Genomic DNA, 57,671 nt, shown 5'->3' with positions numbered 1-57,671 from the left:
TGAGGTTTAGTGCACTCCGTCCCGCTGGGAGGCTGTGGAGGCTTTTTAAAGCATAGGTTATTGGGTTGTTGAATTATGAGGATATTGAGCTAGTGCTAGTTTAAATGGGTTGATTAGATCAGTGAATGAGTGAGTGAGTGAGTGAGTGAGGTAAAGAGTGAGAGGTTTATTAGGTAGTGAGTACAAGCCATTGAATTGGGAGACAGTGAGTTGGATTAGTGAGATTCAACTTTATCGATTTTTGAAGCTAATTTTATGTGGGCTTATTTAGAGCCTTTTTTACGAAAGACCCCATACTCATACAAAATGCCCGGTGATTCCGATATGGAATCCCGGGCATTAGCTGCTTATTGGTTTGATTTTAACGATTTCGCTAACGAATCCGCTACCTTCCAAATGTCGCCTGCTCCCATTGTGATAACAAGATCGCCAGGTGCGACCCGTTCAGTCAAGTATGCAAGCACTTCTTCTTTGGTTGGAATATACTCGGAGTTCGCGTTGCTGTTGCTTTTGATCAGCTCCACCAGCTTGCGGGATGTTACTCCTTCGATTTGCAGTTCGCCTGCCGGCGAGTAGATGTCGGTAATGATTACCTCATCGGCCTCTGGGAATGCGCGGCTGAATTGCTCGAATAAGAAAAACGTCCGCGTATAACGCTGTGGTTGAAACACGGCAATAATACGCTTGCCTGTTGCTTTTGCAGCGCTGATTGTCGCTCTGATTTCCGTTGGATGATGCGCATAGTCATCAATGACCAAAATGTCATTAACTTCCCCAAGCACCTGGAAGCGGCGTTTCGCGCCTCTAAATGATTGAATCGCAACAGCAATTTTGTCAAAGGACAAGCCTGCTTCGAGACAAGTAATAACAGTAGCCATTGCATTGTACACATTATGAAGACCTGGAACGGACAGCTCCACATCTCCAAGCAATGCCCCTTTATGCGTCATTGTAAAGGTTACCTTCCGGTCTCCAAGTACAACATTTTGAGCTTTATAGTCTGCATCGCCGTCAATGCCATAAGTCACTAGCTGCGATGAATTCATATTTCCTTGATATACTTGCGGTATCAATTCGTTAACCGTCTCATCATCCGCGCATACAATCGCCTTGCCGTCCGCTTTCACCTGCTGCAAAAACTGCACATAAGCAGCCTTCAGCTTGCCGAAATCGCCATCATAATTTTCAAGATGATCCGGCTCAATATTCGTCACGATAGCAAGCGTAGGGTGATAATGAAGGAATGAACCATCACTCTCGTCCGCTTCCGCTACGACGTATTCACCTTTGCCCGCTTTTGCGTTTGTACCTACATTTACGATTTCGCCACCGATAATATAGGTTGGATCCGCACCGCAAGATTCCATAACAAGCGCGATCATTGAAGAGGTCGTCGTCTTGCCATGTGCGCCGGCTACTGCGATTCCTTTGCCTGCGTTCATCAATCTAGCCAGCATTTGCGATCGATGCAAAACTGGGATGTTGAGCTCTTCAGCTGCTTTCCGTTCAACATTATCTTTGGAAAGTGCCGTAGAGTATACGACCAAGTCCGCTCCATTCACATGCTCGGGCTGATGACCGATATAAATGCTGGCACCATTTGCTGCAAGCTTCTCTGTTAATTCTTGACGTGCGACATCGGACCCGGTCACCTTATAGCCCATTTCCAGCATAACGCGGGCAATGGCACTCATTCCGTAACCGCCGATTCCGATGAAATGAACGTGTTCTGCCGTATTCAAAGACGGTTCACCAACCTTTTTCAGAATCCGAGTCATACAAAATGCGGGAGCGAACGTCAGCAATTAAATATAGCGTGCCTGTCACGACTCCAAGGTCTGTTTCCCCGGTTAACTGTTGTAGTTTTTGTAAAGCTGCTTGCCAGTTTGATTCCACTACAAGCTCGAAAGCGTACTGATCTGGCTGTTGCTGACGCATTTCACGTACCAAATCAGCCAAAGCAGAGGCATCTTTTTTCATTCGATAGTCAGGCTCGGTCACAATAAGCGTATCCACTATTGGTAGTATATGCTTAAGAACATCCTGATGATTCTTATTCTCCAGCATACCCATCATAAGATGTAACCGATCATATTTGTAAGTATTTTTTAAAGCGTCCACGAGTGACTCTGCACCTTCTGGATTATGTGCGCCATCGACCAAAATACGAGGCTGATCAGAAACCATTTCAAGCCGTCCCGGCCACGCAGCCTTTTGAAGTCCTTCCGCCAGTACATCATCTTCGATGACTAGTGCATTATATTGGCGAAGTATCTCAAGCGTCATGACAGCAACCGCTGCATTCGTCCGTTGATGGGCACCATTTAGCGTGATTGTCAAAGGCTCGATGCTGCGGAATAGATTGTCAAAGCGGAAAGTTTGCTCATTCTCGCGAACCGAGATTGCCGTTTCATGGAACTGTTCGCCTAACAAATAAAGCGTGCTTTTTTTGCCTTCAGCTGCTTGCTTAATAACCTCAATTGCCTCTGGCTGAGTAACCGCACTAATAACCGGTATTCCTGCTTTAATAATGCCAGCTTTTTCGCTCGCAACTGCAGCAATCGTATCACCGAGTTTATCCATATGGTCATGGCCAATATTTGTAATGACGGAAACAACCGGTTGAACGATATTCGTCACATCAAGCCTGCCGCCAAGTCCAGTCTCCCACACGACATAATCGGGATAAGTAACCTTTGCATAAAAAAGAATAGCCAGCGCTGTTGATACTTCAAACATCGTAGGCGAGCCCAGTTCTGTTTGAGCAAGCTCATCAACATGAGGTTTTAGCTCGTTGGCAAGTCTAAGCAGCGTCTCTTCTTCGATATCGATACCGTTATATTGAAAACGATTCGTAAACTTCGTTATATATGGCGATGTAAATGTGCCTACATCATATCCGCCGCGCAGCAAAACGCTCGTCAAATATGCACAAGTAGACCCTTTCCCATTTGTCCCGGCAATGTGGATAAACTTTAATCTGCGATGCGGATTATCCAGCCGTTCCATCAATTCCTCGATCCGATCAAGACCTGGACGAATACCGAATGGAATTAGCCCAGTAATCCAATCTACCGCTTCCCGGTAGGATTGCAGCGGCCCTGCAGGCCGCTGCTCTATTTGTTGTTCTGCCATACTAATCGTCCTTCTTCCGTTTTGCAGCGTTATCCGCGCAATTCCGCAATTCTAGCTAGTACCTTGTCGCGTTTGTCTGCATAATCGTTCATTTTGGCGCGTTCTTCATCGATAACCTTAGCTGGCGCTTTTGCCACAAAGCCTTCATTGCTGAGCTTCTTCTCAATCCGCTCTACCTCGGTATTCAAATGCTGATGTTCCTTCTCTAAACGAGCAATCTCTTGAGCAATATCGATTAAGCCGGCAAGCGGCAAATAAATCTCAGCACCAGTTAAAATCGCAGTCATTGCTTTGTCCGGCGCACTAATGTGCAGGCCAGTCTCCAAACTTGACGTACCGCAGAAACGTTTAATAAATTCTTCGTTGCGGGACATAATAGCAGCTTCAGCCTCGCTAGCCGGCTTAATAAGCATTTCAATCTTTTTGCTCATCGGTACATTTACTTCTGCACGGATATTGCGCACTGAACGAATCATCTCCATCAGGAGCTCCATCTCTTTCACAGCGTCCGGCGCTTCAAGCGCAGTATCATAAACCGGCCATTCTGCCAAAGTGATCGTATCGCCAACATGAGGCAGATGCTGCCAAATCTCTTCGCTGATATATGGCATGAACGGGTGAATAAGACGCTGCGTGCGGTCTAGCACATAAGCAAGTACCGATTGCGTAGCTTTTTTAGCTGCTTCATCCGTGCTGTAAAGGCTAAGCTTAGCGAATTCAATGTACCAGTCGCAAAGATCGTCCCAAATGAAATTATACAATAGACGTCCAGTTTCACCGAACTCATAGCTGTCAATTAATCGAGTTACATCACGAACCGTTTCATTCAGACGATGCAAAATCCAGCGATCCGCTGTACCGAGGTTAACAGTGATATCAATATCAACTGCTTCAACCCCTTCAAGATTCATCAGCGCGAAGCGTGATGCATTCCAAATCTTGTTCGCAAAGTTGCGCGATTGCTCAACCTTCTCCCAGCGGAAACGCAAATCCTGTCCTGGCGTGCTGCTTGTCGAGATCATATAACGCATAGCATCTGCACCATATTTCTCGATAACCTCAAGCGGATCGACACCATTGCCCTTCGACTTGGACATCTTTTGTCCTTCGGAGTCACGAACAAGTCCGTGCATCAGCACATCCTTGAACGGAGATTGTTCTGTAAACTCAAGAGCTGTGAAGATCATTCGGGATACCCAGAAATAAATGATGTCATAACCCGTTACGAGTACATCCGTTGGGTAATAACGTTTCAGGTCATTCGTTTCATCCGGCCAGCCTAGCGTAGAGAACGGCCATAATGCAGAGCTGAACCACGTATCAAGCACGTCATTATCTTGGGTAAGGTGATCGCCCTCCATATTCTCACGGGAGACATGTGTTTCACCTGTCGTCTCATCATACCAAGCCGGTATGCGGTGACCCCACCATAGCTGCCTCGAAATACACCAATCGCGTACGTTCTCGATCCAGTGCAAATATATTTTCTCGAATCTCTCAGGTACGAAGTTGACACCTTTGCCAGCCTTTTGAGCTGCGATTGCAGCCTCAGCTAGAGGTTTCATTGCAACGAACCATTGTGTAGACAAATAGGGCTCAACAACGGCGCCGCTTCGCTCACTGTGACCAACTTGATGCACATGATCTTCGATTTCCACGCATACACCTTGCTCCTGCAAATCCTTAACGAGCTGCTTGCGGCAATCCGCACGGTCGAGACCTTGATAAGGACCAGCTTCAGCGTTCATAGTACCTGTCTCATCCATCACAATGATCTGCGGCAGACTGTGGCGCTCGCCAACTTCAAAGTCATTTGGATCATGTGCAGGCGTAATTTTTACGGCACCTGAACCAAATTCCTTATCGACGTACTCATCTGCAATAATCGGAATTTCGCGCCCAACGACTGGAAGCACGATCATTTGCCCAATCAAGTGCTTGTAACGATCATCCTCTGGATGAACCGCTACAGCTGTATCGCCGAGCATCGTCTCTGGACGTGTCGTTGCAACCGTTATAAAGCCTGAACCGTCCTTAAGCGGGTATTTCAAGTGATACAAATGACCATTGATTTCCTTGTGCTCTACCTCAATATCTGAAAGAGCTGTGCGAGCAGCAGGGTCCCAGTTGATGATTTTTTTGCCGCGATAGATCAAGCCCTTATCATACAGCTTAACAAAAACCTCGCGTACAGCCTTGGAGAGGCCTTCATCCAAAGTGAACCGCTCTCTCGAATAATCGAGGGAAAGTCCCATCTTCGACCATTGATCGCGAATCGTACTTGCGTACTCATCCTTCCACTCCCATACTTTCTCTAGGAATGCTTCACGACCTAGGTCGTAGCGCGAAATTCCTTGCTCACGCAGCTTCTGCTCAACTCTTGTTTGCGTCGCGATGCCCGCATGGTCAGTTCCTGGCACCCATAGCGTGTCGAAACCTTGCATACGCTTCGTTCTAATTAAAATATCTTGTAGGGTAAAATCTAACGCATGCCCGATATGCAGCATTCCGGTAACGTTAGGAGGCGGAATAACAATCGTATACGTCTGTGCATCCGGTCGTTTGCCTGCCTCGAAAAATTTTCCCTGCATCCAGTAATCGTACCATTTCTGCTCAGCTGCCTTAGGATCATAAGTTGTCGGCATTGCAGTTGTCGTTTGATTTTCTGACATTCGTCCATCCTCCATAAATCGATCTACAAAAACAAAAAAAACCTGCCGCCCTTATCATAAAGGACGAAAGGTTAAGCTTCCGTGGTACCACCTTTGTTCCACGCGAAATGTATCCGCATGGCACTCAAACAGATAACGGCTGCGGCCGGCCTGACTTCGGTAGAGCACAGGTTGCTCCTACTTGGCTCAGGCAACTCCGGGGCGACTCGTAGCAGTCACTTCCTGCAGAACCTCTCAGCGTAACGGTTCCACTCTCTGAAGGCTTTGCTGCCTACTATTCCCCATCAATGTCGTTATAACACATATATACTTTTATCATACCTTTGTTGCTGACCTGAGTCAACCTCGGCAGAAGCAAGAAATGCCCCTATCGCTCAAATTAATGAGCAATAAGGGCATTTTCGTTACAGAAGCCTCTATGGAATGTATAACAGCTGTCCTTCCGACACACTTGAGTCGTCCAATCGGTTATACATTACAATTTCCCTCGGATTCATGCTATAGCGTGTAGCGATGACATCAAGCGTCTCGTCCCGCTGCACAATACACATCCGAATTTTCTTAAATTCCTTATCTTCCGAGCGTTTGCCCAGAAATAAGTTTTTCCACTCAATCTCATCGCCGGAAGCCTGTACTCTAGCTTCCTCATCTGCCCGTTGCTGAGCGACTACCTGTTCTGCCGCCTGACGTGCTGCTTGTTCACGCCGACTCGTCTGAAGCAGCGTGAGAATGCCGACATCTCCTGCCAAACCAGAACCCTCTTGCGGCTGCTTGTTTGTAATTGCGATACGCGGCTCCTGCTTTTCCTGCTCTGGAACAGGACTCTGCTGCTGCGGGAAAGCCTCTGCTACTGGAGCTATTTGAGCTATTGGAGCATCGATTTGTACCGGCTCTTCACGTTCCTCCGCCAGTACTTGCTCGCTTGCTGCTTCAACTGGTGGAATCACTGCGGAATCATTTGCAAACGGCGAGGATGTTGCTAACCAGCCCTCGTTGCTTGTTTGCTGAGAAGATAGTGAAATTTCTCTCTCATCTTCTTGGCTCTCCACATCCTCTTCCTGCGGAGCAGGAGAGGCGAATAACTGCGAAGATGACCAACCTCCGCCTGACGATGAGGAAGAGATGGTTACGGTTGCTTCCTCAGGCTCATCCGATGCATCGGCTATTTGCTCGTTTGAAATCTCCTCTTGCGCAGCAAGCTCAAGTTCTTCCGCTATGTACGATTGTTCAATAGCGGCATTTTGACCATTAAAAGCTTCCACGGCTCGTTCATCATAAACTTCCCGTTGATGAATGACAGTAAAAGGTTCTTCGCGCCAAATGTCCTCCGGCTCCTGAATAGGCTGAGCAGAAATACCGCGCAAAGAAAGAACACCCGTAATGTTTAATGTGCGAGCAGACAAAAGATCGACGTCAAAATTGTCAATTTCAATCGAAATATCATCCAGCCGTGATATTCGGTTCATTGGCAGCGTTATTTCGACCGGTATCCAGTGCTCCAGCGTCAGGGAGTTTTCGGAATCAGTTTGACTCCTATATACCCCGCTAAGCAGAAGCTGCCCTCTAAGCACGGCATGGTCCCCTTGATCGATAACTTGAATACGAGGAACAAGCTCAATTTCCTCCAACTCGTCAATTGCCGCAACATCATCGGGCAAGTGGACGCGTTCATACACATCAAAACGTAATCCGTTCGTTTGATCCGACACGCCTAAATCCTCCCCTCTCATACTGAATGCTTGGTCTAACGTTACATTCACTACTTATCTATATGGTAGGTTGGGCAGGAGCATGACTATCATTTTGAACGGAACTCCATCTCTTCTGAAAGCTGCATCAGCCATTGCGGCCAAGGCGAGGCTGCTTCTATTAGCGAGTCGGTCAGAGGATGCGGAAAAACAAGCTTTTCCCCATGCAGCGCTTGATGCTTCAACTGTGCTGTGCTGCCTCCATACAGACCGTCTCCAAGCAGCGGATGTCCAATATGACTTAAGTGAACCCGAATTTGATGCGTTCGTCCCGTCTCAAGCTTTACACGTATTAGTGACGATCGAGAATTTGCTGCCACAACCTCGTAATGGCTAATTGCTAGATCGCCGTTTTCTGAAACTCTGCGCCTTGCCGGGTGATGTCGATCCTTCCCTATTGGCATATTGATCGTACCCGAAAGCTTCGACATCCTGCCTTGAACGACAGCCATATATTGTCTGTCTATCGCTTTCGCTCTCATCGCCTCATCAAGCTTCCACTGGGCCAAATCATTTTTTGCATATAAAACGGGACCAGACGTATCATCATCCAGCCTGTGGATATGACGTATATTCAGCGGATCGCCTTGGCTCAAAAGATGCCATGCCGCCGCCTCATCCAGCGTTCCGCTTTGACCGGGAGATGATCCATGCACTGCCATGCCAGCTGGCTTGTCAAATACGATGCAGAAATCGTCTTCATATAACACATCTGGCATATTTAGTTTAGTATCCCTGCGCAGGTGACGATATGAAGCATCACTGCGCGGATCTACTGGCGGGAAAGCAAGGAGCTGCAGATGCTCCCCGTTCCACTGAATGCCTCCAATTGAAAACAACCGATTAATCCACTTCTGCGGAAAAAAGGAACGGGCCAGCAGCCACTGACGCACAACGTGCGGATGACTGCCAGCCCGCGGCTGCGCAAGCTCCGGCGATGCTGCCGGATCCTTTTCCGATTCAGGATTAATGGTATCAGAGGACGCAGCGCCAAGAGCAAGCCAGTCTAGCTCCAGCCATTGTCCATTCCTCTTCATCTGACCATCAATCATATAACGTTCCTCCCAATCGTAAACGATGCAAAAAACAACTTCGCTTCCTTACGAGCCTCTTGCCTTCATTTCAAAATACAGCAATATTACAAGCGGCTAAACGCAATATCATGCGCTTCGATTGTCGCATCTATGTCCTCATTCGTATGAACCCCGGAAACAAACATGCCTTCAAATTGTGAAGGAGCAATGCTTACACCCAAATCAAGCATCGCCGCAAAATAAGCCTTAAAGCGCTCTAGATCGGATGTTTTTGCCGTTTCGAAATTGATGACAAACGTATCCGTGAAGAACGGACAAACCATCGATCCAACACGGTTAATCGTATTTGCAATGCCATGTTTGCGCGCATTCGCTTCAAAACCAAGCTGCAGCCTAACCGCTTGACGCTCCATATGCTCATACACTTCAGGGGTTAGCAGATTCAATGTTGCATAACCTGCCGCCATCGCAAGCGGATTGCCTGATAAGGTTCCCGCTTGATAGATAGGTCCGCTCGGTGCAATCATCTCCATAAGCTCCCGTTTGCCGCCGTATGCGCCGACTGGCAATCCGCCGCCAATAACTTTGCCGAAGCAAGTAAGGTCTGGCGTAATACCATAAAGTCCTTGCGCGCAGTTATAACCAACACGGAAGCCCGTCATTACCTCGTCAAAAATAAGAACCGTACCGTACTGCGTTGTAATGTCGCGCAACCCTTGCAAGAAACCAGGCAATGGCGGAACAACGCCCATGTTGCCAGCTACCGGTTCAACGATGACACAAGCAATTTCCTCACCGAATTTTTCGAAAGCAAGCTTTACCGATTCAATATCGTTGTATGGTACCGTAATCGTATGCGAAGCTACATGCTCCGGTACACCCGGGCTGTCAGGCAAGCCAAGCGTCGCAACGCCTGAGCCTGCTTTAATGAGCAAGCTATCCGCATGACCATGATATGAGCCTTCGAATTTCAAAATCCTGCTTCGTTTCGTATAACCGCGAGCAAGCCGAATGGCGCTCATCGTCGCTTCCGTACCGGAGTTAACCATGCGAACGATATCAACTGAAGGTACTCGCTCGCAAACAAGCTCAGCCATCAATGTTTCAAGCTCTGTTGGGGCGCCGAAGCTTGTCCCCTTCTCTGCCGTACGTTTAATCGCTTCGATCACTTCAGGATGGGCATGACCCATAATGAGAGGGCCCCATGATGCTACATAATCGATATAGCTGTTGCCATCGATATCATAAATGCGGCTGCCTTCTCCCCGCTCCATATAGACAGGGTTCAAGCCCACTGATTTGAATGCTCTAACCGGGCTGTTTACACCGCCTGGCATTACTTTTTTCGCTCTTTCGAAAGCTTCTACTGAGCGCGCATCATTTCTAAGGTTCGACTGTTCACTCATCTGCTTACCCCTCTCCCTTCAACCAACGTGCCGCATCCTTTGCATGGTACGTAATAATGAGATCAGCACCAGCACGCTTCATGCCTAGCAAGGTTTCTAGAACGATCGATTGCTCATCGATCCAGCCATTAGCTGCAGCGGCTTTCACCATCGAGTATTCGGCGCTGACGTTATAAGCGACAACCGGTAAATTATATTTATCCTTAAGCAGCCTCAAAATATCCAAGTAAGCTAAAGCAGGCTTGACCATTAGCATATCGGCACCCTCAGCAATATCTGACTCTGCTTCACGAAGCGCCTCGCGTACGTTAGCTGGGTCCATCTGGTATGTTTTGCGGTCGCCGAATTGTGGAGCCGAATGTGCAGCATCACGGAAAGGGCCGTAATAAGCCGAAGAAAATTTAACAGAGTAAGACATAATCGGAACGTCACTAAAGCCAGCGTCATCTAGTCCTTCACGAATAGCAAGCACAAAGCCGTCCATCATATTGGAAGGTGCGATAATGTCTGCTCCTGCTTCCGCTTGCGATACCGCCGTTTGTACGAGCAGATCAAGCGAGGAGTCATTATCCACTTCCGCTATGCCTGTTTCCTCATGCAAATGTACGATGCCGCAATGACCGTGGTCGGTAAATTGGCATAAACAAGTGTCAGCGACAACAACAAGCTCCGGCGCCCACTTCTTCACTGCTTTTATCGCTTGTTGAACGATACCGTTCGCATCATAAGCCGAAGATCCCAAAGCATCTTTATATTCTGGAAGGCCGAACAGCAGCACCGATTGAATGCCGCAAGCAACCACTTCACGAATCTCCTGCTCCAAAAGATCCATCGACAGATGGTATACACCCGGCATTGATGGAATTTCTTCTTTTATATTTACACCATGCGTAACGAAGATCGGATATATAAAATCATTTACACTCAGAACGGTTTCTCTTACCATGCTCCGAAGAGCAGACGTTTTGCGTAATCTGCGATTTCTTACTGTTGGGAAACTCATCACTTAGTATTCCTCCTCGACTAGCTTAGCAAGTTGTTTTTGCTGATAATCAACGATTGCTTTAAGCATACTATCCAGCGTTGAATCTTCTGGCTCAATAGCAACCTTCAAGCCTGCTTCTAGTGCAGTCTTCGTTGTTAGCGGGCCAATACTCGCAATGGGAATGTCCGCTAATAGTTGTACTGGATCTGAAATGCCCTTGCGTCTCAATACCTCAAGCAAATTGGTCACCGTCGATGAACTAGTGAATGTAATCATGTGAATTTCTTTCTCGCGAATCCATTCGAGGGCAAGCTCGTCCTGCTCATCGACAATGACCGTTTCATAAACATCGATTTCCGTTGGCACAAGTCCCATTGCCTTCAGCTCGCGAGGCAATACCTCGCGTGCAAGATCTCCTCGAGGCAGCAGCACTCGTTCTCCGGCCTTCAGCTGCGGCGCCAGCTTGTCCAGCAAACCTTCCGCATGGAACTTTACAGGCAGCTCATCAACCACTAAGCCGCGCTTTGCAAGCGCCTCAGCTGTCTTAGGACCAACTGCTGCAATTCTCGCACCAAAAAATCTCCTAATATCGATATTAAATTTACGCAGCCATTCAAAAAAGTACTCCACGCCGTTTACGCTCGTATACATTAGCCACTCATATTGTTCTGCCTGCTCCAACTGTTCCTTCAAGTTAGCTACAACAACGGGGTCCGTTGGTTCAATCGTTTCAATGACTGGAAACTCGCAAGGCTCCCCGCCAAGCGTTTCAATCTGTTCAGCTAGCTCGCTTGCCTGTGCTCTAGCTCGTGTAACGAGTATACGCAAGCCAAATAGCGGCTTGTTCTCATACCATTTCAGCTTCTCTCTCTGCAGTACAACGTCGCCTACCACAATGACAGCAGGCGGCTTAAAATTCGCTGCTTTGACAATCCCCTCAATGGTTTCCAGCGTACCAACAATGGTACGCTGTTCAACTCTCGTTCCCCAGCGAATAAGTGCAACTGGCGTTTGCGGCGGCTTGCCATGCTTCATGAGCTGATCAGAAATATATCCTATTTTGGCGACACCCATAAGAAAAATAAGGGTTCCCGTAGCATTCGTTACTTTATCCCAATGAATGGAGCGGTCAAGCTTATCCGGACTCTCATGACCCGTAATAATGGACAAGGATGATGCCATATCACGATGTGTGACTGGAATGCCTGCGTAAGCGGGAACTGCGATTGCCGAGGTAATGCCTGGCACGATTTCGAACTCGATTCCGTTATCATAAAGAAGCTCGGCTTCTTCTCCAACTCGTCCAAAAATCGTAGGATCTCCGCCTTTCAGACGTGTAACGATCTTGCCTTGCAGCGCCAAATCGACAAGAAGCTGGTTGATTTCCTCCTGCTTCATTGTATGACGGTCTGGCAGCTTGCCGACGTAAATTCTCTCCGCTCCCGGCTTCACGTACCGGAGCAATCTCGGGCTTGCCAAGCGATCGTAAACGACAACCTCACATTCCTCCAAGCATTGCAGTCCGCGCACCGTAATCAGCTTCGGATCTCCCGGTCCGGCGCCAACTAAATATACCTTCCCCTTGTCCAAGCCCGTCATCCCCCAATTTCAGCTAAAATACGGTCTGCGCCGCGTGCAATGAGTGCATCTGCAACATCACGACCAAGCTGTTCAGGATCAATTCCCTTCATCACTTCTTTCAGCAGCGTTGCTCCGTCCGGCGATCCGACCATGCCCGTCAGGATAAGCTCATGTTTCCCACTTTGGCCTGGGAGCTCATCACCTAATGTGCAATATGCGCCTATCGGCACCTGGCATCCACCATTCAGTGAACCAAGGAAGCTTCGCTCAGCTCGTACCGTAACCTCGGTTTCATCATCGTTAAGAAGGGAAAGCAGCTCTCGAACTTGTTCATCATTCTCGCGGCATTCAATGCCAAGTGCGCCTTGTCCTACAGCAGGCAAGCATACATCAACAGGAATGTTCGCAGATATGCGATCTTCCCATCCCATGCGTTTCAGACCAGCTGCAGCAAGCACAACCGCATCGAAACCTTCGGTTTCTAATTTGCGAATACGGGAATCTATATTGCCCCTTATGGACTCAAGCTGAAGATCAGGTCTCGCGTTTTTAAGCTGGCAGGATCTGCGCAGGCTGCTCGTTCCCACTCTCGCACCTAGAGGCAATTCAGACAATCCGCCGCCTTCACGAGTGATAAGGCAATCTCTAGGATCGACGCGTCTTGGAATCGCTCCATTTATTAACCCTTCTGGAAGCTCATAAGGCATGTCCTTCATGCTGTGAACGGCCAAATCAATTACACCGTCTGCAAGTGCTTGTTCGATTTCCTTAACGAACAGCCCTTTTCCACCTACTTTAGACAGCGTAACATCAAGTATGCGATCACCTTTTGTTACTATTTTTTTCACTTCAAACTTATAATCAAACCCATGCTTCTCACTTATGCGTGTCAGTTCATCGATCACTTGTCCCGTTTGTGTAAGCGCAAGTGCGCTTTGCCTTGTTCCTACCACGATAATTCGTTGTCCTTGGTTAGTTGTTGCCATTATGTAAGCCCCCTGTCTATCCGATGAAGCAAGCTTTGCAGCCATTCATCCATATCAATATTGATCCGCTTTAGCGTCGCTGCCTCTTCGGCCGCAAGCTTCAGCACGGATTGTCTCTCCTGTTCATCAAGCAAGCTGTTTAACACTTTCTCCCGAAAGCGTCGCATTACTATAGTTATTTCTTCGTATTCCGGGCCATAAAGCGCTGCAAGCTCTTTCTTTATTTGCTGAGACAATGCCGGGCTTGCACCTGAAGCAGTAACCGCCAGCAGCAAATCTCCACGCCTGACAATCGAAGGTGAAATAAACGAGCCTTTGTCCGCATCATCCACCGCGTTTACTAAAATGCCAAGCCGATCGGCGGCGGCCGCAATCTCCGCATTTAAACGTTTATCGTTTGTTGCCGCAAACACTAACGATGCACCAGCAAGATCGCCATCATTGTACTCTCGCTGGAACCAGTTGATTTCCCCGTCGGAAGCCAAACTCACGAGTTGAGGAGTTAATGACGGGCTGATGACCCATATTTCATCCGCTCCAGCAGCCAGCAGCCCTTGCAGCTTTCGCTGCGCCACGCTTCCGCCGCCGATTATAACGCAGCGTTTGCCTTTAAGCTGCATGAAAATTGGATATAAACCATTCATTGCCGTCCTTGCCTCCAGCAGTCAATTCTCGTTAATGAAAGGAGGAGAAATAATTAGTAAACAAATTCAGAAGCAGCAAACCAAACGAAATAATATAAAAGCGGGCCAATTGCAATCCGGGACGTTTGAGCATCGCTCTCTGGTACACATAAATAATGTACATGACCAAGGTTCCAAAGGAAGACAGTACCTTCCAGTCAATCAACAACGCAAACCGTCTTTCGACAAGTATAGACGTCACCGCAATCGCAAGCGACATTGCAAACAATGGAACGCCAACAATGACTGCTCGATCTCCATAACGCTCAATCATATCGAGGCTTGGCAATCTGCGCACAAAGTTTGACCAGCGCTTTCGTTTCAGCTGATTATGCAAAAACAAATACATGCCGGCGAACAAAGCGCCTATGGTTAATGCAGCATACGCAAGCAAAACGAGACTGATATGAATGTATAATAGCTCTCTTGTTGTTTCCCAAACTTTAAGCGACTCGCCATTTCCAGGGTCACTATACAGGTTAAGCGCCAACACCGCAAAACCAACAACATTTACAAAAAACACAATGAAATCAATTTTAATAAATCGACTGATCACTAGCGAAATGGTAACTAAAAGCCAAGAAAAGCCTAACCAGTATTCAAAGGTTGATACTTCCGTCATTTGCAAATGAGATACGATGCGAGTAACAAGGTAACCAGTCTGTAATACCCAAACAAAAATAAGCAGCCCTGTACCCATCCGTTTCGCTCTCCGACTTGCATTCATGAAGTCGGAGAAATAAAACAGCAGGCTCAGGGCGTAAATATAAAGTATCGCATCATATAAAAAGTTTTGCGTCTCCATAGCTCCTCCACCTAGCAGCCCTCTACCTTGTAATAGGTGCTAATACCGCCGCAGCTGCATGGGGTTGAACATTTTTCTTTTTTGCAGCAGCGACAGTATCTGTTGCCGCTTCAAGCTCCGCTTGACGCGCTTTAGCAAGATCTTCCTCGAGTGCAAACAGCTTAACGAACATATCCATCGCTTCGTCTGCCCGCTTCTCGCCAGCCATTTCTTTAATTCGTAAAATAGGATCCTGCATCATTTGGTTAACGATGCTTTTTGTTAGCTTACGGATTACTTTAAGCTCATGCTCGCCGAGATCAGGCAATTTATTCGTCAAGCTGTTCATCGTTTCCTCGTGAATGCCTGCTGCTTTGGATTGCAAAGTTCGAATAAGGGGAACAACGCCAAGCGTTTTGTACCACTGCTCGAACACTTCAATTTCTTCGGTAATCATCGTTTCAATTTTGGCAGCCTCTTGACGCCTATGCGCGAGATTGCTTTCCACGATGCCCTCTAAATCATCAATATCATACAAGAATACATTATCAACGGCAGCAATCGAAGGTTCCAAATCACGCGGTACCGCAATATCAATCATAAAGAGCGGCTTCGCTTTTCTACGCTGCATAGCTTCTGCAACCTGTTTGCGCGTTAACACATATTCTTTCGAGCCAGTGGAGCTGATAATAATGTCTGCTTCATGAAGCTTATCCACTGCTTCTTCCATCGACCATGCGATTCCGTTAAACTTGTCTGCCAGCTGTGTTGCCCGCTCATAGGTGCGATTTACAACAACGACGCGATCTGCGCCATTCGTATACAGATGCTTGGCAGTCAGTTCGCCCGTTTCACCCGCACCAATGACCATAACCGTTTTTTTGTTGAATTGTCCGAAAATCCGTTTCCCAAGCTCAACGGCAGCGTAGCTCACAGAAACTGCAGATTCGCCGATCGACGTTTCGGAATGGGCACGCTTGGCCATCGTAACCGCCTGTTTAAACAGCATATTAAAAACTGTACCTGTCGTCTTCTGCTGCTGCGCGAGCTGAAAAGCTGTTTTTACTTGTCCCAAAATTTGAGTCTCGCCGATGACCATGGAATCAAGTCCGCTCGTTACACGGAATAAATGATCAATCGCCTTCTCGTCCTCATACATATATAAATGGTTGGTGAAGTTCTGCCTAGGCAGCTTAAACCACTTCTCCATAAAGCTTCGAATGTAATGCCCGCATAGATGGTGCCTGTCTACAACTGCATAAAGCTCCGTCCGATTGCAGGTCGCTACTATGACACATTCCATTATGCTTTGTGTCTGAATGAGCTGTATTAATGCTTCCGGCAAATCCCGTTCTGCGAACGCAAATTGTTCTCTTACTTCTACGGGAGCCGTTCGGTAATTCAGTCCTACTGCGATAATGTGCATGCGCGGTCACCTGCCTCCTTCTCTTTAAGCGATCAAGCATTGATGTTATCGATAATTATAGCATAGTAAAACATTCAGATAATGTTCATTTATGAATAATATTTGAAAAGTACAGACTCATTATTCCCTTTTACTACAAAGAAATAACCATGGATACCATCCATGGTTATTTCGCTATGAGCAATAAGTTTTAAAGCTCTTAAACGAGCTCAGTTTGTTTCATTTTTGGCTCTTCTACTTGCAGTTCGCCCATACCGCGTACAAGCTTCTTCGCATACGTCGCTTTTGGCTTCAGTACAGCGAGCATGTAGTCGATCGCAAGCTGAGGATCTACAGTTTCGCCGCAAGTATAACAATCAAGCGCAGCAAAACCTCTCTCAGGATACGTATGAATCGAGAGGTGACTCTCCGACAGCAGCACGAGCACAGTTGCGCCTTGAGGATCGAATTGTTTGGCTTGAACCGACAATACAGTAGCACCACAAGCCTCTGCAGCCTCTACCATGTGTGATTGCAAAAATTCAGCGCTGTTCAGTAGATCAAAGTCTACACCCCAAGTATCAACAGCAACGTGTCTTCCGAAAGTTGAGTATTCCATCTTCCGGTTCCCCCTTCCTAGGAATAAAATGTTTGAAAAATTTCATCCGCTAGGACCTACGTCATTCACTTCTCGAGGGATTAATCTCTCGCAACATAACAATGTCCTGAGTGAATCCTGGTTCCTATTATTAACATCAACAATCTTTTCAACGAGAATAAAAATAACATCTATCCGGGATAATTGCAATACTTTTTTTCTAAAGGATGGAAATAACCTTTCATTGCCAGCCCCGTTTTCAATGTATGACGTTGAAGCTTATCTCGCAATGGGCTGTGCGATCATCCCGCCATATTATTTTTTGCGTCCTGCGGACTGTATACAGAGATGTGATCCACCTTGCCAGTTGCTTCAGCCAAAATAAATTTAAGCTGATATTGTTTATTGACCTCATAGGTATAAATGTCATCCGTACCGTTAACCGTTTTTTCATCAGCAGACCCAAGCGCGATCTCTATGTCTTTCAATGTAATGCCTTGAAGCTTTTTCGAATAAGATCTTACATCATAAACAAGCATGCCTTTGTTGTATCCAAATGTAATCCCTTTATCTTTGTAGGCAGCGTACATCCCTTTCCCAGCGGATTCGTTGGTATCAGGCTTGCCCCATTTTTTCTCTATATCATCGAATAATGCGATATGGGCAGCATAATCGGAACCTGGAACTTTGCCTTCCTTCGCAAGCGCATAGACTGAGCTGATCGTTTCTCCGGCCTCAGAGCCGCTAGAGGGCTCCTCAGCGCCATTACCGCCTGGTTGCTCATTAGGCTGTTCAGAAGGCGGGACGCTTGGCTTGGTGTCCGGTGAAGCCGGTGTACTTGTCTCTGGCTGATTGCTCGGCATCTCCGTTGCCGGCGGCGGCACTTGATCTGCTCCTGTATCCTTATTGCTGCACGCTGTTAAAGATAATGCGATCGCAAATGATATTCCGATAGCAAATTGTTTAAATCGTTTGGTTTGATTCATTCCTATTCATCTCCTTGTTGTATAAAAAACTAAGATGCTATCCACTCGCCTTACCCTGATACTAACTGTTTAAACACGCAAAATGTTGCAAAATTCATAGATGCAATATTTTGAAAACAAAAAAAAGAGGCTGCGAAAGCAGCCTCTTTAATCAAGATTTCCTAAATGGTTTAAGCTTCAAGGATGAAGAGCTTGCGAGTCAGATCGGTTAAACGCTCATCGATTTTGCTAATTTCTTCAGCATCCTTCGTTTGGTTGCGAAGATCTAGCAATTCATTGACTGCATTGCTTAACAATCCGATTTCCCGCTCGATCAAACGACTTTGGAACACACGCTCCAGTTGGCCAAGTGTATCCTTGAATTCGAATACAATGCGCTCCCCTGTGCTCGAGCTTTCGACAATTTGGTGAACGGAACCATTCTTATAATGATAGATCATCGTATAATGACTGTAGATTCGGTTGACGATCGCGTTGCCACGGAAAGCTGAAAGAGCTTTTCGCATAGCATTGGTCAGCCTCGGTTGCACAAGACGGCAAGATAATACGCACACGTAATAGTCTTGTTGACGTTCAAAGGTCAGTCGGACTTCTTCCCTCCCTGCTACATCTTCGAGAACGAGCTCCTGATTCCCATTGTCAAGCACCAACACCTGAAGGTGTATTTGTTGCTCTTCAAATGAACGGATAAACTCAGCCATCTCTTCATTCGTCAATTGCAGTTTGGCATTTACATACTCTGTGGCTAGCCGCTTAGCCATAAAAATCTCCTCAATTCTTTGAACTTGCACGCTTTGGTCTTTAACTTTGGTCTTGTTGCTTAAGTATATTATACGTGATCTTATCATTTTATTCCTGTCGTTCATCCCCGATATTCTCGCATATTCCACAAAATAACGGTAGAATTCACGAGGAATGCCGACTATTTCACTAAATCCTCTGCTTTATAGAATAACTTGCTGGTCTTGCTACCTCATGTAGCAATCGCTTCAGTTATGATGTCCCATAGTTGCTCGCGTCCAAGCCCTAATTCAGACGAGAATAATACGACGGAATCGCTTGGGTCGACTTCAAGCGTTTTTTTGATCATTTTAATATGCTTGTCCCACTTCGACTTCGGAATTTTATCCGCCTTGGTCGCAACGACGCATGTTGGGATTTCATAATGCTTCAGCCATTTGTACATTTGCTGATCGAGCAGAGACGGTTCATGACGAATATCGATGACCAGCAGCTGAAGCTTGAGCGGCTCACGGTCACGGATATAACGTTCAATCATTTCGCCAAACTGCAAGCGCTGAGTTTTGGAAACCTTAGCATAGCCATACCCCGGAAAATCAACCAAATAAATAAGGTCATTCACGCGGTAGTAATTAAGCTGCTGCGTTTTGCCTGGCTGCGAGCTCGTTCTAGCTAAGTTTTTGCGTAAAATAAGTTTATTAATCAATGAAGATTTTCCGACATTCGAACGCCCTGCCAGAGCTATCTCTGGCAAGGCGTCCTCTGGGTATTGATGTGGTTTTACTGCGCTGATGATGAATTCTGCTTGTGTAATTTTCATAAAATCGTTGTACCTGCTTTCTCTTCCGTTTGAACCGGAAGCAACGCATGCTGCAGCACTTCATCCATATGACTGACAGGAAAAAATTGCATATCATGTCGTACGCTATCGGGAATATCCCCTAGATCCCGTTCATTTTCTTTCGGCAACAATATTTTGCGAATGCCTGCACGATGCGCTGCCAGCGATTTTTCCTTCAAACCGCCAATCGGAAGCACGCGGCCTCTGAGCGTAATTTCGCCCGTCATCGCCACTTCCTTATCCACATAGCGGTTTGTAAGCGCGGAGATAAGCGCTGTTGCAATCGTAATGCCTGCTGATGGACCATCCTTTGGAATCGCACCCTCTGGAATATGAATATGAATATCATTTTTCTCATGAAAGCTTGGGTCAATGCCCAGCTCAAGCGCTTTCGAGCGAGTGTAACTGAATGCCGCTTGAGCAGATTCCTTCATGACATCACCTAGTTTACCAGTTAACGTTAGTTTTCCGCTACCCGGCATTACTGTGACTTCAATGACAAGCGTATCTCCACCTACCTCAGTCCACGCAAGACCAGTCACCGCTCCGATCTGATTCTCGCTCTCAGCTAGGCCATAACGGAACTTCGAAGGGCCCAGCAATTCCTTGAGCTCCTCACTCGTAACTTCAAATGGCTCGGAGGATTCCGTTTGCTCATTTGCAACAAATCGTTTCGCTGCCTTACGGCACACTGCTGCAATTTGCTGCTCTAAATTTCGAACGCCGGATTCCCTCGTATATTCCCTAATCAGCTGGAGCAATACCTCTTCCGAGACAATGAGCTGTTCCTCGGTCAAGCCATGTTCCTTTTTCTGCTTCGGCAATAGATAACGATTACCGATTTGCAGCTTCTCAAGCTCCGTATATCCTGGAATATACAAGACCTCCATCCGATCAAGCAGCGGACGAGGAATATTGTGCATCGCATTCGCGGTCGTTACGAACATCACATTAGATAGATCAAATGGCACTTCTACATAATGATCGCTGAACGTGTTGTTTTGTTCTGGATCGAGCACTTCTAGAAGCGCTGAAGCTGGATCTCCACGGAAATCCATCGCCATTTTGTCAATCTCATCCAGCAAAAATACAGGATTTGAAGAACCTGCCGTCTTCATGCCTTGAATAATTCTTCCTGGCATAGCGCCTACATAAGTCCGCCTGTGACCGCGGATCTCTGCTTCGTCTCGCACCCCGCCAAGCGAGATACGCACAAACTTACGACCAAGAGATTTGGCAATCGAACGGGCAAGCGAAGTTTTACCAACACCCGGCGGGCCTACCAAGCAAAGGATTGGACCCTTTAGCTGCTTGACTAGCTTCTGAACCGCCAAATATTCAAGCACCCGCTCTTTCGGCTTTTCTAGACCATAATGGTCATCATTAAGAATCGCTTCTGCTTTGCTCAAGCTTAAATCATCTTCGGTCGTCTTGCTCCAAGGCAAAGAAAGCAGCCAATCGATATAATTGCGAATGACGCCGCCTTCTGCAGAGGTGGACGGCATTTTCTCGAGTCGATCAATTTCCTTCTCGATCTTCTCTTTCACGAGATCAGGCACGCCTGCCTCGGCCAGCTGCGCACGCAGCTCCTCGACCTCGCCAGCACGGCCTTCCTTCTCTCCGAGCTCCTTCTGGATCGCCTTCATTTGCTCGCGCAAATAATATTCCTTTTGCGTCTTTTCCATCTGTTTCTTGACGCGTTGGTTTATTTTGCGCTCAAGCTCCAGCACTTCGCGCTCGTTGTTCAAGATGTCGAGCAGCTTCTCTAGTCGAGCTCCGACATCTACGGTTTCAAGAATATCCTGCTTATCCTTGATTTTCAGCGAAAGATGGCTCGTAATGACATCCGCAAGGCGGCCCGGATCATCAATGTCGGAAACCGCCGCATAGGTTTCAGGCGTAACCTTCTTCGATAATGAAATATAATGCTCGAATTGGTTCAAGACCGAGCGCATAAGCGCATCGACTTCAGGATCATCCGTCTCCTGCTCCGGCAATTCTTTTACAGATACTTCATAAAACTCGTCGTTCGGCAAATAGTCCAAAATCTCAGCACGCGATACGCCTTCCACCAGCACACGGATCGTGCCGTTAGGCAGCTTCAGCATTTGCCTTACTTTTGCTATGGTGCCAACTTTATATATATCTTCCTCAGTCGGCTCCTCAATGTTCACTTCAGACTGTGAACAAAGCAATATCATATGATCTTCGACCATCGAGCGTTCTAACGCTCGAACCGATTTGTCCCTACCCACATCAAGGTGGAGCACCATGCTGGGATAAACGAGTAGCCCTCTAAGCGGAAGCAAGGGCAGCCGACGACCTTTCGATTTACTAGGTCCCACACCAGCACCTCCAATTGTTAACGTCTACCCTAGTTTATCATTCTACGGAATCAGCCTGCAAATACGGAACGGCTGAAGCGATAAAAAGATCGGTTCCAAGCGGAGCTTCGACCCGCACAGGGGACACTTCAGTATCTGGAAACACAAACTTGAACACTTCTTCCACCTTTTCGACAGGAATGACCTTAAGACCTTCCAAGTCTGCAAAAATCGCTTGCCAGTTCTCCCTCGGAATAATGACTGTTTTCGCACCAGCTTGGAAAGCTGCCTCAACTTTAGCTAATACGCCGCCAACTGGTTTTACGTTTCCATGTATGCCAACTTCACCTGTCATGGCCAGTTTATTGTCAATTGGAATGCCTTTTATTGCTGATGTAATAGCTGTTGCCATCGCAATACCGGCAGAAGGGCCATCAATTGGCGTACCGCCAGGGAAGTTGATATGCAAGTCAAAATCCTGCGGATTAAGCCCGATACGTCTCAAAACTGTAATTACGTTTTCGACTGAGCCCTTTGCCATACTTTTTCTTCTAAGCGTCCGCGATCCTCCGCCAAGCTCCTCTTCGTCTACAACGCCTGTTATTGTAAACAGACCTTTGCCAGAAGCAGCAGGAATTGCGCTTACTTCGATTTCGAGCAGCGTGCCCATATTTGGACCATATACAGCAAGGCCATTTACGAAACCGATTTGCGGTGCATCCGGCACCTTGCGATCTGGACGCGGTGGAATTTGACTGCTGTTTACAACCCATTCAATATCGCCCGCAGCGATGCTGTCCCTTTTTTCGGATAGAGCTACACCCGCAGCTAGCTGAATGACGTTAACCGCTTCGCGTCCGTTCGTCGCATATCGCTTGACGACATCGATCGCTTCAGGACAAGGAGCAAAGCCAATTTTTTTCACTGCGTTTTCTGCTACTAAGCCAATCTCCTCAGCAAGCAGCGGACGAAAAAACACCTCCATGCAGCGCGAACGGATAGCTGGCGGAATTTCCTGCGGCGACCGTGTTGTTGCACCGACTAGACGGAAATCAGCAGGCAGGCCGTTTTGGAAGATATCATGAATATACACTGGTATATTCGAATCCTCCGAATTATAATACGCGCTCTCCAGAAACACTTTACGATCTTCCAGTACCTTTAACAATTTATTCATTTGAATCGGATGCAATTCACCTATTTCGTCAATAAACAAGATCCCGCCATGCGCCTTCGTCACAGCGCCTGGCTTAGGTTGAGGAATACCTGCTACACCCATCGCACCTGCACCTTGATAAATAGGATCATGAACCGAGCCGATTAGCGGATCAGCTATTCCGCGCTCATCAAACCTAGCGGTTGTCGCATCGATCTCTGTAAATTTCGCTTCAGGCAAAAACGGCGAAGAAGGATTTTTTTTGGCTTCCTCCAGCACGACACGCGCCGCAGCGGTCTTCCCGACACCTGGAGGACCATAAATGATAACATGCTGCGGGTTTGCGCTGCACAGCGCCGCCTTTAAGGCACGCAGACCGTCACGCTGGCCAACGATGTCCTGCATCGCTTGCGGCCTTGTCTTCTCCGATAAGGGCTTCGTAAGCGATACACTCCTAAGCTTTCTAAGCTTGTCCATCTCCTTGCGAGACTCGCGATCAACGGCCGAGCGGTTCGTCTTCTGATTGCGCAGCAAATTCCAGAAATACAAGCCGATAACAACTGCAAAAAACACTTGAATCAACATTAATACAACACTTAAACTCATTAGTAATCCGCTCCTTTCAAGCGTAAACGGCTGAAACCGTCTAAATAGTGTAGGCTCGTTTCGCGTAGAAATATAAGCTTTTTATGAAAATAATCATCTATTTTCATTCTTATATTTCAAGCGTAAACGGCTGTAGCCGATGAAATAGTGTAGGCTCGTTTCGCGTAGAAATATAAGATTCTTATGAAAATAATTAGCTATTTTCATTCTTATATTTCAAGCGTAAACGGCTGAAACCGTCTAAATAGTGTAAGCTCGTTTCGCGTAGAAATATAAGCTTTTTATGAAAATGATCAGCTATTTTCATTCTTATATTTCAAGCGTAAGCGGCTGTAGCCATTTGAATAGTGACGATCATTTCCGCAGGAATATAATCCTTAAATGGAAATAATAATTAAATATTTTACTTCATTTTCATACCTTTCTAGCTCATCATGTAACTACAAGAAGGCATAAGAGAAGAACTTAGACCTGCTTCGTTGATTTCGATGTACATAGCTAACCTTAATAAACATGCGTATAAAATAGTATTGCCTCTACGATGTGGTAATAACCGTTAATGCTGTTATTTTTCACAAGCAATTCTCTTTATTTTGAAACCTCGGCTTGGGAAAGGGGAAATTACTTTAGCGAAGCTCGTCACTTAGAGGAATATCCAATTATCACGAAAAGTATAAAATACAATATAAGCCTAACATCACATTCATCATAGGAAGCGTTAAAACACGACTTCCCCCCTTTTTATCAACAAAAAAAAGGCTTACTCACGTCTGCAAATGACGTAAATAAACCTTTTCATAAATGATTATGCAGGTGTATGATGCTTGCGGCCAGGTATTTCGCCCGTCGCTTCAAAAACGCGTACGATTTCGTCAATTTCCTTCTTTAGCTCAGACAGCAATTCAGCTTCTGGCACCTTGCGAATGAGCTCCCCGTAACGGAAAAGCATACCCTCGCCTCTAGCGCCAGCGATACCGATATCCGCTTCACGAGCCTCGCCTGGACCATTGACCGCACAACCAAGCACAGAAACCTTGATTGGCACTTTAATTTTTGAAATATAATCTTCTACCTCATTTGCAATCGAAAACAGATCGATATCTAGACGACCGCAAGTAGGGCAGGAAACGAGTGTTGCAGCATTTGTAATTAGACCAAAGGTTTTAAGAAGCTCACGGGCAACCTTGACTTCCTCTACCGTGTCAGCGCTAAGGCTGATACGCAGCGTGTTGCCAATGCCAAGCGCGAGCAAAGCACCAATACCAGCGGAGCTCTTAATCGTGCCTGTGTGCAGCGTTCCAGCTTCTGTAATGCCTAGGTGGAGCGGATACTTAATGACTTTTGCCGCCATCGAGTACGCAGCAATGGCCATTGGAACATCCGAAGCTTTGAGAGATACGATAATATCGTGGAAATCGAGCTCCTCCAAAATACCGATATGGAACAACGCGCTCTCTACCATTGCTTCCGGCGTCGGGTAACCGTACTTTTCTAGCAAATGGTTTTCTAATGAACCGGCGTTGACGCCAATCCGGATCGGAATGCCTTTTTCCTTACAAGCCTTAACAACCGCTTCGATGCGTTCGCGGCGACCGATATTGCCCGGATTAATCCGTACTTTGTCGATGCCGTTCTCGATAGCTAGCAGTGCCAAGCGATAGTCAAAATGAATATCCGCAACTAGCGGAATATGAATGCGTTTCTTGATTTCCTTAATCGCTTCCGCCGCTTCCTTGTTGTTGACAGTAACCCGGACAAGCTGGCAGCCAGCTTCTTCAAGTCCTAGTATTTCCGCAACAGTAGCTTCGACATCAGCAGTCTTCGTCGTACACATACTTTGAATAATCACTTCGTTACTGCCGCCAATCGTTAGATTGCCGACTTTAACCGGTACCGTATCTTGACGTAAGTACATAAGCTTATCTCTCCCATGAACGGCAAAGTCCACCCTTTGACTGGCGGTTTTAGAAACCGCGCGGCTGGGTGGAAACAATGACGGTAGTCAAGCGTAAACGGCTGCTCCCATTCCATTACAATGTAGCGGAAACAGCTCGTTTCGCGGTCATATATAAGTTAAGTTATAAGCCTAGACTTATAGCTTCTTATATTGGAGTGCTGGCTTACGCACTCTCTTCTTTTTTCTTGCTTTTCTTAGCAGTAAGCTCAGGCATGATTTTTTCTTGAACGGTTTGCTCTGTGATTAGGCATGTACTTAGATCATCGCGTGATGGTACCTCATACATAACTTCCAGCATAATGCTTTCGATAATCGCACGCAAGCCGCGAGCTCCGGTGTTGCGCTTAATTGCCTCTTTCGCAATAGCATCAAGTGCAGCCGGTTCGAAATCAAGCTTCACATTGTCCATTTCAAGCAGCTTCTGATATTGCTTCACAAGCGCGTTCTTCGGCTCGGATAAAATCCGAACGAGTGCAGGCTCATCAAGCGGCTCAAGCGTCGAAATGATAGGCAGACGGCCTACAAACTCCGGAATCAAACCGAATTTGAGCAGATCCTCTGGCAATACCATCGTGAGGTATTCACCAGCTTTAAGATCCTTCTGCAATTCGCCTGTAGAGCTAAAGCCGATTACTTTCTTACCGATACGACGTTTGATCAATGATTCGAGGCCATCGAATGCGCCGCCGCAAATGAACAAAATATTCGTTGTATCGATTTGAATGAATTCTTGATGGGGATGCTTGCGTCCACCTTGCGGAGGAACGGATGCAACTGTACCTTCCAATATTTTGAGCAATGCTTGCTGAACACCTTCGCCAGAAACATCGCGCGTAATGGATGGGTTTTCCGATTTGCGAGCTACTTTATCGATCTCATCGATATAAATAATGCCGCGTTCCGCTTTTTCCACATCATAATCTGCAGCTTGAATGAGCTTAAGCAAAATGTTCTCAACGTCTTCGCCCACATAACCTGCTTCTGTTAGCGAAGTTGCATCTGCAATTGCAAATGGAACATTCAAAATTTTAGCCATCGTTTGAGCTAGCAGCGTTTTACCTGAGCCTGTAGGACCTAGCAGCAAAATGTTACTCTTTTGCAATTCTACGTCTTCGATTTTGCTTCCGGAATTAATCCGTTTGTAATGGTTATAAACCGCTACAGACAACGATTTTTTCGCAAACTCTTGACCGATGACATAAGAATCCAGAATAGCCCGGATATCTTTCGGTTTCGGAATATCCTTAAGATCAAGCTCTTCCTCATTGCCGAGTTCTTCCTCAACAATTTCGGTACAAAGCTCAATGCACTCATCGCATATATAGACGCCAGGACCGGCAACCAATTTACGTACTTGATCCTGCGATTTGCCGCAGAAAGAACATTTCAACTGGCCTTTTTCGTCGTTGAATTTAAACATGTAATCACCCCTTCGATTAAATCGTCGATACCGGTGCAGTAATCACCTTGTCAATCAAACCGTAGGCAAGAGCCTCTTCCGCGCTCATGAAGTTGTCACGGTCGGTATCTCGGTCGATTTTTTCATAAGGCTGTCCGGTGCGGTCTACGTAAATTTGGTTTAGCTTTTGTTTCGTTTTCAAAATCCAATCAGCATGGATTTTGATATCAGATGCTTGACCGCGTACGCCGCCAAGTGGTTGATGGATCATAACCTCAGCGTTAGGAAGCGCAAAACGCTTGCCCTTCGCGCCCGCTGTAAGAAGCAGCGAACCCATGCTTGCTGCCATGCCCATACAAATCGTGGACACCTCAGGCTTAATATATTGCATCGTATCAAAAATACCCATTCCCGCAGTCACGGAGCCGCCGGGAGAGTTAATGTATAGATGAATGTCTTTCTCTGGGTCGTCGGCCGCCAGAAACAGCAGCTGTGCAATGATGGAGTTTGCAACATCATCATCGATTGCGCTCCCAAGGAAAATGATACGGTCCTTCAGCAAACGGGAGTAAATATCGTAAGAACGTTCCCCGCGATTCGTTTGTTCGACTACGATCGGTACTAGATTCATGCGACCAACCTCTTTTCGTTTATGACTTTGGTTACTTACTTATTGTAACACGTCATCGTATTCATGTCATTTTTCCACTAATACATTATACGACGCCGGCCGTTCGATATGTACGGAGTTTAGCCTCCAAAACAAGCACATTTCCATATGTAGGGTCAAAATAAGGCACGTATCAACGACGTGCCTTATCCTGAGTGAAGCATTTATTCAATTATTCGTATGTGGCTATTAAACAGCTTTGCTGTTTTCAAGCAAGAACTTAATTGTTTTGCGAAGTGCAATATCTTCCTGCAAGTTGCTAAGATTTCCGTTTTTCTCAAAAATGTCGCGAAGCTCAGCAGAAGGACGGTTGTATGATTTGGACAGCTTCTCAAGCTCTTCGTTCAAATCTTCGTCGTTTGCAACGATGTTTTCTGCTTTAGCAATGGCATCAAGCACAAGGTTGTTGCGAACGCGTTTCTCAGCATCTGCGCGCATTTGATCGCGAAGAACAGATTCGTTTTGACCGGAGAATTGGAAGTATAGGTCCATGTTCATGCCTTGCATTTTAAGACGGTTTTCGAAATCTTTGATCATGTAATCTGTTTCAGTCACGATCATTGGCTCTGGAATTTCAACATCTGCTGCTGCCGTAGCTTTGTCAACAACTGCTGTTTCGCGAGCTTGTTCGCCTTCTTGGTCTTTGCGCTCTTTAAGTTTGCTAACGAGATCCTGCTTGTACTCTTCAAGCGTATCGAACTCGCTTACGTCTTTTGCAAACTCATCGTCTAGCGTTGGCAAGCTTTTGCGTTTGATTTCGTGAAGCTTCACTTTGAACACAGCTGGTTTGCCTGCAAGGTGCTCTGCATGGTAGCTCTCAGGGAAATTAACTTCAATGTCCTTGAAATCTCCGATTTGCATGCCAACCACTTGCTCTTCGAAACCTGGAATAAACGAGTTCGAACCAAGCTCTAGTGAATAACGCTCGCTTGCTCCGCCTTCAAACGCTTCGCCGTCTACATAACCGTCGAAATCGATAACAGTGATGTCGCCGTTAGCCGCTGCGCCTTCTTCAACAACAGTAAGCTCAGCATGACGCTGTTGCAAACGCTCAAGTTCAGCTGCGATTTCCTCTTCTGTAACTTCAGAAACTACGGATTCAACTTCCAAGCCTTTGTATTCGCCAAGTGTAACTTCTGGCTTAACGATAACTTTTGCTTTGAATTTGAATGTTTCGCCTTTTGCGAATTGCTCAACTTCAATCTCAGGACGGTCAACCGGCTCAAGATTAGTTTCTTTGATTGCATCGGAATAAGCATCCGGCAACAGAATGTCAATTGCATCCTGGTACAGGCTCTCAATACCGAAACGGGATTCGAACATGCCGCGAGGCACTTTACCTTTACGGAATCCAGGTACGTTTACTTTTTGTACGACTTTCTTAAATGCTTGATCAAGAGCAACAGTGACTTTCTCCGCCCCTACCTCCACGTCGATCGACACGATGTTCTTGTCTATTTTTTCCCAAGTTGCTTTCATTTTATGCCTTCCCCTCCGAAAATGCTCATGCATCAGTAGTTATCACGTTTCATAAACCATTCTATTATAAACAAGCTAGCCCAGATTATCAAGACTCTGGCTCATCTTCTCCCGATTGCTGCAAAACGGCAACCTGTCTAAGCGCCTTGCATGCTTGCTCATAACGGAACCTTAAACCTTCGGTAATGCCGTATGTATCACGAATATCGTCATCGTTTGCCGAGCCGTAAACGGTAAGAAGCAGCGTCAAATGCAGCGCAGCTGCAAAATAATCAACTGTATCCTCGTCTTCTCTCAACATCCAATGATAAGCAGCCGTACCATACAAAAACTGTAAACTTTCCTTCCAAAGCTCTCTAGCAAAATGCGGCAATGTGGGATCATCGACCTCGGCAACCTGCTCTGTCCGCTCCAATATCCTAATAATTGGCGAAGGGAATTCATCCATAGAAAGGGGCGTCGCTTCCAAATCAAGCTCTACGGTTTCACCAAGTCTCTCCAGTGTCAGTAAACCGGCAGCTCCTCGCTTGCGCAAGCATTGCAGTGCCTTAAACTGAACGACAGGGTGAACCTGCTGGGTTACCAGCCAATTTTTAATGGAATCATCCACTTCTGGAGTCTGAATATAAGCAGCGCGTTCAAGAGCAAGAATTTGCTGATCGATCATCGGATGATTTTGCATGATGTAGAGCACTTGGTTCACATAAGCTTCATCTTGATCAGGAGGATTAAGAAGCTGCTCGCGCATAGTCGCCTCGTCCTCTTCCTTCTCTCGCTTGGCCGATAGGAATCCCGAATCTTCTCCATCATTTCCTTCTCCAGGAAAAGCCATGTCAAGCCACGTAAGTAAGCTGTCCCACTCTTCATAATGGCGAGCATCCTCGCCCTGGCATTGCAGCAAAAAGCGCAGCAACTCCTTGGCCTCCCCGTATTGTTCCGCTTCCAGCATACGGGTTAACTGTACCTGATAATGGTCCAGCATGCTAGGGAACAAGTAAACGTTATCCTTGTTGTCGCCTTGTGTGTCATTGGGAGTTGTAATGATAACACCGCCTTATGGTCGCGCCTTTTGTTCATTCGGACAATCTTGCGTACGATTATACCATGTACAATCAAAAGAAAAAACAAATGTAGTATTCCGACAACTCATAAATCTTATTTTATAATAAAAAGAATATAAATTCAAAAAAGTGCTTGCAATATTTTAATGATGTGTGCTATATTATTTCTTGTGTCCCGGTAGCTCAGCTGGATAGAGCAACGCCCTTCTAAGGCGTCGGTCGGGAGTTCGAATCTCTTCCGGGACGCCATATTATTATCCATTAACGCCGCCTATTCAGGTGGTTTTTTTATTATATACTGATCTATTTAAAAGAGGCTGATCCCGGTATTTACCAACTGGATCAGCCCTTTTTTTTATTTCTATGACTTCAAATCTGCTGACTTGGTCGCCAAAAATTTCCTATAACCATAAGCGGCAAGCGCGATCAGCACCGCTCCGAATAGGACCGGAGTAAACAGATAGGACCAGCCCGCATGGCTTAGCATGACAACAAGCGGATCAGCACCAGCGGGTGGATGAACTGTTCTTGTGAGCTGCATCAGAAGGATGGACAATCCAACAGATAGTGCAATGATCCATGTTGAATCTCCGAAGAGATGCAGCATCACAAGACCTGCTCCAGTGCTGATCAAATGGCCTCCAACAACATTTCTGGCTTTGGCAAGCGGACTATCTGGCAAAACAAACACGATAACACAACTGGCCCCAAATGGAGCCATCATCAGCGTAATCGACATTAAATCGCCCATGGTCAGCAGCAATGCGATAACAACGGTGCCAACAACCGCAGCCGACAGCGGCTTCCATTTTTTATTTCTCAGCATTTCTCATTCCCCGTTTCTCTTATTATGACATCATGCTATCATAAGAGCAATCATTCGAGAATTGAATGTTTACAATAGAACCCATTTCAAATTCCGATACCTAAGGGGAGTTAACATGCTGGAGTCTTGGGAAGGACGTTTTTTTATTACATTTACTGCGGTGCTGGAGGAGAAAAGCTTCAGCGGTGCCGCTGATCGTCTCGGTTACGTTCAATCGACGGTAACCTCACATATTCGACATTTGGAAACAGCAAGCGGCAAAAAGCTCTTTCACCGTTTGCCGCGCGGCGTAGAGCCAACAGAAGCAGGCTTGCTGCTAGCTCCCTATGCGTATCAATTTATCCAGCTTGGACATTCGCTTCAGGATGCGTTCTCGGAGCCTGGCATGCCGTCTGGTATTGTTCGAATTGGAGCTCTAGAGTCGTTTGCCATCTCTCATCTACCGCATTTTTTAACCGGCTTTCTCCAGCAATACACCAAGATCAAGCTGCATTTAACGCCTGGCCTGCAGCATGATATTACCGCACAAGTCGTAAACCATCGCGCTGACCTAGGTATCGTCCCCAAGGCTCCGGAACGTGACGACCTTCTATTTACACCTTTAATAGAAGAGAAGCTCTTGCTGATCTGTGCTCCTGCGCTGGAAGAGCGCTTCGCGCAGCTCGGATGGAAAGCGTTGCACGACAACGCCTTCATCAGCTTCGGGGATCAGTGTATCTACCACACTTATGGACGCGATATGCTGAGAGAAGTTGATGTTGAGCTTGCCGATCATTTGTCTTTCTCCAGTGTTGAGCTCATTAAGCAGACGGTTGCTTGCGGAATGGGCATCTCATTCATACCTGAATCAAATGTAGCTAATGAGGTAGCCGCAGGTACGCTGCTGTCATTGCCCTTGAACCAAGAGCTCCTACTGACGCATGGCATTATTACACATAAAGCACGTGAGCCTAAAGCTGCGGCACAAGCCTTTATCCAGCAATTGAAATCATTTTTGAAAACCGTTTAATCACAAAACCACAAATAAAAAGGCGGCTTCATAGGGAAATTCCCCAAATGAAGCCGCCTTTTCTTATTATATTAAACGGATAATGTTGCCTGCTTTTCATTAACAAATTGGAATAATTGCTCGGCTTTCTCTTCCGTTAATTCTCCGCTATTATCAAACACGAGGATGGATGAGTTAGGAATATCCCAGTTGATTTGCGGAACAAATGCTATCCGCTTCTCAAAGTCGCCCCAGTTGTCCAGTTTCCACTGATCGCGCTCTGTTTGACGCCCAATGATCCGATTTTTTTGCAGCTCCATATCCAGCAGCGTGACAACAACCACCTTAACGTCTACCTCGTTCATCGTGAGACCTGCTGCTTCAACAACCTCTTCGATCCACTGTTTGTTTTTCAGTTCTGCCGTAAAAGGTGAAATCATAAATACGTTTTGACCCGCAGCCAAATTTTCAATACATACGTCCTTCGCCGTGTCATATTCCAAATCACGCAAATGCTTTTTGTAATAATCAGAATCCCGGTCTCTTTTATCAAGTCCGTTTAACTCCAATATAGCCTCAACAAAACGACCGCCTATCGTATCCCGGTCAAGAAAAGCAGCTGGAATGCGAGCAGACAACTTTCTAGCTACCGTTGTTTTGCCCGTCCCCGCTACTCCGACAAAAAAAACTAACTTTTGCAAAACGAAAACCCTCCACTATTTTTTGTAGAAGTATATCATTTTTTGCAGCAATATAATAGAAATGATTACTGAAAAGCAGCGATATAATTTAGAAAAAACACTCTTTTTCATTTTCATAGTATCAATCATCTTATATTTATTTATTGTTTTATAAAAAACAGGATGTTGCCGCTGTTATTCAGCTTCTGCAACACCCTGTTTATGCTTACTTATCCGCTTATTAAAAAAACTGCATCGATTCGATATGCTGCTTCGTCGTGTCCGTTCCAAACTCATACAATTGCCTGTAAATACGCTCAATCAACTGATCGTAACCAGCATTGATTTCGCCATCGCTTGCTGAGCCAAACGGACTGTGCGAGAAATGAAACATCTCCGCTTCATCCATGCTGGACAGCTCATCAAACAGCTCTCTAAGCTTCGTATGCTCATTTTCGTTCATTATAATCTCAAGCTCATACGCAGCTGCCTGCGGATCCTCTAATATTTGTCCCGCCTGAACAGAAACGAAATAATGCTTGCGTTCTTCACTGCCTGCTTCTTGCTCTGCCATCAATCGCACACTCCTTCCTGCATTTATTACTTTTCACAGCCACTTCTAGCATCCCCCGTCGGACAGACATTTTATCCCTTATTCTGCATATAACTGATATTATCGCTACTTTGAGACCAGCAAAAGAGAGGAATGAGATCAATGTGTGGAATTACCGGCTGGATCGACTGGAACCGTGATCTGACTAAGCAAAGTGAAAGCTTAGAGAAGATGACAGACACCCTTGCACCGCGCGGTCCCGACGCTTCCGGTACGTGGATATCAGCTCATTGCGCTTTAGGCCATCGACGTTTATCCGTAATTGATCCGGAGAACGGGGCACAGCCAATGATTCGCCATACCGGCGACGACAAATATGTCGTTGTCTATAACGGGGAATTGTATAATGCACCAGAACTTCGCAAGGAGCTTGAAAGCAGGGGCAGAATCTTTACGACAAATTGTGATACAGAAGTGCTGCTGGTCGCGTTTATGGAATGGGGCAAGTCGTGCGTAGAGCGTTTTAACGGAATATTTGCTTTTGCCATATGGAACGTATTAGAGCAAGAACTATTTCTGGCGCGTGATCGGCTTGGCGTCAAACCGCTGTTCTATAGCACACAGGACGGTTTGTTTATTTTTGGCTCCGAACAAAAATGTATATTGGCACACCCTGCCGTGAAGCCGGAGGTTGGAGCGGAAGGGCTTGCTGAGATTTTTATTTTAGGACCAGCACGCACTCCAGGCCATGGTGTATATAAGCAAATCAATGAGCTTAGACCCGGCAAGTGTATGACCGTCAATCACGCTGGCGTGAAGACGATTACGTACTGGCAGCTTGAGAGCAGCCCCCATGGGCAAAATATAGAAGAAACAGCTGAACAGGTAGGAGCGCTACTGAAAGATACCGTTGAGCGGCAGCTTGTCTCAGACGTTCCTGTATGTACCCTACTGTCTGGCGGCCTTGATTCCAGTGCGCTAACTACACTCGCTGTCAATTATTACAATGAGAACGGGCAAGGGAATGTCCACACGTACTCTGTTGATTATGCGGACAACGATAAACATTTTAAGGCACATGCCTTCCAGCCTAATAGTGATGCGCCATGGATCGAGAGAATGACGACGCATCTGGGCACAATTCATCATCCTATACAGTTTGATACACCTGATTTGGTCGGCGCATTAAAAGCAGCCACCTTTGCTCGCGATCTTCCGGGCATGGCCGATGTTGATGCTTCGTTGCTGCTCTTTTGCCATGAAATAAAAAAAGATGCAACCGTAGCAATATCAGGCGAAGCTGCCGATGAAATTTTTGGCGGCTATCCTTGGTTTCATCGCGAAGAGGCTTTAAATGCAAATACCTTCCCTTGGTCGCTCGCTTCAGTTATGCGTGCTGATCTGCTCGCGCCTGACGTTGCCGCATGGATTAAACCGCTTGACTACATTGGGGATCGTTATTCCCAAGCGATAGCAGAGGTTCCTCATCTAGATGGCGAATCTGAGCAGCTGCGGAAGATGCGTCAAATGTCGTATTTGAATATTACCCGCTTCATGCCAACGCTTCTAGACCGCAAGGATCGAATGAGCATGGCAGCGGGCCTTGAGGTCCGTGTCCCTTTCTGTGATCATCGGTTAGTTGAATATGTTTGGAATATCCCATGGGAGATCAAAACATCCGGCGATCGCGAAAAAGGAATATTGCGCAAGGCGCTGCGCGGTGTATTGCCTGAGGACGTATTGACTCGTAAAAAAAGCCCCTATCCTAAAACGCATAATCCGAACTATTTGGCCGCAGTCAAAGGGCTTTTGTTAGATGTACTGAACGATTCCAGCTCCCCGCTCCTTCCATTAATTAATGTAGAAAAGGTTAGAGCGCTAACCGAGTCGGAATCCGCAAGCTCGAATACCCCTTGGTTTGGTCAATTGATGTCTGGTCCGCAGCTATTCGCTTATTTATATCAGGTCAATTTATGGTTGAAGGAATATAAGGTCGTCATATCTTAAGCTGACAAGGATAATGTTTTTGTTCTCATCACAAAAAAAAGCAACCCCATCCGCTAAAAGCCGCTGCATTCAGCTGCTCTTGGATAGGGTTGCTTTTTCACTTATTATGCTTGTTCAAGCAACGGAAGGAGCTTTCTTAATGCATCGCCGCGGTGGCTGATTTGCTGCTTCTCTTCCTTAGACAGCTCGGCCATCCCGCGATTCAAGCTAGGAAGCCAAAACAGAGGATCATAACCGAAACCTCCATTGCCGTGAGGATTATCCGTGATAACGCCATCCACTGTACCCTCCGATTCCAGAAACAAACCGGTCGCCGGATCATACAGCGCTAACGCGCATACGAACTGCGCATTGCTCAGTAATTTGGACCCGTCTTGCAATTCTTCTCGTTCTGCATGATCAGCTAGTTGATGAAGCTCCTGAATGAGCTTGGCATTGTTTTCACCGTCAGTCGCATTCTCACCTGCATAACGAGCGGAATAGACGCCTGGATCGCCATTCAGCGCTGCAACGCGCAAACCTGAATCATCAGCCAGCACAGGAACACCAAGAATGTCTCCCGTCGTCTTAGCTTTGATGCGAGCATTGGCGGCAAACGTATCGCCATCTTCCACGATATCCGGAATTTGCGGATAATCCAGCAAGCTTTCTACCGATTTATCAAGCTTCTGAAGCGCATGCGCGAATTCCTTCACCTTACCTGCATTTTTTGTAGCTACAACAATAACAGCTTGATTTAATATGGAATGTTTCATCAGAATACTAACCTCCGATTCGCGCCGCCAAAGGACCGAGAATATCCTTTTGCTTGCTGATCAACTCGTGAATACCCTCTTCTCCAAGTTGCAGCAATTGGTTAAGCTCATCGCGCGAAAATGGTGCTTCCTCGCCAGTTCCTTGCACCTCAACAAATTTGCCGCTGCCCGTCATAACAACGTTCATATCAACCTTAGCTTTGGAATCTTCCTCGTAGTTTAGATCAAGCAGAGCTCTCTCTTGGATGACGCCTACACTTACCGACGCCAAAAAATCTGTAATCGGATATTTTGCAAATTGAACCTTCTCGGAAATTTTGTTAATTGCAATGGAAAGCGCGATAAACGCACCCGTAATAGATGTCGTGCGAGTACCGCCATCGGCTTGAATAACATCGCAATCAAGCGTAATAGTCCGCTCACCTAGTGCTTGCAAATCAATGACCGAACGCAATGCACGACCAATGAGGCGCTGAATTTCCATCGTCCGTCCTGTCAGCTTACCCTTAGCCGCTTCACGAATATTGCGTGTATGTGTTGCGCGAGGCAGCATTGCATATTCAGCAGTAATCCAGCCTTTTCCTTGCCCTTTCATAAATGGAGGTACTCTATCCTCCACGCTCGCTGTACAAATGACCTTCGTCTCTCCAACCTCGATGAGAACCGATCCTTCTGCGTATTTATTGACACCTGTCGTTATGGTTACCGGCCGAAGCTGGTTCGGTTGCCGACCATCGTTTCTCATTCTAATTTCCTCCTGAGTGCTAGCGTTTTTCGATTAGAAAACAAAAGTATCCCATCCTGCAATCTTTCCTATTTTAACAAAGTAACCTGTGAATTGCATCCGCTGCCCGTGAAAAAGAAAAGTGAAGCGGTCATGTTTGTACCCATTCAGCTGATCAGTGGAAGTTTTTGCATGCTTGCTTCTGTTTAAAATAAACCGTTCAGACCTAATAAATGCTAATAAATGCACAAAAGAGGCTTTTCAAAAGCGTTCACTTTTGATCGGCCTCTTTGTACATTCCGGAGTTATCTCTTATGACTTAATAGCATTGACGTGATGCGGTCTGCCTACAGGCTCGCTATAGGAGTTGTTCGCTTCGTCCGTAAAGTTAGATTCTCCATTTACTTTAATTTGAACCGTTGCTGCTTTCGTATTTTCAGTGATAGAAAGAACGAGTGCCTGAAGCATTTCGGACGGAAGCTTCTGACCTTGCTGATACGCTTCATCCTGCAAATCTACAGTGACAACATCACCTTCCTGAACAACATCCTTCACTTGTACATCCGGAAGGATTACACTGGTCAACTCTTTTTTGTTAAGCGGACCCGAAATGAGCTGTTCCAGCGCTGCTTTCGTCGGAGTCTCCGAGCGAGCGACTAGTCTTGTAACTGGCACATAATATTGTTCGTCGTTTAATGTTTGAGCGGAGAAGTACAGCGTTACAGGCGTTGATTGCGCATAGTTCACACCGTCTGCTGCTTCGATATTAATGCCTACTGAACGTGTCAGCGTATTGTCAAGCGGGAAGCCGTCTTGTGGCATTTCTGGCAGCTTAGCGCCTTCATACCAAATTTCTACGCCTTCAATCCCTGGCATAGCTGTCAGAGTCCATGTGATCGCTTCAACGATAGTACGTTCGTCCTGTGGATTGTAGTCACTGAACGGCTCAGAAAATTCTACTTTAGCAAGCTTTTGCTCTTTATCGTATTTATACGATTTAATTTGAGTGCCTTGCGGGATAACTGCACGGAAATCCTCAGGCAGCTGATTCGCGTATGCCCCATTCTCGACCATCATTTCCAGTGCCTTTTGTGCGGCTTGCTCATTCGCTCCCAGCGAGGTCTGAAGTGAGATTGGAGCCAAATAACCGTTACGATCTTCAAGATATACCGTCATTTGCGCTTCTTCGCCAACTCCGATTGCCTGTCCAGTTTCTGCACCTTCTACTCCATCCTTAACCTCAACCTGCGGCGGATCGATTGATTGGCTTGTCTGCTTGGAAAACAGACCACAACCCGAAGTAAGAATGGGCAGCACGAGAACCCCCGAAAGTACAGCACCCCTAATCCATCTTTTTTGAATCATATTGACCTTTCCTCCCTAATCAAGTTTTGCCTAGCGGCTTTGTACAACTCCTTATTTGTAGTACTATGTATACGAGCCCTTCCCTTTTTTAGACCAGTTTTGTCCATAAAATCCTAAGGGGGAACAAAAACATGTCCAATCCCGAAACTTATAGCCTCAACAGCCGCAAAGTGGCTGAGGCTACAGACGAATGGCTCCTCAAACGCGGAGTAACAAAGCTGGCTATCGCCGAGCTCGTACATTTTTTGCAAAAAGACTATTTCCCTGGCTTAACGCCTGAGGATTGTATCGTCCATATTGATGCCGTCCTATCGAAGCGCGAGGTGCAAAATGCCGTTTTGACCGGCATCCAGCTTGATATCCTCGCCGAGGAAGGCAAGCTTATGGCTCCGCTGCAGGATATGATCAAGCATGACGAGAGTCTTTATGGATGCGATGAAATTTTGGCATTGTCCATTGTCAATGTGTATGGAAGCATCGGGTTTACGAATTTTGGATATGTCGATAAGCTGAAGCCCGGCATTTTGGTCAAGCTGAACGACAAAACCGACGGAGAAATCCATACGTTTTTGGACGATATCGTTGGGGCTATCGCTGCATCGGCAGCAAGTCGGATGGCTCATCGCAGACAAGCAGAGCGTGAGGGTGTTACACAGCCTCCGCTTGACTAAATGGAGTTTGCGAGGCTTCGTTTTACATTGTGACCTTAATGCGATGGAGGCGAAGCAGATATTGCTTAAGCAAAACCTTTGAGGAGGTTAATACATGAACTATGATATTTTTTATAAAGGCGCCTTTGCCATGCTGAAGGTGAGGCTCAATCCGGGTGAGAGCGTGAAAGCCGAAATGGGTGCAATGGTGTCCATGTCCCCTACCATCGATCTTAAAGGGACAACAGACGGCGGGTTTATGCGCGGGCTCGGTAGAATGTTAAGCGGAGAGACGTTCTTTTTCCAAGAGATGACTGCAAATCGGGGTCAAGGTGAAGTCCACCTTGCCCCTCCTTCTCTCGGTGATATTGAAGCGATTGAACTCGACGGCTCTTATAAGCTTTATGTGCAAAAGGATGGTTTCTTAGCTGGCACCAGCGGCATAGAAGTCAACACAAAAATGCAAAACCTAGGCAAGGGACTCTTGTCGGGCGAAGGTTTCTTTATTGTAGAAATCAGCGGCCGAGGCACGGTGTTTCTCTCCTCATATGGCGCGATCCATGCTCTAAACTTGAGCCATGGCGAAGAAGTCATCATCGATAACGGTCATTTAGTTGCTTGGCCTGGCTATATGAACTATACGATAGAAAAAGCGTCTAAAGGCTGGTTATCCAGCATTACGAGCGGCGAAGGTCTCGTATGCCGCTTCCGCGGTGAAGGTGTCGTTCTGATCCAAACGCGCAATCCATCCAGCTTTGGAACTTGGTTGAAAAAGTTCATACCAGGCGGCAACTAACGTACTAATAGTCAACATTAGCACTTCTACTTAACATTTGAGTTACTTTTACGGAAGAAGTCCCATTCAGCTGTGAGCGCATTTACACACAATGAAGCACTAAAAGTAAGCAGCCACCTCACAGGAAAACTAACAGGAAAACCTTCCGCTAATCTCATTAGTGACAGACTTCATATCGGTTTACTAAAAAAACTCCCGCTTATTCGACAACATCTACTCTAAAGAGAGCATGTACTCGAATTGACGGGAGTTTTTCAGTAATATGCCACCTCGCTCATTGAATTTAGAGTAACCGGAGTGAATCGAGCTCAGCATCGATATTAGTTTTAGGTGGGGCTGATGGGTTTATGGGGTTTATGGGGTTTATGGGGTTTATGGGGTTGACTAGTTTGTCGGAGTTAATGTGGTTCGACTGGTTAAGCTCGCTCGCATCACTAACGGACATAGGTTCCGCTATTATGGTGAATAAAGCTCAATTTGAATTCTAACGGACATCAGATCCGTTATTTATGACGATTGAAGCGTAAACACGGCTTTTGAAGCCAAATAAGAGACTGTATGTCCGTTAGATCTTTAAAAATGGGGAATTCCAAGCAAATAACGGATCTGATGTCCGTTAATTCCTCTATGAGGAACGCTTACGCAATAAAGGTTAATAGGAGCGTTTCCAGCACGAAATCAATATTAGTTTTAGTTGGGGTTGATGGGGTTGATGGGGTTGATGGGGTTGATGGGGTTGATGGGGTTGATGGGGTTGATGGGGTTGATGGGGTTAGACCAAGTTTGACAGATTAAGCTCGCGCGCAGCTCTAACGGACATAGGTTCCGCTATTATGGTAAATATAGCTCAAATACAATTCTATCGGACATCAGATACGTTATTTACGCGTATTGAAGCACATTCATGGCTTTTGAGACCAAATAAGAGACTGTATGTCCGTTAGCTCTTTAAATACGGGGATTTCAAGCAAATAACGGATCTGATGTCCGTTAATTTCCAATCAGCTGAATTATATTCTTTCTGCTCATTGTATTATTAGAATGTTATTTCTATGGTGGTCGACCTAGCGGCCGACCACAACATTCATAGTTATTTATCATTATTTAAAAATGTTTTATTCGGCAAATAGTGCATAGCACGTACGAAACGGATCGTTTTGGTCTTAGCGCGCATTACGATGGAATGCGTTTCTGCCCTCTCGTCAGGAAAATACTGTACTCCGCCCAAAAACTCCCCTGGCGTAACGCCTGTTGCTGCAAAATAAACATCGCCAGTTCCAATCATATCCTCCATCGTAAGCACGCGATACGGATCTTCTATTCCCATTTTCACGCAGCGATTGTACTCATTGCTATCCGCCGGCATCAGCCTTGCTTGCAGCTCGCCGCCTAAACACTTCAGCGCTGCCGCAGCCAGTACACCCTCTGGCGCTCCTCCTGAGCCTACATATAAATCAATACCTGCTTCAGGAAATGCAGGTGCCATCGCGCCTGCAACGTCACCATCCGACAAAAATTTTATACGCACACCCACGCGGCGCAGCACCTTGACGATCGCTTCATGTCGCGTCCTGTCCAAAATCATAACCGTTAAATCCGAAACTTTCTTGTTTAAAGCGTCAGCCGCTTTACGGAGCGTTACATCCATCGGATCAGTTATCGACAGCTTGCCAACAAGAGCAGGACCGAAAGCGAGCTTCTCCATGTACATATCAGGAGCATGCAAAAGCTGGCCTTTTCCTGCGACTGCAAGCACGGACATTGCATTGTTAAGTCCTTTGGCTACGATTTCCGTACCTTCCAGCGGATCAACCGCTACGTCAACCTCGGGGCCGTTCAAGCTTCCTACTTCCTCCCCAATGTACAACATCGGCGCTTCATCCATTTCCCCTTCGCCTATGACGACAGTACCGCGTATGGACACTGAATCAAACATGGAGCGCATCGCAGATGTTGCTGCTCCATCAGCGCTATTCTTATCGCCTCTTCCCATCCAAGGCGCCGATGCGAGCGCAGCCAGTTCCGTTACACGTACAAGCTCTAATGCTAATTCTCTCTCCATGATCCAGTCTCCCTTTGCTTTCATATGACGGAATAAATAATTAGAACACATGTAGAGGTCATTTCCGTTATTTAATATGTAACATATATTTATATATGTCGCAATATATATTTACTATTCTTCATTAAATCATCATTAATAAACAAACGTTTACCTTAAGAGCAACCATCGTACGTCAAAAAGACAAAAGAGCATACTTCACAGGATTCCCTGTAAAAGCATGCTCTCTTTATCACTCTAAATAAAACAGTTATTCATAAACCTCAATCTCAATAAGTGATGGAACATATGGAGGAAGACCTTTTTCTGTCACTAAAATACGAACATATCTAGCCTCCGCACTGCTTGCAAGGGTGATCGTTTCAACAAAGTCTTCCGCTCTCAATTCTCTGTTCAAGGAATGTACCGTCTTCCAATCTGTGCTTGCTGCCGATAAGTCGCTTCCTGCTGCAGCAACTTGAATATCGATCGCTTTTCCATATGCAGCTTCCCAAGTCAAAATGATTTTATTAATGGAATGAACTTTTTCCAAATCAATATAGAACCATTCTGCATGATACGGAGCTGTATTATTGTCACTCCATTTTGCTTCCCATCGTGTACCCTTATCGCCATCTGTTATCAAATGAGCAGGAAAAACGGTATTAAAGCTTGATGCAACAGCGTGCTTGTTAAGCGCTAAGTTCACTAGCACTGGATTTGGAGTGGTTCCAGGATCCGGATTGCCTCCGTTTCCTCCTCCTTCGCCGCCGCTTACCCATGTGCCATACACTTCAAACTCCCACAGGGAATAACCGTAATTGGTGCCCCTAGCAGATCCAACCATTCGAATATGCCTTGCTTCTTGCCCGTTTAATGTAATGTTATCGAGACCGCCATTGCCTGCAGCTTCTGTAAATACATCCGTCCAGTCGCTTTCTCCAGGCGCTGCCGCCGAGGATACTTGCAGCTTATAAGCTTTTCCATAGGCTCCCTCCCAGCTCAGAACAGCACTTTCCAGCTTATAGACTGCGCCTAAATCAATAGAAAGCCACTGAGGATCTGTTGACTCCGACTCCCATCTCGTATTGCCCGCTCCATCTACAGCGTTAGCTGCTGGTTGATTGCCTGATGATGCAGCAGCAGCTTTATGAAGAGCAATGTTTGCGGCAGCCGTCTTCACCTGCTGCTGCACCTCGCCGATGCCGTATCCAGCTGCGGCAACGGTGATGAGATACGTTTTGACACTAGTAAATAAATCAGCATTAAGCTTGATTTTTCCCGCATCAACCGTGTAGCTGCTGCTCTGGACAGCTGCACCGTCAATCGTAAGCTGCGTAATTGCGGCACGCCAAGCAGGGGAGTCTGCAAATGTCAGCTCAATTGTCTGTCCGACTTTGTTTTCAGTCGAATCGGCTGCTAATACCGGTGGTGCTGCCACTTCACGAATAGCGACATTATCAATGTAAATCGTATGCTCACCATCAGGCGTAACAATAGCACCATTTACGACGTTGCCAAGCAAAAACTTAAGAGTCATATCCACGTTGCTATTTGGCCGCAAACTTTTCTTATAAACAGCAGCTGAATCACCAGTCAGATTAAAATGTACGCTTTCAGTATTGTTATATCCACCCAGCTCCACTGCAATCGGACGATTAACTGTTGACCATGCGTTAAAGGAAAGCTCATAGGATTTGCCTGCCTCTAGCTTGATTCCGCTTTGGTTGAACTGAGTGGACCAGCCGACAGGAACATTCCATTCTGGGTGCATTCCCCCATGGTAATAGATGTCGATTTGGGCAACACCATCTTTAGGTGTATATTTCGAATCTCCTCCATCACCAAACCAATGCACCCAGTTAGCTGACCCATTCGTCATTCCACCGTTTAGTACAAAGTTGCCATCTGCTGCAAGCATTAATTGATTAACACTTGTATCCGCAAAACCCGTCGATTTGACATTAATCGTATATAATTGATCGCTTGCAAAAACAGATTGATCAATCATGATGCTGCCAGGCTGAAGCGTATACTTTGCACCAGCAAGTACAGCTCCATTCACTTCAATTGCACTAATCGCCGTTCTCCACGCTTCGTTGTCTACAAAACGGATTTCTACCGCGTTCCCTATTAGGTTATCCGTTTTATCTGGTATTAAGGTTGGCGGGCGCAGTATTGGCGCATCCTTCACCTCCAGCACAACATTATCAAAGAAAATGTCATGCGGTGCAGCTGCACTTTTTGGAGTTTTGCCAAGTAAAAATTTAAGCGCAACATTATCATCGGTCATCATCTTAAATGTAAATTCAAAATGCTGCATCGAAGGCGTCAGCATCAAAGGTCCCGTATAAAAACGCCGTGTATAACCAGCATTTTCGAGAGCCGCTTCGATGTCGCGTGCTACCGTCGAACTCGCATCAAAAGAGAGCACATACGTCATCCCCTTGGAAAGCTTAAGGTTCGACTGGTTAAACATCACGTTCCAGGCTTCCCCTCCTACGTTTGTTACCGCTATTTTTGCAGCTCCATTCGATTCCGTGAATGCTGCTGTACCTCCTTGCGTAAACGGCTCCCAGCCGCTTAGCCCATTGGAGAAATCTCCATTCTTAAGCGGAAACAAATCGACGCCTGTAAAATCAACATTCAAATTTGTTGTGCGAATAAGCTCAATGCTATCCAGCTGAACCCCAGCGTTGCTGCCGCCTAGCAAAAATTCAAGCTGCGCTTCCTCGTCTGTTACGTTAGGAGGCATCGTAAATGAGAGCTTATGCGAACTATTCGATGTATCTAGCTGAATCGCGTGTGAACCTAAATAAATCGTTGATCCGTCTTTGCTCTTAAGCTGTACGGTAATGGTCCGAGCGGCCGAAGCTTCTGCATCAAAGGTCAGCTCATACGAATCCTTTTGCAGCAGATTAATGCCCTGTTGGGTTAATTTTATAGACGAAGCATTAGTACCACCATCAGAAATATTAACGTTTAACCTGCGCAATAATGGATTCACACTGATGTCAGCAGCAGCCGAATCCGTTATTTTTGTGTTCCAATAGAGCAGACGATCCATCGTCCCTAGATCAAAACCTCCATTGTAAATGTGATTGCCGTTATTTAGTGGAGCTTTTGCAGCACTTGGTTCAATTAACTCATCGATTTCCTCTAAATGAACATTTCCGATCCACACATCATTTACGTTTTGACCTAAATTGAATTCCAACCTCGCAGCAGCATTTGTTTTGTCAGACATGAGGAAGCGATACTCATAATGACCGACCTGATCCTTCAAGGATGCTTCAAAGTTGTCAGAATAAATTCCCCAGCCGCTGTTCGCATCCCCGCCAAACTTCAAGCTCATGCTGCGCGGCGCTGATGCCTTTGCATCAAAGCTAATTTTGTAGGCCTGGCCTTTAACAAGCGTTACATACTGGACAAGCTGCAAGGAATATGGCACATTCCCGCCATTCGAAATGTCTACTTTGGCAAATGGTGACCCGTCAATCGGATCAACCGAAACCTCACCCGCTCCGCCAAATTCAGCCCCATGAAGGAAATTCCAGTAATTCATATCTATTACCGGATTTTCTACTGTGATGTTCTTAACGCCATGAGTATAAGCAGGATCATAAATGAAATTGCCATCTACAGCCGCTTTCCCATTTTGCGGGAACGAATCCTTTACAAGCATCGGTTCAACAGGCACCTTGTAAGGTCTGCCAGTAAGCTCATAAGCACGCACATAGTCAATCTCCATCTGAGCTGACAACAAGGAAGGATCAGGCTTCAACCCGCCGTCATAATTGCCTCCTACAGCTAGATTGAGAATAATGTAAAACTCCTTATCAAATGGTGCTGGAAAAGCATATTTTTCGGGTTGATCTGCTCCCCAGCTATTCCAATCATTAAGCGTTTGAAACAAATTCCCATCCACAAACCAGCGCAGCTCACCTGGTTCCCACTCTAAAGAATAAGTATGGTAACCCGTGATGTCCTCACCTTGGGGAAATTCATACTGCGCACCGGTAATTTTGTTATTAGGAGCATTTTTGCCAAAATGAATGGTACCATCAAGTTCACCTGGCACTCGTCCTCTAGCTTCCATAATGTCAATTTCACCTGAGGAAGCCCATCCGCCGTATTCACTGTCCTTCGGCATCATCCAAAACGCCGGCCATAAGCCTTGACCCGCAGGGAGCTTAATCCGCGCTTCGAATTTGCCATAAGCTTTGCTGAAGGTTGGACTGGTCCAAAGCCGGCCTGACGTATATTGTTTACCGCCAAAATTCTCTTTTTTGGCTTCGATAATCATTTGGCCATTCTCTATCTTTATATTTTCTTTCTTATAAAACTGCAGCTCGTTATTGCCCCAGTCGCCTACGCCATACTCACTGCCGTTGCCAAGCTGATACGCCCACTTGTCAAGATCGACACCGTTTGTATCCAGATTATCTCCTACGCTGTCAAACTCATCATTCCATACGAGACTCCATATGTTTTTCTCTTGAATACTTTGGATCACTTGAGCAAGCTCATAACCAGTTGACCTAATCGTGATCGTGTATGATTTAACTGCACTGAATTGGTTCTTATCGATTGTTAGCTTTCCTGAGGCAAGCTGATACGCTTCTTTAGGAAGCTTAGATTCATCGACAAATACATCAGTTATCGCATTTCTCCAAGCCTCATTATCATTAAAGGTAATGTCGATATTTTGACCCAATTCATTATCGGATACATCTTTTGAAAGTACTGGAGGAAGCAGCAGCATAATATCATTTGAGCTGCGAGCCTTCTCGCCTGCTGCTTCCTTAGCTCCTTTCAGTTCAAGATGCACATTGTCGATAAATACGTCATGTGCCGCAGAAGGAGCATCAGGCTGCACTCCAAAAAGCAGTTTATAGGTTGCGTTGTCATCCTTTGCCATAGTGAACTCGTAGCTGTACTTTTTAGTAACCGTATCAAGCTGCAGCTTTTCATTTAAGAAACGATTATATGCGCTGTTCTCAACAACCGCTTCAATGGTTCGCGGCGAAGTTGCTCTGGCCAAAAAGGTAACGACATACGTTTTGCCTTTAACTAGCGCCAATGAGCCCTGCTGCAAAACAATATCCCACGCATTCAAGCCAGCGTTCGCTATCGCAACTTTCACCGCACCATTGTCATCTGTAATGGCTGCTCTCGAGGGGCCATCATAAATGCCCTGAATATGTGTGCTCCAATCCTGCATTCCTGCATCAAAATATCCATTTTTGATCAAGAAGGCTTTACTTCGTGCATCCTGCTGCTCCACATGTATGTTGTCAACAAATACATCATGCTCGCCTATTACAGCTGCACCGTCCAGTTTACCGAGCAGCAGCTTAAACGTCGGCGTAATGTCGCTCTGAACAAGCAGCTCGTAGCTGAACGTTTGTTTCGTCTGCGTCAATTGCACCTTTTTGGACAAATAACGCGTGCTGCCTACTTCAATAACAATTTCCATTTCACGGTTTTTGGATGAACTTGCATCTAACGTTACCGTATACGTTTTGCCTTTAAATAGATTAATATTATTTTGCATCAGCATAACGTCCCAAGGATTAACACCTTCGCTCGCAATCGCAATCTTCATCTCTTCGTTCTGAGCGTTAAAGTCCGCGCTTGAGCCCCATCCGTCATAACGTCCCTGCACATGCTCGCTCCAACTCACCTTGCCACTCGAGAAGTCGCCATTTTTCACCGGAAATTGATCTGCCAGCGCCAATTCGCCCGTGTTGTTGTTAGTCAATCGAATCATCTTAATATCGTCTAAATAAATGTCAGCCTGATGGCCGCCTAATAAAAATACCAATTGTCCATTAACGTCATTAGACTGCTCCATCGCAAACTGAAATGTATACTCCTTCATCTCGGAGGCAAGCGAGATCGTCTCTGGAGCGGCATAGGCCGTACCATCTGATTTGTACACACCAATCTGAATGGAGCGTGCAGAAGCTGCTCTAGCCTTAAATGTTACCTTATAATCGTTTTCTTTCAGTAGATTGATACCCGACTGCGTAAGCGAGATCGACTTCGGCTCTGTTTCGCCATCAAGATTCGATATTTTAAGTTCTCTAGTGTCAGCATTCACCGATGCTGCAGCGTTGCCTCCAGCCTTATTGAAATTCCAATAAGTCAGACGATCGATTCGACCTAGGTCGAAGCTGCCGTTATACACATGATTGCCGTTCAACGGCTCTTTAGGGTCGTTATCATGAAACGGATCTGGGGAGTCGGTTTCTTCAACCTTCACATTGCCGATCCAGACCGGATTCGTGCTTAGTCCAAGGTTGAATTCGAGTCTAGCCAGCGTATCCGTCTCGGCACCCATTTGGAATATCATTTCATAGGATTGGATATTGTTTGTCAGCTTTACATCCATAATATCGGAGTACGTCGTCCAGCCGCGTGTTTCCCCGCCGCCAAATTTGACGGTCGCATTTCGATTTGCATTCGATTTAGCGTCAAAAGTAAGCTTATACCATCTGCCTTTACCAAGCGTTACATTCTGAATGAGTTGAACCGCATGTATGGCATTCCCGCTGCTCGTAATATCCGCCTTGGCATAATTTACACCATTTAAAGCTTCAACAGAAATCGAGCCGTTACCTTGGAATGTGCTTACATGTACAAAATTCCAATAATTCGTATCTAAAGCTTGATTCGCCTCAGCAATGGTTGTGAACGGCTTGCTGTAGCTATTATCATGAATAAAATTACCTGCAATCGGTTCTTTATATTGATCTGGATATGGCTCTGAGTCGACGCTAGGCTCTACAGGCGTCTTATACGGTCTGCCAGTTAGCTCATAGACACGAACATAGTCGACTTCCATTTTCACTGGCAGCAGTGATGAGTCGGGTGTTATCCCACCGTCAAAATTACCGCCAACGGCCAAGTTCAAAATCATGTAAAACGGCTTATCAAACGGAGCGGGAAACGCATATTTTGCAGGTTGATCTGCTCCCCAGCTATCCCAATTATTAAGCTTCTGGAACAATTGTCCGTCAACATACCAACGAATTTCACCAGGCTCCCACTCTACACCGTAAGTGTGATAGTCGGTAATATCCGTTTCTTCTCCAAAAATGTAATCTGCACTTTTTGACTTGTTTGCCGGCCAGTTTTTACCGTAATGAATGGCACCGCCGACTTTTTCCGGTAAGCGGCCGCGCGCTTCCATAATATCGAGTTCTCCAGATGAAGCCCAAACCCCATACTCGCTATCCTTTGGCATCATCCAGAAGGCAGGCCAGATGCCATTGCCTACCGGCAGCTTCATCCGAGCTTCAAATTTTCCATACGTTTTATTGAAAGTAGGCTCTGTAAATAGTCTGCCTGATGTATATTTCTTGCCGCCAAAACCATCATCGTCAGCGGTGATCGTTAATTTCCCGTCCGCCACCTTAATATTTTCGGAGCGATAATACTGTTCTTCATTGTTCCCCCAGCCATCAAGGCCATATTGAGAGCCCGTGCCTAACTGATAAGCCCATTTGTCGAGGTTAACGCCGTTTGTATCAACGTTGTCGCCACTTCCATCAAATTCATCATTCCATACAAGCTCCCATTCATCCACAGGTGCTGTTGTTGGTGTCGCCGTCGGTTCTGTCGTAGGCGAAGGTGTCGGTGAGTTTGTCGGTGCTGCTGTTGGAGTTGGTTGCGGAGTCGTTTGACCGCCACCACCGCTTTGACCTGAGCCAGTCGGTTGTCCTGTTTTTACAATTCCGTTCTGAACAGTGATATCACTGCTTTTGCCTAAGCTATTGCCATTTAATGTCGTGCTTGAACCTGTATTAACTATTTGATTTACAGTACCATTTACCTGAATTGTCGTTCCTTCAGCTGTATCCGAAATCGTAAGTAATTGACTGCTTGCTCCAGCATCAATTTGTATATTAGATCCCTTTTCCACAATAAGCTGCTGCACCTGCGAAGAGCCTGTGAGTACGACGCGTACTTTTCCAGCAGGTTTATTCACAATAAGCTTATTCAGCTTCGAATTTATAAAATGAATGCTGTTGATTCCGCCCCCATTGATGTAGACCGTTCCTTTCACATCCACATCCGTTAAAAAGACATCGCCTTCGCCAATTCCCTGCGTTAAGAACAAATCCTTATCGATAACAGTTTTGTTGATCTTTACTCCCGCTGTATTTACGACAGCATTTCCGGCTATTTTCAAATTTTCATAGGTGCCGGCTGCATTAATGATTTCACCAGCAATTCGGTCAAGCAATGTGATGGCCTCTGCACGAGTAATCGGTTTTTTCGGCCGAATGGTTTGATCCGGATAACCCGTTATGTATCCTCCTGCCAGCAGCTGCTCTAACGGTGCTTTTGCATAAGCTTGTACTTGATTATAATCCGTAAAGCTAGATAGCTGATTCCCATCTACTTCAGCCTGCTTAAACAGTTCGGCTATTATTTTCGCAGCCTCCTGCCTCGTAAGTGGTGCGTCAGGCTTAAAGCTGCCATCCGGGTAACCGGTAATCACTCCAGCTTCCAACGCAGCAGCAACCTGCTTGCTGTACCATGCGTCAGCGGCTACATCTATAAAGGTATTCGAGCCTTTAGCTTCAAACTGAAAGATAGCATGGACCAGCTTTGTAAATTCAGCTCTCGTCACTTGACGATCAGGCTGCAAGCTCCCATCCGGATATCCGCTAAGCATCCCCTTAGAAATCCATTTTTCCAGCACTTTCTCGCCCCAATGCGCCGTTCCCTTCTCATCTGTGGCTGTCGCCGCACTGACAGCCGGCAAGCTGCTTGTGAGCATCATGCACACCAATATTATGGAGATAAACCGTTTATTCATGCTTCTCCTACATCCTTTCCGGATTATGAAATAAAATGATAACGCTTACTTGTCTTTTCAAGGAAACAGCCTGCCCCTTACAGCTAAATGATAAACTGCAACGTGACAGACTGTTTTCTCTATCTATTATACTTTTACATGATGCCTCAGCTGAAAATAACTCCTTATTTTACGCTGTTGTACCAATCGTTAACTTCTTTTGTAATTTGCTCGCCGCCTGATTTTTTCCAGTTTTCAACCATCGTGTCGAACGAATCTACCGGTTGTTGGCCATATACGATTTTGCTAAACGTTTCATTAAGCAGCTTGTTCAGAAGCTCGTTTTTGCTTTGCATCGTTTCCGTCAAAGGACCCATGTAGTAGTTTTTCATGCGGATCGAATTTTGGTCCATAACCACTTTCATGGCATCTGTATTCTCTTTTAGACGAGTATTAAACTCTTGTTTCTCGTATGGCGTTACCGGCTCTGCACCGCCAGCAAGCTTAACATGCGTTTCTGCATAAAGAGTAGGAATACGAGCGCCTTCAAAAGTGAGCGTGTAGTAGAGCGGTGGTGCTGTTTGATCCTTCAAACCAGGGAATAGGTCTGGGTATTTTGCAATATCCGCAGTAATAGAGCCGTCTGGAAGTGTTGCATAATCATAACCTTCTGCGAAGCCCTTCTCGAATTCGCTGCCCGGCTGCGGGTTAGCCATATTATCGAAGAACCAGTTATAGTAGTGTAAAATAGCTTCAGGATTTTTAGCTTTTTTGTTTACGAATACATAACCGTTTGCTGGCGGGTTGCCGCCTGCGGAACCAATTTTGCCGTCTGGACCAGCAGGAATTGGATACGCTTTATATTTTGCGCCAGGAACGTTGTTCAGAAGATCTGGGAAAGGCCATGCTGGAAGCCAGTTTGGTCCAAAAATAATTCCCGCTTCGCCTTTAGTAAACAATTCCGAGCCCGTTGATTCATCAAGCAATGCTGAATCTTGTGAAATGTAGCCTTTGTCTAACCATTCTTTTAATTTTGTTAATGCATCTTTAGCTGCTGGATTGATCGAACCATGTGCCAAAGATCCATCCGCTGCTTGATTCCATTGACCAGGCATTGTGCCATAAGCACCAAACACGAAGCCGATATCAGTCATCCAGTTAGCGAAGCCATTTTTGAAGCCCGTTGCAAGGCCAATTGTATCTGCTTTGCTGTCTCCATCTGGATCATTCTTAACGAATGCTTCCATAACCGTTTCCATTTCTGCAAGCGTTGTTGGAGCCTTAAGGTTAAGCTTTGTCAGCCAATCCTCACGAATCCACATGACATGATCAGCGTTGTAGGCATAATCTAGAATAGGCAAGGCCATTTTGTCAGCGCCCCGGCTAATTGGCAGCCAGATGGTTGGATCAAGATCAAGGCCTGCTTTGTAAGTATCGTTCGCGTATTTGTCGACCAAATCGCCTACCGGCATAAATTGACCGGAGTCGATCAACATATTAACCGTTTCCATATCTCCGCGGTAAGTGACAACATCCGGCATTTCCTCACCTGATGACAGCATAAGGCGAAGCTTTGTTTTGTATGCATCATTCGTATTCGTTACAACCCAGTTGTATTTAATGTCAATGCCAAGTCTTTCTTTGATAAGACGAGTATGAACATTATCCTCAATGGACTCGCCTTCTTTGAAGATTGAACCATTTTGGTTAAGACCCCAAACTGTCGTTAACGTAATTGGTGTCGTATACTTGCCATCCGCAAAGCCTTCAGTGCTTCCTTCTTCAACCTTGGCTGGTTCGTTGCTCGCTTTGTTTGTTGCTGACGGACTGTTAGTCCCCTTGTTCGTGTTGTTTCCAGAACAAGCTGCGATTGCGAGCATAAATGATAGTACCAATAAGACCGAAAGCGACTTCTTCATGCCTTTACCCCCGTTAGTTAATTTTTGTTATTATTAACGATATTTGTAATATCGCTTGTTACCAATATACAGCTCGCTTTACAGCTCCGAAAGACCACAATTTTGTTATTGATGCCTTTTTCTTGCACTATTCTTTGACAGCCCCCATGATGATGCCTTTCACGAAATATCGCTGTAAAAAGGGGTATACAAGCAGTATCGGCAACGTACCAATGAAGATTTGCGCGGATTTAACGGTACGCTGCGAGATATGCTTAAGCTCGTTGACATCGGGATTTATTTTATTAAAATCCTGCTGCACAATAATCGTTTGCAAGAAGGTTGCTAATGGATATTTTCTATAATCTGTAATATATAACAATCCATCAAACCATGAATTCCAATGAGTTACCATTGTAAACAATGAAATCGTAGCTAAAGCCGGCATTGAAATGGGTAAAAATATACTCCAAAGCGTTCGGAACTGTCCCGCTCCATCCATGAGCGAAGCTTCCTCCAGCTCCTTCGGTACTGCCCGAAAAAAGTTCATTAGAAGCACCATATTAAATACGTTGATCGCCCCTGGCAGAACAAGCGCCCAAATCGAGTTCATTAAATCCAAGTTGCGAATAAGCATGTACGAAGGAACAATACCACCACTGAACAACATCGTAAAGAGAAAATACCACGTATAGACCGAACGGCTCTTAAATGTCCGTCCATCTTTGGATAATGCATAACCCGCTAGAATCATCAAAGTCATGCCGACGAGCGTGCCGAGCGCCGTACGCTTAAAACCTACAAAAAGAGCATTGTGAAAATTATCGTTATTCAGCGTTTTGGAATAGGCTTCAAAGTTGAAGCCAATCGGCCATAGCTTGACCAGATTCGCGTTGGCTGGCGAGCTGGCGCTTAAGCTTACAGCTAGAATATGAACGAGCGGAATAATACAAGAAATACAAATGACCGCAAGCAAAATATAGTTAAATACTGAAAAAGCTTTATAACCTGTTGTTTTGTGATACATGCTTTTTCTCGCCCCTCTCTTTCCTAGAAAATTCGATAACCTGCGTATTTGTATGCCATTCGGTAAGAGAAGACGATCATGATCAAACCGATTAGAGATTTAAACAAACCAACAGCTGTTCCAAAGCTGTATTGACCATTCAATATCGCTGTCCGATAGACGAACGTATCGATAATGTCTCCCTTATCGTATACAAGCGAATTGTATAGATTGAATATTTGATCGAAGCCCCCGTTCAAAATATTGCCGAGGGACAACGTGCCTACGACAACCGCGATTGGAATCATCGACGGAACCGTGATGTGCAGCGTCTGCTTCCAGCGCGTGGCGCCATCCACCTCAGCCGCTTCGTACAATGAAGGATTTACACCCGCCAGTGCCGCAAGAAACACGATGGTGTTAAAACCGAAGTTTTGCCAAATATCGCTTACGATAACGGTAAAACGGAACCAATCCCCGTTCCCAAGCCAGAATACAGAATCTATACCGAGACTGTTGAGCGTTTGATTCACGATTCCTTTACTGCCCAGCATGTCAGTAAGGATCGCACCTAAAATTACCCATGATATAAAGTGCGGCAAGTACACCAGAGTTTGTACCACTCGCTTAAACAGCATTTTTCGAACCTCATTAAGCAGGATCGCGAACGTGAACGGCACGATTAAGCCAAAAACGATCTTTAAGCCCGAAATGATTAAAGTGTTCCAAATGACCTGTTTGCTGTCTGGATACTCAAACATAAAGCGGAAGTGCTCCAGTCCAACAAGCTTCGAATGAAACATGCCGTTATAAGGTTTAAAATCCTGAAAGGCCATAATTAACCCGCTCATTGGTACATAAGCAAATATAAAGGTAACAATAGCCGCCGGAAGCAGCATGAGATGCAAGGGCCAAGTACGGCTAAATAGTTCTCTCGCTCTTTTATCCTTTTGTTGTCTTTGTTTTTTTTCTTGCTGCAGCGGTTTGTTTAGCGCACTTTCCACTGTTCTGCCCCTTTCCAAACAAAATTTGATTTGAGTTTTTTCATCTCTCCTGTATGATTAATTTTACCAGCAGTCTCTCCTGTTCTATAGACCACGATCTTTGGAAGCATGCCATTTTGTTTACTTATGTATCATTATTTTCATAAAAAGAGAGGACTCCAGCATGCGTTTAAGAGAAAACACATTTGCCAAAATGATTACATTGATCGTCCTTTTGCTTATCCCGATCATTATTTTGTATACGCTTTCTATACGGACAAGCATCGGAGTTATCACGGAAGAAATGAAATCGTTGAAGCAGAAGGACATTACATTTCTAGCGAGCGAGGTTGATAAAAGCGTAACAACGCTATCGACACTTGGCTTTCTGCTCAGCGAAGATATCCATATCCAGCAGCTGCAAAATTTACATTTAATTGAAAGCACATACCAGCGAAACGATGAGAAGCTGCGCATTCTCGAGAGGCTTCGCCTGCTCAATGTCGCACAGCGCTGGGATACGCAATACAGCATTACAGCGCCGGCAAGCAAGCAGCTCGTCTCAACAAATACATATCTCTCGTATGATCTCGAATCGATCAAAAAAATATTGACCCCGACCTGGAAGTATGAGGAAATGACGATTCAAAACATAAAGCAAAATCGTTTCGTACGCCATATCGTCAAGCCAAAAAGCAAAATCACCGATATAGAGAAAGCCGGTATCATCGTTGAGATTTCTTTTCCAGAGGAGCATCTCATAAAGGATTTGGATACGTTCAAGCTGGCAGGCAAAGGCGATCCGTTTCTTGTCCATTCCGATGGGCGCATGATAAAAAATAAAACGGCCGATAAAGAAATGACCAAGAGCATTCAAGCGCTGCTCAAAAAAATGACCGTCCCAGAAGCGTCCAATCAAATTATGACGATAAATGGGGATGATTTTCTCGTCACCTCTGCGCATGTAAAAACGTTGGATTGGTATTTGATTGACTACGTACCGCTTGCAAATGTTTTGAAACCAATCGTCAAAAGCCAAAATTTATTTTACGGCTCCGTCGGTTTGCTGCTCATTATGAGCTTGCTCGCAGGTTATTTGCTTTATCGAAATGTACAGCGCCCAATCGGTTTGCTTATTCGGAGTGTGAAACGGCTGCAGGAAGGCAACTATTCCGCAAGAATAACGGTAAACCCCAAAAATGAATTTACTTATTTATTTCAAAGATTTAACGATATGGCTGCGAATACGGAACAGCTCATTCAGAAGGTTTATGTGGAGGAGCTTCGCAGGCGTGAAGCCAATGTAAAGCAGTTGCAATCCCAGATTAATCCGCATTTTTTATACAATTGTTTCGCACTCATACGCAGCCTTGCTAGGCTGGATAAGAAGGAATCTGTCATGCGGCTTGCTATGCACTTGTCTACCTATTATCGCTATACGACAAGGGTCGAGAAGCTGACCGCAACGCTGAGGGAAGAGCTGCAGCTTGTTGAGAGCTATTTGGAAATTCAACAATTTCATATCCAGCACCTGTCCTACCGCATCGAGGTGCCCGATTCGATGCTTAGTGCTCAGATTCCGCGTCTGCTCCTGCAGCCTGTCGTTGAAAACGCGGTGCTGCACGGGATTGAACGATTTGACGGTGATGGGCTCATCACCATTTCCGGTGAAAGCAATGATCGCTATCACACGATTATTGTAGAAGATAACGGGATGGGGATGACGGACGAAGCCCTTCGAAAGCTGGAGAAAAAAATTATCAATCCGCCTGATGATACGAGCGGCTGCGCGCTGTGGAATATTAGGCAGCGGATGCTGTTCCAATTTGGTTCTGAGGCTTCAATCAGCTTCCGAATTCGCGAAGAAGGCGGCGTTGCTGTGTACCTGTCTTGGCCGCATGAAAACTATGCCAACTAGGGCGTGTCTGAAAACCCGTTCAGTGGCACCTTTCACCGCCTTTTCGCCCCCTGCTTCGTTCCGTTTGCTTGACGTACCCCCGGTACGCCTTCACAAACGCGCCTTGCATGGAACGAAAATTCGGCAAAATTTGCTCTCCTCAGAGCTCTCAGACACGCCTTAGATGAATGAATAGGAGCTGTTCACCATGTATCAACTTTTAATTGTCGATGACCAGCCTGATCTCGTAGAGGATTTAGCCAGTAATTTGCCATGGAGCTCAGTTGGCATTGATTCCGTCTACCTTGCACACTCGGGGCGGGAAGCGCTTGATATTATGCAGGCTACGCCTATTGATATCGTCATTACAGATATTCATATGCCCGGCCTCTCCGGCCTTGATTTAATCGAGCAAATCAAAGCATCATGGAGCAATGTGAAATGTATTTTATTGTCCGGCTATAATGATTTTGAGTATGCCCAAAAAGCACTTCAGTTCCAAGCAAGCGACTATTTGCTCAAGCCCGCTGAAGACGAAGAGCTGCTGCAAGCCGTTCGGAAAGCAGCTTCCCAGCTGGAAGAGCATTGGAAGGAGGTCAGCTCGCATCAAAGCGCGCTAACCTCTTTGAAAGAAAATGTCCCTATTTTACGAAATCATCTTCTGCTCTCACTTCTGAAGGGACAGGCCTACAGCGACGAAAAATTAAAAGAAAAGCTCGACATTCTGAACCTCGCTTTTCATCCAAAAGAGCCATATTGTATGATGCTTATGCGGATGGAGGACTACTTCTATGAGCAAAGCGAACGTGACAGCTCGCTGCTTGAATACGCCGTGTGCAACATCGCGGAGGAAATATTTACAGAGGAATATAGGCTATGGCATACGAAGGATGAGCATGGCTACTTTGTATTTCTCATTATGGGCAAAGAAAATCAACGCCAAGAACAAGCTTCCATGCTGCATCTCATTGAGCAAAAAGCAGCACAGCTTCAGCATTATGTGAAATTGTATTTAAAGGGGACCGTATCGTTAGTCATTACGAAGCAGGATGTATTTCCGCTTGAGCTGCGCGAAACCTATGATTTCTCGCTTATCAGCTTTAGACAGCGCATTGGCAGTGAACGCGGATTTCTCCTCACACTGACAGAGGAATCACAGCAAGGAGAAGCGAATTCCCTCTCTCATTTATACAATCCGCCGCTGCTTATTCATTTGCTTGAGGCAGGACAATGGGACGCGATTGAGGAGAAACTAAATCTTGCGTTTGAGGAGCTGGAGCTTAAATGGGGCGAGTCGCATGAGCATATTTTGGAAACCTATTTCATGATTGCAAGCTCGTTAAGTTTCTCCATTCATAAAAACAAGCTGTGGATGTCCGACATTATGGGATCTGAGTTCAATCAACTGCTTAGTGGTCCCCACTTTCATACGATTAAACAGCTTCGCACTTGG

General features: G+C 45.8%; 41 protein-coding genes, 1 tRNA gene and 1 other annotated feature (1 of these 43 cut by a window edge). Of the genes, 8 read left to right on the top strand and 34 right to left on the bottom strand.

Features of this window, described 5'->3' with window-relative positions:
• Window positions 1-347 precede the first annotated feature (347 nt).
• The 23 genes from murC to AC1DM9_RS23140 form a co-directional block, all read right to left on the bottom strand.
• The gene (murC, locus tag AC1DM9_RS23250; protein WP_339207856.1) at window positions 348-1,742 is read right to left on the bottom strand and encodes a UDP-N-acetylmuramate--L-alanine ligase; all 1,395 of its coding nucleotides are present in this window, start codon (window positions 1,740-1,742) and stop codon (window positions 348-350) included.
• Between the two features lie 7 nt (window positions 1,743-1,749).
• Window positions 1,750-3,135 (bottom strand): bifunctional folylpolyglutamate synthase/dihydrofolate synthase, encoded by a 1,386-nt coding sequence (locus AC1DM9_RS23245; protein WP_430057732.1) that lies wholly within the window; start codon window positions 3,133-3,135, stop codon window positions 1,750-1,752.
• Window positions 3,136-3,164: 29 nt separating this feature from the next.
• A complete protein-coding gene (locus AC1DM9_RS23240; RefSeq protein ID WP_477582439.1) occupies window positions 3,165-5,807 on the bottom strand; it encodes a valine--tRNA ligase in 2,643 nt (880 codons plus the stop codon).
• A gap of 56 nt (window positions 5,808-5,863) precedes the next feature.
• Window positions 5,864-6,104: a binding site (T-box leader), on the bottom strand.
• A 119-nt stretch (window positions 6,105-6,223) separates the two neighbouring features.
• Window positions 6,224-7,516, bottom strand: coding sequence for a LysM peptidoglycan-binding domain-containing protein (locus AC1DM9_RS23235; protein ID WP_477582437.1), 1,293 nt, complete (start codon window positions 7,514-7,516; stop codon window positions 6,224-6,226).
• 89 nt (window positions 7,517-7,605) lie between these two features.
• The gene (locus tag AC1DM9_RS23230; protein ID WP_477549772.1) at window positions 7,606-8,607 is read right to left on the bottom strand and encodes an RluA family pseudouridine synthase; all 1,002 of its coding nucleotides are present in this window, start codon (window positions 8,605-8,607) and stop codon (window positions 7,606-7,608) included.
• Between the two features lie 86 nt (window positions 8,608-8,693).
• The gene (gene hemL / locus AC1DM9_RS23225) at window positions 8,694-9,995 is read right to left on the bottom strand and encodes a glutamate-1-semialdehyde 2,1-aminomutase (RefSeq protein ID WP_076271661.1); all 1,302 of its coding nucleotides are present in this window, start codon (window positions 9,993-9,995) and stop codon (window positions 8,694-8,696) included.
• 4 nt (window positions 9,996-9,999) lie between these two features.
• Complete coding sequence (gene hemB / locus AC1DM9_RS23220; RefSeq protein WP_076271668.1) at window positions 10,000-10,998, bottom strand: porphobilinogen synthase; 999 nt, start codon at window positions 10,996-10,998, stop codon at window positions 10,000-10,002.
• Between the two features lie 3 nt (window positions 10,999-11,001).
• Window positions 11,002-12,570, bottom strand: coding sequence for a uroporphyrinogen-III C-methyltransferase (cobA, locus tag AC1DM9_RS23215; RefSeq protein WP_477582435.1), 1,569 nt, complete (start codon window positions 12,568-12,570; stop codon window positions 11,002-11,004).
• A gap of 5 nt (window positions 12,571-12,575) precedes the next feature.
• Window positions 12,576-13,547, bottom strand: coding sequence for a hydroxymethylbilane synthase (hemC, locus tag AC1DM9_RS23210; protein ID WP_339207845.1), 972 nt, complete (start codon window positions 13,545-13,547; stop codon window positions 12,576-12,578).
• Window positions 13,547-14,191, bottom strand: a complete 645-nt coding sequence (locus AC1DM9_RS23205; RefSeq protein WP_477511917.1) for a precorrin-2 dehydrogenase/sirohydrochlorin ferrochelatase family protein — start codon at window positions 14,189-14,191, stop codon at window positions 13,547-13,549. Before AC1DM9_RS23205 ends, hemC begins: the two co-directional genes overlap by 1 nt.
• A 31-nt stretch (window positions 14,192-14,222) precedes the next feature.
• Window positions 14,223-15,035 carry a cytochrome C assembly family protein gene (locus AC1DM9_RS23200; protein ID WP_076271657.1) on the bottom strand — a complete coding sequence of 271 codons (813 nt, stop codon included), beginning with the start codon at window positions 15,033-15,035 and terminating at the stop codon, window positions 14,223-14,225.
• A 22-nt stretch (window positions 15,036-15,057) separates the two neighbouring features.
• Window positions 15,058-16,440, bottom strand: a complete 1,383-nt coding sequence (gene hemA, locus AC1DM9_RS23195; protein WP_477582433.1) for a glutamyl-tRNA reductase — start codon at window positions 16,438-16,440, stop codon at window positions 15,058-15,060.
• A gap of 199 nt (window positions 16,441-16,639) precedes the next feature.
• Window positions 16,640-17,038: an adenosylmethionine decarboxylase gene (gene speD, locus AC1DM9_RS23190; protein ID WP_054027216.1), complete on the bottom strand. Its 399-nt coding sequence runs from the start codon at window positions 17,036-17,038 to the stop codon at window positions 16,640-16,642.
• Between the two features lie 281 nt (window positions 17,039-17,319).
• The gene (locus AC1DM9_RS23185) at window positions 17,320-18,003 is read right to left on the bottom strand and encodes a YjgB family protein (protein WP_477511915.1); all 684 of its coding nucleotides are present in this window, start codon (window positions 18,001-18,003) and stop codon (window positions 17,320-17,322) included.
• A 170-nt stretch (window positions 18,004-18,173) separates the two neighbouring features.
• The gene (locus AC1DM9_RS23180) at window positions 18,174-18,764 is read right to left on the bottom strand and encodes a non-ribosomal peptide synthetase module (RefSeq protein ID WP_339207840.1); all 591 of its coding nucleotides are present in this window, start codon (window positions 18,762-18,764) and stop codon (window positions 18,174-18,176) included.
• A gap of 212 nt (window positions 18,765-18,976) precedes the next feature.
• Window positions 18,977-19,564, bottom strand: a complete 588-nt coding sequence (gene yihA / locus AC1DM9_RS23175) for a ribosome biogenesis GTP-binding protein YihA/YsxC (RefSeq protein ID WP_076271653.1) — start codon at window positions 19,562-19,564, stop codon at window positions 18,977-18,979.
• Window positions 19,561-21,930, bottom strand: coding sequence for an endopeptidase La (lon, locus tag AC1DM9_RS23170; RefSeq protein ID WP_477511914.1), 2,370 nt, complete (start codon window positions 21,928-21,930; stop codon window positions 19,561-19,563). Before lon ends, yihA begins: the two co-directional genes overlap by 4 nt.
• Window positions 21,931-21,967: 37 nt before the next feature.
• Window positions 21,968-23,671 carry an ATP-dependent protease LonB gene (gene lonB / locus AC1DM9_RS23165; RefSeq protein ID WP_339207835.1) on the bottom strand — a complete coding sequence of 568 codons (1,704 nt, stop codon included), beginning with the start codon at window positions 23,669-23,671 and terminating at the stop codon, window positions 21,968-21,970.
• A gap of 805 nt (window positions 23,672-24,476) precedes the next feature.
• A complete protein-coding gene (gene ispG, locus AC1DM9_RS23160; protein ID WP_054027210.1) occupies window positions 24,477-25,586 on the bottom strand; it encodes a flavodoxin-dependent (E)-4-hydroxy-3-methylbut-2-enyl-diphosphate synthase in 1,110 nt (369 codons plus the stop codon).
• 205 nt (window positions 25,587-25,791) lie between these two features.
• Window positions 25,792-27,048 carry an ATP-dependent protease ATP-binding subunit ClpX gene (gene clpX / locus AC1DM9_RS23155; RefSeq protein WP_076271649.1) on the bottom strand — a complete coding sequence of 419 codons (1,257 nt, stop codon included), beginning with the start codon at window positions 27,046-27,048 and terminating at the stop codon, window positions 25,792-25,794.
• A 16-nt stretch (window positions 27,049-27,064) separates the two neighbouring features.
• On the bottom strand, window positions 27,065-27,658 hold the full coding sequence (gene clpP / locus AC1DM9_RS23150; RefSeq protein ID WP_053374767.1) for an ATP-dependent Clp endopeptidase proteolytic subunit ClpP: 594 nt from the start codon (window positions 27,656-27,658) through the stop codon (window positions 27,065-27,067).
• 228 nt (window positions 27,659-27,886) lie between these two features.
• Window positions 27,887-29,176, bottom strand: coding sequence for a trigger factor (gene tig / locus AC1DM9_RS23145; RefSeq protein ID WP_441875719.1), 1,290 nt, complete (start codon window positions 29,174-29,176; stop codon window positions 27,887-27,889).
• A gap of 88 nt (window positions 29,177-29,264) precedes the next feature.
• Complete coding sequence (locus AC1DM9_RS23140) at window positions 29,265-30,158, bottom strand: hypothetical protein (protein ID WP_076271667.1); 894 nt, start codon at window positions 30,156-30,158, stop codon at window positions 29,265-29,267.
• Window positions 30,159-30,409: 251 nt separating this feature from the next.
• On the opposite strand from AC1DM9_RS23140, the gene AC1DM9_RS23135 reads away from it, so the two are divergent.
• Window positions 30,410-30,486, top strand: a tRNA-Arg gene (locus tag AC1DM9_RS23135).
• A 112-nt stretch (window positions 30,487-30,598) separates the two neighbouring features.
• Here the strand turns inward: AC1DM9_RS23135 and AC1DM9_RS23130 are convergent.
• Window positions 30,599-31,063 carry an HPP family protein gene (locus tag AC1DM9_RS23130; RefSeq protein WP_477582429.1) on the bottom strand — a complete coding sequence of 155 codons (465 nt, stop codon included), beginning with the start codon at window positions 31,061-31,063 and terminating at the stop codon, window positions 30,599-30,601.
• A gap of 115 nt (window positions 31,064-31,178) precedes the next feature.
• Between AC1DM9_RS23130 and AC1DM9_RS23125 the strand changes: the two genes are divergently transcribed.
• The gene (locus AC1DM9_RS23125) at window positions 31,179-32,072 is read left to right on the top strand and encodes a LysR family transcriptional regulator (protein ID WP_477582427.1); all 894 of its coding nucleotides are present in this window, start codon (window positions 31,179-31,181) and stop codon (window positions 32,070-32,072) included.
• Window positions 32,073-32,143: 71 nt separating this feature from the next.
• On the opposite strand, the gene AC1DM9_RS23120 is transcribed toward AC1DM9_RS23125, so the two are convergent.
• Together AC1DM9_RS23120 and AC1DM9_RS23115 are read right to left on the bottom strand one after the other, a co-directional pair.
• On the bottom strand, window positions 32,144-32,752 hold the full coding sequence (locus tag AC1DM9_RS23120) for a P-loop nucleotide/nucleoside kinase family protein (RefSeq protein WP_477582425.1): 609 nt from the start codon (window positions 32,750-32,752) through the stop codon (window positions 32,144-32,146).
• Between the two features lie 220 nt (window positions 32,753-32,972).
• Entirely contained in the window at window positions 32,973-33,305 is a 333-nt protein-coding gene (locus tag AC1DM9_RS23115) for a hypothetical protein (RefSeq protein ID WP_076271644.1), read from the bottom strand.
• 141 nt (window positions 33,306-33,446) lie between these two features.
• On the opposite strand from AC1DM9_RS23115, the gene asnB reads away from it, so the two are divergent.
• Entirely contained in the window at window positions 33,447-35,291 is a 1,845-nt protein-coding gene (asnB, locus tag AC1DM9_RS23110; protein WP_339209540.1) for an asparagine synthase (glutamine-hydrolyzing), read from the top strand.
• Window positions 35,292-35,395: 104 nt separating this feature from the next.
• Here the strand turns inward: asnB and rdgB are convergent, their stop codons facing one another.
• From rdgB to AC1DM9_RS23095, 3 genes are all read right to left on the bottom strand, one after another.
• Window positions 35,396-36,046 (bottom strand): RdgB/HAM1 family non-canonical purine NTP pyrophosphatase, encoded by a 651-nt coding sequence (gene rdgB, locus AC1DM9_RS23105; RefSeq protein WP_477582423.1) that lies wholly within the window; start codon window positions 36,044-36,046, stop codon window positions 35,396-35,398.
• 7 nt (window positions 36,047-36,053) lie between these two features.
• Window positions 36,054-36,791, bottom strand: a complete 738-nt coding sequence (rph, locus tag AC1DM9_RS23100) for a ribonuclease PH (RefSeq protein ID WP_339207827.1) — start codon at window positions 36,789-36,791, stop codon at window positions 36,054-36,056.
• 291 nt (window positions 36,792-37,082) lie between these two features.
• Window positions 37,083-38,135: a GerMN domain-containing protein gene (locus AC1DM9_RS23095; RefSeq protein WP_441875698.1), complete on the bottom strand. Its 1,053-nt coding sequence runs from the start codon at window positions 38,133-38,135 to the stop codon at window positions 37,083-37,085.
• A gap of 131 nt (window positions 38,136-38,266) precedes the next feature.
• Here AC1DM9_RS23095 and AC1DM9_RS23090 point away from each other — a divergent pair, with 131 nt between their 5' ends.
• From AC1DM9_RS23090 to AC1DM9_RS23080, 3 genes are all read left to right on the top strand, one after another.
• Complete coding sequence (locus AC1DM9_RS23090) at window positions 38,267-38,806, top strand: phosphatidylglycerophosphatase A family protein (RefSeq protein WP_076271639.1); 540 nt, start codon at window positions 38,267-38,269, stop codon at window positions 38,804-38,806.
• 94 nt (window positions 38,807-38,900) lie between these two features.
• On the top strand, window positions 38,901-39,581 hold the full coding sequence (locus tag AC1DM9_RS23085; protein ID WP_076271638.1) for a TIGR00266 family protein: 681 nt from the start codon (window positions 38,901-38,903) through the stop codon (window positions 39,579-39,581).
• A 558-nt stretch (window positions 39,582-40,139) separates the two neighbouring features.
• A complete protein-coding gene (locus AC1DM9_RS23080; RefSeq protein ID WP_477582420.1) occupies window positions 40,140-40,376 on the top strand; it encodes a hypothetical protein in 237 nt (78 codons plus the stop codon).
• Between the two features lie 295 nt (window positions 40,377-40,671).
• On the opposite strand, the gene glpX is transcribed toward AC1DM9_RS23080, so the two are convergent.
• The 5 genes from glpX to AC1DM9_RS23055 form a co-directional block, all read right to left on the bottom strand.
• A complete protein-coding gene (gene glpX / locus AC1DM9_RS23075) occupies window positions 40,672-41,643 on the bottom strand; it encodes a class II fructose-bisphosphatase (protein WP_339207824.1) in 972 nt (323 codons plus the stop codon).
• Window positions 41,644-41,893: 250 nt separating this feature from the next.
• Window positions 41,894-50,455, bottom strand: a complete 8,562-nt coding sequence (locus tag AC1DM9_RS23070) for a carbohydrate binding domain-containing protein (protein ID WP_477582418.1) — start codon at window positions 50,453-50,455, stop codon at window positions 41,894-41,896.
• 164 nt (window positions 50,456-50,619) lie between these two features.
• The gene (locus tag AC1DM9_RS23065; RefSeq protein ID WP_477510998.1) at window positions 50,620-52,353 is read right to left on the bottom strand and encodes an extracellular solute-binding protein; all 1,734 of its coding nucleotides are present in this window, start codon (window positions 52,351-52,353) and stop codon (window positions 50,620-50,622) included.
• 127 nt (window positions 52,354-52,480) lie between these two features.
• Entirely contained in the window at window positions 52,481-53,359 is an 879-nt protein-coding gene (locus tag AC1DM9_RS23060) for a carbohydrate ABC transporter permease (protein ID WP_441875685.1), read from the bottom strand.
• Between the two features lie 23 nt (window positions 53,360-53,382).
• Complete coding sequence (locus AC1DM9_RS23055) at window positions 53,383-54,237, bottom strand: ABC transporter permease (RefSeq protein WP_076268055.1); 855 nt, start codon at window positions 54,235-54,237, stop codon at window positions 53,383-53,385.
• Window positions 54,238-54,505: 268 nt separating this feature from the next.
• Here AC1DM9_RS23055 and AC1DM9_RS23050 point away from each other — a divergent pair, with 268 nt between their 5' ends.
• Together AC1DM9_RS23050 and AC1DM9_RS23045 are read left to right on the top strand one after the other, a co-directional pair.
• Window positions 54,506-56,239: a sensor histidine kinase gene (locus AC1DM9_RS23050; RefSeq protein ID WP_477582415.1), complete on the top strand. Its 1,734-nt coding sequence runs from the start codon at window positions 54,506-54,508 to the stop codon at window positions 56,237-56,239.
• A gap of 187 nt (window positions 56,240-56,426) precedes the next feature.
• On the top strand, window positions 56,427-57,671 hold the 5' portion of the coding sequence (locus AC1DM9_RS23045; protein WP_477582413.1) for a response regulator. The gene runs 369 nt beyond the window's last position; only the first 1,245 of its 1,614 coding nucleotides appear in the window; its start codon is at window positions 56,427-56,429; its stop codon lies off the right edge, out of view.

It is taken from the genome of Paenibacillus sp. 01T431 (assembly GCF_056398625.1).
The sequence above is the reverse complement of the archived record's forward strand: the minus strand, read 5'-3'. Positions and strand labels throughout refer to the sequence as shown.

Bases quoted from the DNA above. Each gene is read 5' to 3' on its own strand.
- AC1DM9_RS23245 (WP_430057732.1), bottom strand. From the start codon at position 3,135: ATGGCAGAACAACAAATAGAGCAGCGGCCTGCAGGGCCGCTGCAATCC.
- AC1DM9_RS23205 (WP_477511917.1), bottom strand. From the start codon at position 14,191: ATGAATGGTTTATATCCAATTTTCATGCAGCTTAAAGGCAAACGCTGC.
- AC1DM9_RS23200 (WP_076271657.1), bottom strand. From the start codon at position 15,035: ATGGAGACGCAAAACTTTTTATATGATGCGATACTTTATATTTACGCC.
- hemL (WP_076271661.1), bottom strand. From the start codon at position 9,995: ATGAGTGAACAGTCGAACCTTAGAAATGATGCGCGCTCAGTAGAAGCT.
- AC1DM9_RS23125 (WP_477582427.1), top strand. From the start codon at position 31,179: ATGCTGGAGTCTTGGGAAGGACGTTTTTTTATTACATTTACTGCGGTG.
- AC1DM9_RS23115 (WP_076271644.1), bottom strand. From the start codon at position 33,305: ATGGCAGAGCAAGAAGCAGGCAGTGAAGAACGCAAGCATTATTTCGTT.
- yihA (WP_076271653.1), bottom strand. From the start codon at position 19,564: ATGAAAATTACACAAGCAGAATTCATCATCAGCGCAGTAAAACCACAT.
- AC1DM9_RS23050 (WP_477582415.1), top strand. From the start codon at position 54,506: ATGCGTTTAAGAGAAAACACATTTGCCAAAATGATTACATTGATCGTC.
- AC1DM9_RS23185 (WP_477511915.1), bottom strand. From the start codon at position 18,003: ATGAATCAAACCAAACGATTTAAACAATTTGCTATCGGAATATCATTT.
- AC1DM9_RS23085 (WP_076271638.1), top strand. From the start codon at position 38,901: ATGAACTATGATATTTTTTATAAAGGCGCCTTTGCCATGCTGAAGGTG.
- clpX (WP_076271649.1), bottom strand. From the start codon at position 27,048: ATGTTTAAATTCAACGACGAAAAAGGCCAGTTGAAATGTTCTTTCTGC.
- clpP (WP_053374767.1), bottom strand. From the start codon at position 27,658: ATGAATCTAGTACCGATCGTAGTCGAACAAACGAATCGCGGGGAACGT.
- AC1DM9_RS23070 (WP_477582418.1), bottom strand. From the start codon at position 50,455: ATGAATAAACGGTTTATCTCCATAATATTGGTGTGCATGATGCTCACA.
- AC1DM9_RS23055 (WP_076268055.1), bottom strand. From the start codon at position 54,237: ATGCTGCTTCCGGCGGCTATTGTTACCTTTATATTTGCTTATGTACCA.
- tig (WP_441875719.1), bottom strand. From the start codon at position 29,176: ATGAAAGCAACTTGGGAAAAAATAGACAAGAACATCGTGTCGATCGAC.
- AC1DM9_RS23080 (WP_477582420.1), top strand. From the start codon at position 40,140: ATGTCCGTTAGATCTTTAAAAATGGGGAATTCCAAGCAAATAACGGAT.
- hemB (WP_076271668.1), bottom strand. From the start codon at position 10,998: ATGAGTTTCCCAACAGTAAGAAATCGCAGATTACGCAAAACGTCTGCT.
- speD (WP_054027216.1), bottom strand. From the start codon at position 17,038: ATGGAATACTCAACTTTCGGAAGACACGTTGCTGTTGATACTTGGGGT.
- asnB (WP_339209540.1), top strand. From the start codon at position 33,447: ATGTGTGGAATTACCGGCTGGATCGACTGGAACCGTGATCTGACTAAG.
- AC1DM9_RS23140 (WP_076271667.1), bottom strand. From the start codon at position 30,158: ATGCTGGACCATTATCAGGTACAGTTAACCCGTATGCTGGAAGCGGAA.
- rph (WP_339207827.1), bottom strand. From the start codon at position 36,791: ATGAGAAACGATGGTCGGCAACCGAACCAGCTTCGGCCGGTAACCATA.
- AC1DM9_RS23065 (WP_477510998.1), bottom strand. From the start codon at position 52,353: ATGAAGAAGTCGCTTTCGGTCTTATTGGTACTATCATTTATGCTCGCA.
- AC1DM9_RS23230 (WP_477549772.1), bottom strand. From the start codon at position 8,607: ATGATTGATGGTCAGATGAAGAGGAATGGACAATGGCTGGAGCTAGAC.
- lonB (WP_339207835.1), bottom strand. From the start codon at position 23,671: ATGAGTTTAAGTGTTGTATTAATGTTGATTCAAGTGTTTTTTGCAGTT.
- glpX (WP_339207824.1), bottom strand. From the start codon at position 41,643: ATGGAGAGAGAATTAGCATTAGAGCTTGTACGTGTAACGGAACTGGCT.
- AC1DM9_RS23090 (WP_076271639.1), top strand. From the start codon at position 38,267: ATGTCCAATCCCGAAACTTATAGCCTCAACAGCCGCAAAGTGGCTGAG.
- hemC (WP_339207845.1), bottom strand. From the start codon at position 13,547: ATGGCAACAACTAACCAAGGACAACGAATTATCGTGGTAGGAACAAGG.
- ispG (WP_054027210.1), bottom strand. From the start codon at position 25,586: ATGTACTTACGTCAAGATACGGTACCGGTTAAAGTCGGCAATCTAACG.
- AC1DM9_RS23130 (WP_477582429.1), bottom strand. From the start codon at position 31,063: ATGCTGAGAAATAAAAAATGGAAGCCGCTGTCGGCTGCGGTTGTTGGC.
- AC1DM9_RS23095 (WP_441875698.1), bottom strand. From the start codon at position 38,135: ATGATTCAAAAAAGATGGATTAGGGGTGCTGTACTTTCGGGGGTTCTC.
- AC1DM9_RS23240 (WP_477582439.1), bottom strand. From the start codon at position 5,807: ATGTCAGAAAATCAAACGACAACTGCAATGCCGACAACTTATGATCCT.
- hemA (WP_477582433.1), bottom strand. From the start codon at position 16,440: ATGCACATTATCGCAGTAGGACTGAATTACCGAACGGCTCCCGTAGAA.
- AC1DM9_RS23060 (WP_441875685.1), bottom strand. From the start codon at position 53,359: ATGTATCACAAAACAACAGGTTATAAAGCTTTTTCAGTATTTAACTAT.
- rdgB (WP_477582423.1), bottom strand. From the start codon at position 36,046: ATGAAACATTCCATATTAAATCAAGCTGTTATTGTTGTAGCTACAAAA.
- AC1DM9_RS23180 (WP_339207840.1), bottom strand. From the start codon at position 18,764: ATGGCTAAGCGGCTAGCCACAGAGTATGTAAATGCCAAACTGCAATTG.